This window comes from Streptomyces cahuitamycinicus (assembly GCF_002891435.1).
GTDB lineage: Bacteria > Actinomycetota > Actinomycetes > Streptomycetales > Streptomycetaceae > Streptomyces > Streptomyces cahuitamycinicus.
Genome location: NZ_POUC01000007.1, coordinates 1 through 57390 on the forward strand (window position 1 = coordinate 1; position 57390 = coordinate 57390).

At 71.6% G+C, this 57390-nt stretch carries 50 protein-coding genes, 1 pseudogene and 1 riboswitch (1 of these 52 only partly in view); of the genes and pseudogenes, 36 read left to right on the forward strand and 15 right to left on the reverse strand.

All coding sequences use genetic code 11. The annotated features are described in order from the left end of the window. The 3 genes and pseudogenes from C1J00_RS46290 to C1J00_RS01925 all read left to right on the forward strand — a co-directional run. A pseudogene (locus C1J00_RS46290) lies at window positions 1–126 on the forward strand (CoA transferase); the annotation flags it as partial. 11 nt (window positions 127–137) lie between these two features. Beyond that, complete coding sequence (locus C1J00_RS01920) at window positions 138–1352, forward strand: acetyl-CoA C-acetyltransferase (RefSeq protein ID WP_102907274.1); 1215 nt, start codon at window positions 138–140, stop codon at window positions 1350–1352. 34 nt (window positions 1353–1386) lie between these two features. Beyond that, entirely contained in the window at window positions 1387–3573 is a 2187-nt protein-coding gene (locus tag C1J00_RS01925) for a 3-hydroxyacyl-CoA dehydrogenase NAD-binding domain-containing protein (protein ID WP_102907275.1), read from the forward strand. Here the strand turns inward: C1J00_RS01925 and C1J00_RS01930 are convergent. Further along, complete coding sequence (locus C1J00_RS01930) at window positions 3559–4284, reverse strand: MerR family transcriptional regulator (RefSeq protein ID WP_102907276.1); 726 nt, start codon at window positions 4282–4284, stop codon at window positions 3559–3561. The two genes, C1J00_RS01925 and C1J00_RS01930, sit on opposite strands and share 15 nt — an antisense overlap. Window positions 4285–4502: 218 nt before the next feature. Between C1J00_RS01930 and C1J00_RS01935 the strand changes: the two genes are divergently transcribed. Further along, the gene (locus C1J00_RS01935) at window positions 4503–5969 is read left to right on the forward strand and encodes an amino acid permease (protein WP_102907277.1); all 1467 of its coding nucleotides are present in this window, start codon (window positions 4503–4505) and stop codon (window positions 5967–5969) included. A gap of 82 nt (window positions 5970–6051) precedes the next feature. On the opposite strand, the gene C1J00_RS01940 is transcribed toward C1J00_RS01935, so the two are convergent. Both C1J00_RS01940 and C1J00_RS01945 read right to left on the reverse strand, forming a co-directional pair. After that, window positions 6052–6936 carry an arginase family protein gene (locus C1J00_RS01940; protein WP_102907278.1) on the reverse strand — a complete coding sequence of 295 codons (885 nt, stop codon included), beginning with the start codon at window positions 6934–6936 and terminating at the stop codon, window positions 6052–6054. A 150-nt stretch (window positions 6937–7086) separates the two neighbouring features. Next, the gene (locus tag C1J00_RS01945; protein ID WP_180989359.1) at window positions 7087–8580 is read right to left on the reverse strand and encodes a M1 family metallopeptidase; all 1494 of its coding nucleotides are present in this window, start codon (window positions 8578–8580) and stop codon (window positions 7087–7089) included. 268 nt (window positions 8581–8848) lie between these two features. Here C1J00_RS01945 and C1J00_RS01950 point away from each other — a divergent pair, with 268 nt between their 5' ends. The 3 genes from C1J00_RS01950 to C1J00_RS01960 all read left to right on the forward strand — a co-directional run bounded on the left by C1J00_RS01950 (window position 8849) and on the right by C1J00_RS01960 (window position 13895). After that, window positions 8849–10813, forward strand: a complete 1965-nt coding sequence (locus C1J00_RS01950; RefSeq protein ID WP_102907280.1) for a Xaa-Pro dipeptidyl-peptidase — start codon at window positions 8849–8851, stop codon at window positions 10811–10813. Window positions 10814–10830: 17 nt separating this feature from the next. After that, window positions 10831–12084, forward strand: coding sequence for a M14 family metallopeptidase (locus C1J00_RS01955; RefSeq protein WP_102907319.1), 1254 nt, complete (start codon window positions 10831–10833; stop codon window positions 12082–12084). A gap of 86 nt (window positions 12085–12170) precedes the next feature. After that, entirely contained in the window at window positions 12171–13895 is a 1725-nt protein-coding gene (locus tag C1J00_RS01960; RefSeq protein WP_102907281.1) for a BCCT family transporter, read from the forward strand. 72 nt (window positions 13896–13967) lie between these two features. Here the strand turns inward: C1J00_RS01960 and C1J00_RS01965 are convergent, their stop codons facing one another. Beyond that, complete coding sequence (locus C1J00_RS01965; protein ID WP_102907282.1) at window positions 13968–14918, reverse strand: NAD(P)/FAD-dependent oxidoreductase; 951 nt, start codon at window positions 14916–14918, stop codon at window positions 13968–13970. 66 nt (window positions 14919–14984) lie between these two features. Here C1J00_RS01965 and C1J00_RS01970 point away from each other — a divergent pair, with 66 nt between their 5' ends. Together C1J00_RS01970 and C1J00_RS01975 are read left to right on the forward strand one after the other, a co-directional pair. Continuing rightward, window positions 14985–16007, forward strand: a complete 1023-nt coding sequence (locus tag C1J00_RS01970; RefSeq protein ID WP_102907283.1) for an oxidoreductase — start codon at window positions 14985–14987, stop codon at window positions 16005–16007. 29 nt (window positions 16008–16036) lie between these two features. Next, entirely contained in the window at window positions 16037–17677 is a 1641-nt protein-coding gene (locus C1J00_RS01975) for an ABC-F family ATP-binding cassette domain-containing protein (protein ID WP_102907284.1), read from the forward strand. Here the strand turns inward: C1J00_RS01975 and C1J00_RS01980 are convergent. The 4 genes from C1J00_RS01980 to C1J00_RS01990 form a co-directional block, all read right to left on the reverse strand. Then, window positions 17674–18222 carry a putative glycolipid-binding domain-containing protein gene (locus C1J00_RS01980; RefSeq protein ID WP_102907285.1) on the reverse strand — a complete coding sequence of 183 codons (549 nt, stop codon included), beginning with the start codon at window positions 18220–18222 and terminating at the stop codon, window positions 17674–17676. The two genes, C1J00_RS01975 and C1J00_RS01980, sit on opposite strands and share 4 nt — an antisense overlap. Before the next feature lie 113 nt (window positions 18223–18335). Next, window positions 18336–20735 carry a Tex family protein gene (locus C1J00_RS01985; protein ID WP_102907286.1) on the reverse strand — a complete coding sequence of 800 codons (2400 nt, stop codon included), beginning with the start codon at window positions 20733–20735 and terminating at the stop codon, window positions 18336–18338. 99 nt (window positions 20736–20834) lie between these two features. Beyond that, window positions 20835–20966, reverse strand: coding sequence for an LPFR motif small protein (locus C1J00_RS47575; RefSeq protein ID WP_252100478.1), 132 nt, complete (start codon window positions 20964–20966; stop codon window positions 20835–20837). A gap of 66 nt (window positions 20967–21032) precedes the next feature. Beyond that, window positions 21033–21908, reverse strand: a complete 876-nt coding sequence (locus C1J00_RS01990; RefSeq protein ID WP_102907287.1) for an SCO6745 family protein — start codon at window positions 21906–21908, stop codon at window positions 21033–21035. A gap of 114 nt (window positions 21909–22022) precedes the next feature. Here C1J00_RS01990 and C1J00_RS01995 point away from each other — a divergent pair, with 114 nt between their 5' ends. Next, entirely contained in the window at window positions 22023–22982 is a 960-nt protein-coding gene (locus tag C1J00_RS01995) for a GlxA family transcriptional regulator (protein ID WP_102907288.1), read from the forward strand. Between the two features lie 33 nt (window positions 22983–23015). Further along, entirely contained in the window at window positions 23016–23651 is a 636-nt protein-coding gene (locus C1J00_RS02000; protein ID WP_102907289.1) for a DJ-1/PfpI family protein, read from the forward strand. On the opposite strand, the gene C1J00_RS02005 is transcribed toward C1J00_RS02000, so the two are convergent. Then, complete coding sequence (locus C1J00_RS02005; RefSeq protein WP_102907290.1) at window positions 23638–24393, reverse strand: enoyl-CoA hydratase/isomerase family protein; 756 nt, start codon at window positions 24391–24393, stop codon at window positions 23638–23640. The two genes, C1J00_RS02000 and C1J00_RS02005, sit on opposite strands and share 14 nt — an antisense overlap. 219 nt (window positions 24394–24612) lie before the next feature. On the opposite strand from C1J00_RS02005, the gene C1J00_RS02010 reads away from it, so the two are divergent. Then, window positions 24613–25119, forward strand: a complete 507-nt coding sequence (locus C1J00_RS02010) for an ATP-binding protein (RefSeq protein ID WP_102907291.1) — start codon at window positions 24613–24615, stop codon at window positions 25117–25119. A gap of 27 nt (window positions 25120–25146) precedes the next feature. Here the strand turns inward: C1J00_RS02010 and idi are convergent, their stop codons facing one another. The 3 genes from idi to galE all read right to left on the reverse strand — a co-directional run bounded on the left by idi (window position 25147) and on the right by galE (window position 28086). After that, complete coding sequence (gene idi / locus C1J00_RS02015) at window positions 25147–25740, reverse strand: isopentenyl-diphosphate Delta-isomerase (RefSeq protein ID WP_102907292.1); 594 nt, start codon at window positions 25738–25740, stop codon at window positions 25147–25149. Window positions 25741–26030: 290 nt separating this feature from the next. Further along, entirely contained in the window at window positions 26031–26966 is a 936-nt protein-coding gene (locus C1J00_RS02020; protein ID WP_102907293.1) for a cation diffusion facilitator family transporter, read from the reverse strand. A gap of 148 nt (window positions 26967–27114) precedes the next feature. Beyond that, entirely contained in the window at window positions 27115–28086 is a 972-nt protein-coding gene (gene galE, locus C1J00_RS02025; RefSeq protein ID WP_102907294.1) for a UDP-glucose 4-epimerase GalE, read from the reverse strand. 278 nt (window positions 28087–28364) lie between these two features. Between galE and C1J00_RS02030 the strand changes: the two genes are divergently transcribed. From C1J00_RS02030 to C1J00_RS02125, 20 genes are all read left to right on the forward strand, one after another. Beyond that, window positions 28365–30197: a DUF5941 domain-containing protein gene (locus C1J00_RS02030; protein ID WP_102907295.1), complete on the forward strand. Its 1833-nt coding sequence runs from the start codon at window positions 28365–28367 to the stop codon at window positions 30195–30197. After that, a complete protein-coding gene (locus C1J00_RS02035; protein WP_102907296.1) occupies window positions 30194–30946 on the forward strand; it encodes a phosphocholine cytidylyltransferase family protein in 753 nt (250 codons plus the stop codon). Before C1J00_RS02030 ends, C1J00_RS02035 begins: the two co-directional genes overlap by 4 nt. Next, window positions 30934–31995 carry an iron-containing alcohol dehydrogenase family protein gene (locus tag C1J00_RS02040; protein ID WP_102907297.1) on the forward strand — a complete coding sequence of 354 codons (1062 nt, stop codon included), beginning with the start codon at window positions 30934–30936 and terminating at the stop codon, window positions 31993–31995. The genes C1J00_RS02035 and C1J00_RS02040 overlap by 13 nt, the downstream gene beginning before the upstream one ends. Further along, a complete protein-coding gene (locus C1J00_RS02045) occupies window positions 31973–32752 on the forward strand; it encodes a CDP-alcohol phosphatidyltransferase family protein (RefSeq protein WP_102907320.1) in 780 nt (259 codons plus the stop codon). The genes C1J00_RS02040 and C1J00_RS02045 overlap by 23 nt, the downstream gene beginning before the upstream one ends. Window positions 32753–32757: 5 nt before the next feature. Beyond that, a complete protein-coding gene (locus C1J00_RS02050) occupies window positions 32758–33630 on the forward strand; it encodes a glycosyltransferase family 2 protein (RefSeq protein WP_102907298.1) in 873 nt (290 codons plus the stop codon). A 107-nt stretch (window positions 33631–33737) separates the two neighbouring features. Further along, window positions 33738–34667 carry an ABC transporter permease gene (locus C1J00_RS02055; RefSeq protein WP_102907299.1) on the forward strand — a complete coding sequence of 310 codons (930 nt, stop codon included), beginning with the start codon at window positions 33738–33740 and terminating at the stop codon, window positions 34665–34667. Beyond that, complete coding sequence (locus tag C1J00_RS02060) at window positions 34660–35439, forward strand: ABC transporter ATP-binding protein (RefSeq protein WP_102907300.1); 780 nt, start codon at window positions 34660–34662, stop codon at window positions 35437–35439. The genes C1J00_RS02055 and C1J00_RS02060 overlap by 8 nt, the downstream gene beginning before the upstream one ends. A 360-nt stretch (window positions 35440–35799) precedes the next feature. Beyond that, a complete protein-coding gene (gene hpnC, locus C1J00_RS02065) occupies window positions 35800–36702 on the forward strand; it encodes a squalene synthase HpnC (RefSeq protein ID WP_102907301.1) in 903 nt (300 codons plus the stop codon). Further along, window positions 36699–37649, forward strand: coding sequence for a presqualene diphosphate synthase HpnD (hpnD, locus tag C1J00_RS02070; protein ID WP_102907302.1), 951 nt, complete (start codon window positions 36699–36701; stop codon window positions 37647–37649). The genes hpnC and hpnD overlap by 4 nt, the downstream gene beginning before the upstream one ends. A gap of 338 nt (window positions 37650–37987) precedes the next feature. Next, on the forward strand, window positions 37988–38137 hold the full coding sequence (locus C1J00_RS48020; protein ID WP_369333480.1) for a DUF6380 family protein: 150 nt from the start codon (window positions 37988–37990) through the stop codon (window positions 38135–38137). After that, complete coding sequence (gene hpnE / locus C1J00_RS02080; RefSeq protein ID WP_102907304.1) at window positions 38137–39549, forward strand: hydroxysqualene dehydroxylase HpnE; 1413 nt, start codon at window positions 38137–38139, stop codon at window positions 39547–39549. Before C1J00_RS48020 ends, hpnE begins: the two co-directional genes overlap by 1 nt. Beyond that, window positions 39549–40682, forward strand: a complete 1134-nt coding sequence (locus C1J00_RS02085) for a polyprenyl synthetase family protein (RefSeq protein ID WP_102907321.1) — start codon at window positions 39549–39551, stop codon at window positions 40680–40682. Before hpnE ends, C1J00_RS02085 begins: the two co-directional genes overlap by 1 nt. Before the next feature lie 122 nt (window positions 40683–40804). Continuing rightward, window positions 40805–42799, forward strand: a complete 1995-nt coding sequence (gene shc, locus C1J00_RS02090) for a squalene--hopene cyclase (RefSeq protein ID WP_102907305.1) — start codon at window positions 40805–40807, stop codon at window positions 42797–42799. Beyond that, window positions 42799–43440, forward strand: coding sequence for a phosphorylase family protein (locus C1J00_RS02095; protein ID WP_102907306.1), 642 nt, complete (start codon window positions 42799–42801; stop codon window positions 43438–43440). The genes shc and C1J00_RS02095 overlap by 1 nt, the downstream gene beginning before the upstream one ends. A 5-nt stretch (window positions 43441–43445) precedes the next feature. Then, a complete protein-coding gene (gene hpnH, locus C1J00_RS02100) occupies window positions 43446–44468 on the forward strand; it encodes an adenosyl-hopene transferase HpnH (protein ID WP_102907307.1) in 1023 nt (340 codons plus the stop codon). A gap of 4 nt (window positions 44469–44472) precedes the next feature. Beyond that, a complete protein-coding gene (ispG, locus tag C1J00_RS02105) occupies window positions 44473–45630 on the forward strand; it encodes a flavodoxin-dependent (E)-4-hydroxy-3-methylbut-2-enyl-diphosphate synthase (RefSeq protein WP_102907308.1) in 1158 nt (385 codons plus the stop codon). 29 nt (window positions 45631–45659) lie between these two features. Continuing rightward, window positions 45660–47555 carry a 1-deoxy-D-xylulose-5-phosphate synthase gene (gene dxs / locus C1J00_RS02110; RefSeq protein WP_102907309.1) on the forward strand — a complete coding sequence of 632 codons (1896 nt, stop codon included), beginning with the start codon at window positions 45660–45662 and terminating at the stop codon, window positions 47553–47555. After that, window positions 47552–48967 carry an aspartate aminotransferase family protein gene (locus C1J00_RS02115; RefSeq protein ID WP_102907310.1) on the forward strand — a complete coding sequence of 472 codons (1416 nt, stop codon included), beginning with the start codon at window positions 47552–47554 and terminating at the stop codon, window positions 48965–48967. Before dxs ends, C1J00_RS02115 begins: the two co-directional genes overlap by 4 nt. Before the next feature lie 91 nt (window positions 48968–49058). Beyond that, a complete protein-coding gene (locus C1J00_RS02120; RefSeq protein WP_102907311.1) occupies window positions 49059–49703 on the forward strand; it encodes a helix-turn-helix domain-containing protein in 645 nt (214 codons plus the stop codon). Then, the gene (locus C1J00_RS02125) at window positions 49700–49819 is read left to right on the forward strand and encodes a DUF6126 family protein (protein WP_102907312.1); all 120 of its coding nucleotides are present in this window, start codon (window positions 49700–49702) and stop codon (window positions 49817–49819) included. Before C1J00_RS02120 ends, C1J00_RS02125 begins: the two co-directional genes overlap by 4 nt. A gap of 16 nt (window positions 49820–49835) precedes the next feature. Here C1J00_RS02125 and C1J00_RS02130 read toward each other — a convergent pair whose 3' ends face one another. After that, window positions 49836–50633 (reverse strand): tyrosine-protein phosphatase, encoded by a 798-nt coding sequence (locus tag C1J00_RS02130; RefSeq protein WP_102907313.1) that lies wholly within the window; start codon window positions 50631–50633, stop codon window positions 49836–49838. Between the two features lie 179 nt (window positions 50634–50812). On the opposite strand from C1J00_RS02130, the gene C1J00_RS02135 reads away from it, so the two are divergent. The 4 genes from C1J00_RS02135 (at window position 50813) to C1J00_RS02150 (ending at window position 56156) form a co-directional block, all read left to right on the forward strand. Further along, window positions 50813–52888 carry an alpha-galactosidase gene (locus C1J00_RS02135; protein ID WP_102907322.1) on the forward strand — a complete coding sequence of 692 codons (2076 nt, stop codon included), beginning with the start codon at window positions 50813–50815 and terminating at the stop codon, window positions 52886–52888. Window positions 52889–53204: 316 nt separating this feature from the next. After that, window positions 53205–53359: riboswitch (cyclic di-AMP (ydaO/yuaA leader) on the forward strand. A gap of 4 nt (window positions 53360–53363) precedes the next feature. After that, window positions 53364–54308 (forward strand): LysM peptidoglycan-binding domain-containing M23 family metallopeptidase, encoded by a 945-nt coding sequence (locus C1J00_RS02140; protein WP_102907314.1) that lies wholly within the window; start codon window positions 53364–53366, stop codon window positions 54306–54308. 182 nt (window positions 54309–54490) lie between these two features. Then, window positions 54491–55225 (forward strand): DUF6250 domain-containing protein, encoded by a 735-nt coding sequence (locus C1J00_RS02145; protein WP_102907315.1) that lies wholly within the window; start codon window positions 54491–54493, stop codon window positions 55223–55225. A gap of 145 nt (window positions 55226–55370) precedes the next feature. Further along, complete coding sequence (locus C1J00_RS02150; RefSeq protein WP_102907316.1) at window positions 55371–56156, forward strand: SGNH/GDSL hydrolase family protein; 786 nt, start codon at window positions 55371–55373, stop codon at window positions 56154–56156. Window positions 56157–56250: 94 nt separating this feature from the next. On the opposite strand, the gene C1J00_RS02155 is transcribed toward C1J00_RS02150, so the two are convergent. Together C1J00_RS02155 and C1J00_RS02160 are read right to left on the reverse strand one after the other, a co-directional pair. After that, entirely contained in the window at window positions 56251–56865 is a 615-nt protein-coding gene (locus C1J00_RS02155; RefSeq protein WP_102907317.1) for a TetR/AcrR family transcriptional regulator, read from the reverse strand. A gap of 96 nt (window positions 56866–56961) precedes the next feature. Next, window positions 56962–57390: the final stretch of a Glu/Leu/Phe/Val dehydrogenase dimerization domain-containing protein gene (locus tag C1J00_RS02160; protein WP_102907318.1), read on the reverse strand. 750 nt of this gene lie beyond the right edge of the window; only the last 429 of its 1179 coding nucleotides appear in the window; the start codon falls outside the window, past its right edge — the gene reads right to left on this strand; it ends in the stop codon at window positions 56962–56964.

Consider the following 57390-nt stretch of genomic DNA (forward strand, 5'->3'; position numbering starts at 1 on the left):
CCCCGCTTCTCCGCGACCCCGACCTCCGTCCGCACCGGCCCGGCCCGGCCGGGCGCCGACACGGCGGACGTCGCCCGGGACTGGGACGTCCCCGGGCTGCTCCCGTCGCCCCGCACCCCTCAGTGAAAGGCCTCCTCGTGAGCACCGAAGCGTATGTGTACGACGCGATCCGCACCCCGCGCGGCCGCGGCAAGGCGAACGGCGCCCTGCACGGCACCAAGCCCATCGACCTGGTCGTCGGACTCATCCACGAGATCCGCGCCCGGTTCCCGGACCTCGACCCGGCCGCCGTCGACGACATCGTCCTCGGCGTCGTCAGCCCCGTCGGCGACCAGGGCTCCGACATCGCCCGGACCGCCGCCATCGCCGCGGGCCTGCCCGACACCGTCGCGGGCGTGCAGGAGAACCGCTTCTGTGCCTCGGGCCTGGAGGCCGTCAACCTCGCCGCCGCGAAGGTGCGCTCCGGCTGGGAGGACCTCGTCCTCGCGGGCGGCGTGGAGTCCATGTCCCGGGTGCCGATGGCCTCCGACGGCGGCGCCTGGTTCAACGACCCGATGACCAACCTCCAGGTCAACTTCGTGCCGCAGGGCATCGGCGCCGACCTCATCGCCACCATCGAGGGCTTCTCCCGGCGCGACGTCGACGAGTACGCGGCGCTCTCCCAGGAGCGGGCCGCCACCGCGATGAAGGACGGCCGCTTCGAGAGGTCCGTCGTCCCGGTGAGGGACCGCAGTGGCCTCGTCGTCCTCGACCAGGACGAGTTCCCCCGCCCCGGCACCACCGCCGACTCCCTGGCCAAGCTGAAGCCGTCCTTCGCGGACATCGGCGAGCTCGGCGGCTTCGACGCGGTGGCCCTCCAGCAGTACCACTGGGTGGAGAAGATCGACCACGTCCACCACGCGGGCAACTCCTCCGGCATCGTCGACGGCGCCTCGCTCGTCGCGATCGGCTCCAAGGAGACCGGCGAGCGCTACGGCCTCACGCCCCGCGCCCGGATCGTCTCCGCCGCCGTCTCCGGCTCCGAGCCGACCATCATGCTCACCGGCCCCGCCCCGGCGACCCGCAAGGCCCTCGCCAAGGCCGGACTGACCATCGACGACATCGACCTCGTCGAGATCAACGAGGCGTTCGCGGCGGTCGTGCTGCGCTTCGTGCGGGACATGGGCCTGTCCCTGGACAAGGTCAACGTCAACGGCGGCGCGATCGCCCTCGGCCACCCCCTCGGCGCCACCGGCGCGATGATCCTCGGCACCCTCGTCGACGAACTGGAGCGCCAGGACAAGCGCTACGGCCTCGCCACGCTGTGCGTCGGCGGCGGCATGGGCGTCGCCACGATCGTCGAGCGCATCTGACCCCCTCCCGACGGACCACACGGAGCACCTCCACATGAGCACTGAGTCCACCACCATCCGCTGGGAACAGGACCGCACCGGCCTCGTCACCCTCGTCATCGACGACCCGAACCAGTCCGCGAACACCATGAACCAGGCGTTCCGCGACTCCCTCGCCGCCGTCACCGACCGCCTGGAGGCCGAGAAGGACTCCGTCCGGGGCGTCATCATCACCTCCGCGAAGAAGACCTTCTTCGCCGGCGGCGACCTGCGCGACCTCATCCGCGTCACGCCCGAGACGGCCCAGCAGCTGTTCGACGGCGGCATGGCGATCAAGCGGAACCTGCGCCGCATCGAGACCCTCGGCAAGCCCGTCGTCGCCGCGCTCAACGGCGCGGCCCTCGGCGGCGGTTACGAGATCGCCCTGGCCTGCCACCACCGCGTCGCCCTCGACGCGCCCGGTTCCAAGATCGGCTGCCCCGAGGTCACCCTCGGCCTGCTGCCCGGCGGGGGCGGCGTCGTCCGCACCGTCCGCATGCTCGGCATCGCCGACGCCCTGCTGAAGGTCCTCCTCCAGGGCACCCAGTACAACCCCCGCCGCGCCCTGGAGAACGGCCTCGTCGACGAGGTGGCCGACAGCCCGGAGGACATGCTCGCCAAGGCCCGCGCCTTCATCGACGCCAACCCCGAGTCCCAGCAGCCCTGGGACAAGCCGGGCTACCGCATCCCGGGCGGCACACCGGCCAGCCCCAAGTTCGCCGCGAACCTGCCCGCCTTCCCGGCCAGCCTGCGCAAGCAGACCAACGGCGCCCCCTACCCGGCCCCGCGCAACATCCTCGCCGCCGCCGTCGAGGGCTCCCAGGTCGACTTCGAGACCGCGCAGGTCATCGAGGCCCGCTACTTCGTGGACCTGGCGGCCGGACAGACATCGAAGAACATGATCCAGGCGTTCTTCTTCGACCTCCAGGCGGTCAACTCCGGCGCCAACCGGCCGAAGGGCGTCGAACAGCGCCAGGTCCGCAAGGCCGCGGTCCTCGGCGCCGGAATGATGGGCGCGGGCATCGCCTACTCCTGCGCCCGCGCCGGCATCGACGTCGTCCTGAAGGACGTGTCCCTGGAGGCGGCCCTCAAGGGCAAGGGCTACTCCGAGAAGCTGTGCGCCAAGGCCGTCGCCAAGGGCCGTACGACCCAGGAGAAGGCCGACGCGTTGCTCGCCCGCATCACCCCCACCGCCGAGGTCCAGGACCTGGCCGGCTGCGACGCCGTAATCGAGGCCGTCTTCGAGGACACGTCCCTCAAGCACAAGGTGTTCCAGGAGATCCAGCACGTCGTGGAGCCCGACGCGCTGCTGTGTTCCAACACCTCCACGCTGCCCATCACCGCCCTCGCCGAAGGCGTGGAGCGCCAGAGGGACTTCATCGGCCTGCACTTCTTCTCGCCGGTCGACAAGATGCCGCTGGTCGAGATCATCAAGGGCGAGCGCACCGGCGAGGAGGCGCTGGCCCGCGCCTTCGACCTGGTGCGGCAGATCAACAAGACGCCGATCGTCGTCAACGACTCGCGAGGATTCTTCACCTCCCGTGTCATCGGCCACTTCATCAACGAGGGCGTCGCCATGGTCGGCGAGGGCATCGAGCCCGCCTCGGTCGAGCAGGCCGCCGCCCAGGCCGGCTACCCGGCCAAGGTGCTGTCCCTGATGGACGAACTGACCCTGACCCTGCCCCGCAAGATCCGGGCCGAGTCGAAGCGGGCGGTCGAGGAGGCGGGCGGCACCTGGACGGCCCACCCCGCCGAAGCCGTCGTCGACCGCATGGTCGACGAGTTCGGCCGCACCGGCCGCAGCGGCGGCGCCGGCTTCTACGACTACGGCGACGACGGCAAGCGCACCGGCCTGTGGCCCGGACTGCGCGAGCACTACACCAAGCCCGGCCACCGGATCCCGTTCCGGGACATGCAGGAGCGCATGCTGTTCTCCGAGGCGCTGGACACCGTCCGGCTGCTGGAGGAGGGCGTGCTGACCTCCGTCGCCGACGCCAACATCGGCTCCATCTTCGGCATCGGCTTCCCGGGCTGGACCGGCGGCGTGCTGCAGTACATCAACGGCTACGAGGGCGGCCTGCCCGGCTTCGTGGCACGCGCGCGGGAACTCGCCGAGCAGTACGGCGAGCGCTTCACCCCGCCCGCGCTGCTGGTGGAGAAGGCGGAGAAGGGGGAGCGGTTCAGCGACTCAGCGCGCGTCTGACCCGCCGGAGCCCGAAGGCCCGGTGAGCCACTCGCCCAGCTCTTCCTTCAGCGACCGCTGAAACGCGGTGAGGAGTGCCTGCACCACCAGCGGATGCATGTGCGCCGACAGGGACCGCACATCCCGCGCGTCACGCTCCGCCACCTCACCGCGGAAGAGCTGGGACAGCTCCCGGGCCGCAGCGCGCGCGTGCTCGACGAGCACCTTGCGCGCCGCGAAGATCGCCTCCTGCGAGAGGGGCACGTCCAGCAGCCCGGTGCCCAGCCGCAGCAGCCCGAGGTCGGCCTCGTACCCGCCGTCCGCGGGCCGGACCACGCCCATGGCGACGAGCCGCTCGACGTCCTCGTCGCCCATCGGCCGTCCGGCCCGCCGCCCCAGCTCCGCCCGGGTGACCGTCTCGACGCTCTCCGGCGCCCAGGAGGCCACCACGGCCCGGTGGATGGCGAGGTCGTGCGCGCTCAGGTCCGGCGGCAACTGCCGCAGGTAGCGCTCGATGCCGGCCAGCGTCATGCCCTGCTGCTGCAACTCCTCGATCAGCGCCAGCCGGGCCAGGTGATCGCGCCCGTAGTGCCCGACGCGCCGCGGACCGAGCACCGGCGGCGGCAGCAGCCCCTTCGTGCCGTAGAAGCGGACCGTGCGCACCGTGACGCCGGCCCGGGCGGCCAGCTCGTCGATCGTGAGGGTCGGCTCCTCGGTGTCGGTCGTCGTCATGTGCAGCAGTATCGCTGTCCCACCAGTGCTGTGAAACCTCCGGCGACCCGGGCGACGGCCGTGTGAGCAGCAGCGCTGTGTGACGTATGCCACCGCGTGAGCCGCGCGGCGTGGGGGAAGGCGGCCCCTCGGTCTGTGCCTTTGCCGAGGGCGCAGGCCCTACGTACGTCCGCAAGCCGAGCGCTACCCGCTCGGGCGCACCAGAGAGTGGATCCACCGTGAGCAAGGACGCCGTGAACACGGCAGCAGCCGCATCCCCCCGTGACGCGGCGCAGGTGCCCGCGGACGCGGGTGACGCCGGCTACAGCAAGGACCTCAAGGCCCGCCACGTCAACATGATCGCCATCGGAGGCGCGATCGGCACCGGGCTCTTCCTGGGCGCGGGCGGCCGCCTCGCCAGCGCCGGCCCGGCGCTGGCGATCGCCTACCTGGTCTGCGGCGTCTTCGCCTTCTTCGTGGTCCGGGCCCTCGGTGAGCTCGTGCTCTACCGCCCGTCCTCGGGCTCCTTCGTGTCGTACGCGCGCGAGTTCCTCGGTGAGAAGGGCGCGTACGTCGCCGGCTGGATGTACTTCCTCAACTGGTCGACCACCGGTATCGCGGACATCACCGCGATCGCGCTCTACACGCACTACTGGAGCCTGTTCACCGACGTCCCGCAGTGGGTGCTCGCACTGGTCGCCCTCGCCGTGGTGCTGGCGGTGAACCTGATCTCGGTGAAGATCTTCGGCGAGATGGAGTTCTGGTTCTCGATCATCAAGGTCGCGACGCTGGTCGGATTCATGCTCATCGGCATCTTCCTGCTCGCCACGCAGCAGGAGGTGGGCGGCCAGACCCCCGGCCTGAGCGTCATCACCGACAACGGCGGCCTCTTCCCGCACGGCATGATGCCGGTCGTCCTGGTCATGCAGGGCGTGATCTTCGCGTACGCCGCGCTGGAGCTGGTCGGTGTCGCCGCGGGCGAGACCGCCGAGCCCGAGAAGGTCGTCCCGCGCGCCGTGAACTCGATCATGTGGCGCGTCGGCCTCTTCTACGTCGGCTCGGTCGTCCTGCTGGCCCTGCTCCTGCCCGGCTCGGTCTACTCGGCCGACCAGAGCCCCTTCGTCACGGTGCTGTCGAAGATCGGCGTCCCGGCCGCGGGCGACGTGATGAACCTGGTCGTCCTCACGGCCGCCATGTCCTCCCTCAACTCCGGCCTGTACTCCACGGGCCGCATCCTGCGCTCCATGGCGATGGCGGGCTCCGCCCCGAAGTTCACCGCCCGCATGAACCGCAGCCAGGTCCCCTACGGGGGCATCCTGCTGACCTGCGCGGTGTGCGTGCTCGGCGTCGGCCTGAACTTCCTCGTGCCGGCCCAGGCCTTCGAGATCGTGCTGAACGTCGCCTCCCTCGGCATCATCAGCACCTGGGTGATCATCATGGTCTGTCACCTGGTCTTCGTCCGCCGCGCCAAGGCCGGCCAGGTCACCCGCCCCTCCTTCCGCCTCCCCGCCAGCCCGGCCACGGAGATCACCACGATCGCCTTCCTGCTGGCCTGCCTCGGCATGATGTGGAACGACCCCGAGGTCGGCCGCAAGACCCTCCTGCTCGTCCCGCTGATCGCGGCCATGCTGGTCGCGGGCTGGTTCGCCGTCCGCCGCCGGGTGTCCCGGACGGCGGACCAGGAACTGTCGCAGCTGACGAAGTAGCGGACCGGGGCCCTCCTGTTCAGCTGGACAAGGGCGTCCCGCCCCCGCACGGCGCTTCAGATTCCGGCGAGGGCCGGCCGGCTCAGCCCTGGCTGTCGAAGGCCCGCACCAGGCAGTCGGCGAGGCGCTGCGCGATGGTGCCGTCCGGGTCCAGGCGGGGGTTGAAGATCGCGACGGTGAGGCCCACCGCCCCGCCGCCGGACAGGGCCGTGCGCAGGACGGTCTCCAGCTCCTGCCAGGTCAGACCGTCAGGCTGCCGGTAGTCGACGGCGGGCATGACCGCGTCGTCCAGCACGTCGGCGTCCAGATGGATCCAGTACCCGGCCTCCGCGCCGCCGGTCAGCAGCCCGACCGCGCGCCGGGCCGCCTCGGCCGCCCCCAGTGCGCGCACGGTGTCCAGTTCCATCGCGTGCAGCGCCGTCGGCAGCTGCTGCATCCCGTACGACGCGGATTCCTCCGCGTCCCGGAAACCCAGGGCGACGACGTCCTCGTCCCGCACGAGCGGGCCCCGGCCCTCCAGATCGGCCAGCACGCGCGGGCCGCGCCCGGTGGCCAGGGCGAGTTCCATGGACGCGACCTCGCCGGCCGGCTCCGCGGACGGCTGATAGAAGTCGCTGTGTCCGTCCAGGAAGAGCAGGCCGTGCCGGTCACGGCGGCGCAGCGCGAGCAGGGCGCCGAGCAGCACGCTGCAGTCACCGCCGAGCACGACGGGGAACCGGCCCCGGTCGAGGACGCCGCCCATCGCGTCGGCCAGCGCGCCGGAGTACGCGGCGATGCCGCCCGGGTTCAGGAGCCCCGTTTCCGGGTCCCGCTCCGGCTCGTACGGCGGAGGGTCCACCCGGCCCGCGCGCACCGCCCCGAGCCCCTGGGCCAACCCGGCCCCCAGGAGTGCCGCCGCCAACTCCTCGACACCGGTGGGGCGCAGCCCGAGCACGGACGGTGCCTCGACGATCGCCGTGTTCCGCACGCCTGCTCCTCGTTCAGCAGCCCTGCCCGGCCGCCGGGCCCGTACGACCGGCGCCTACGAGCCCACCGTAGAGCGAAAGCCGAGGCCGGTCGCGCCGGGCGGCGCCCGGACGCCCTGGTCGGCTCCGAGCCCGTTGTCAGCGCCCGTGCGTCAGTGCCCGTGCACCCCGTTCGTCGAAGCGATCCGCTTCCACGACCTGGGCTGGGGAGCCCCCTTCCCTGCCTTCGCCACCTTCGCGGCCCGGGCTGCCGGCGCCCCCGGCTTCGACGGCTGGAACAGCCACGTGTCGAACAGCGCGGCCAGCGGCTCGCCCGACACCTCCTCCGCGTACCGCCGGAAGTCCGCCACCGACGCGTTGCCGTGGGCGTACTTCGCCGGCCAGCCCTTGAGGATGGTGAAGAACGCCTTGTCGCCGATCCTGTTGCGCAGCGCCTGGACGGCCAGCGCGCCGCGGTCGTAGACCGCGATGTCGAACTGGTTCTCAGGGCCGGGATCCCCGGGCTTCACCGTCCAGAACGGGTCGTCGGCCGGATGGGAGGCGTACACGTGGTCGGCGAGTTCCTGCGCCGTGCCCTCGCCCTCGTGTTCGGACCACAGCCACTGCGCGTACCGGGCGAACCCCTCGTTGATCCAGATGTCCTGCCAGCGCTTGAGCGACACCTCGTCGCCGTACCACTGGTGGGCCAGCTCATGGACGACGACGGACACGTTGGACCCGCCCGCGAACTGCCGCGGGCTGTAGAACGGCCGGGTCTGGGTCTCCAGGGCGTATCCGGTGCCCGTGTTCGGCACGTACCCGCCGAGCGCGTTGTACGGGTACGGGCCGAAGTACCCCGCGAGCCAGTCCGCGATCTCCCCGGTCCGTTCGATGCTCGCCCGCGCCGCCCCGGCATGGGCGCCGAGATCCTTGCTGTAGGCGTTGAGAACCGGGATGCCGCCCTCGGTCGTGCCCGTCGTGATGTCGAACTTCCCGACCGCGAGCGTGGCGAGGTACGTGGCCTGCGGCTTGTCGGACCGCCAGTTCCAGCGGGTCCAGCCGAGCCGCGAACTCGTCGACTGCAGCCTGCCGTTGGAGATGGCCTGGGTGCCGTTCGGGACCAGCACGGAGACGTCGTACGTCGCCTTGTCGAGCGGATGGTCGTTGCTCGGGAACCACCACGCCGCCGCCTCGGGCTCGTTTGCCGCGACACCCCCGTCAGGGGTGCGGTGCCAGCTGGTGAAGCCGTGGGCCTGCTCCGACGACGGCACCCCGCGGTAGCGCACGACGACCGTGACGGGCGAACCCCGGTCCAGCGGGGTCTTGGGGGTGATCTCCAGCTCCTGCTCGCCCGAGGTCCGGAACGAGGCCTTCGCTCCGTTGACGCGCACCTCGCCGACGTCCAGCAGGAAGTCCAGGTTGAAGCTCGACAGATCCTGCGTGGCGCGGGCCACGAGGGTCGCCGTGCCCTCCAGTTCGTCCGTGGCCGGCTGGTACTTCAGCCGGAGGTCGTAGTGGGAGACGTCGTAGCCGCCGTTGCCGTAGGCCGGGTAGTAGGGGTCGCCGATGCCCGGCGCGCCGGGGGAGTGGGGCGCGGCCGATGCCGGGATCGCCAGCAGGAGAACGGACGCGGCCAGGGCTCCCGGCGCGATGATTCCGCGGTGCACGCAAGGCTCCAAGTCGTAGGGTCCCGAGGTCGGTCAGGGGTCTGTCGGGAATCTGTCCGGGGTTGGGTCTTGCCCGGGGTCTGTCCGGGGTCTTCCGGTCTGTCCGGAGCCTATTGACTCCCTGTCCCTGATCATGTCCATGGCCCCTGCTGTCACACGATCGCCATTCGGCCGACATGGAACACCCGCGTCGAGGGTCCGTCCCGGACATGCCGGACCGTCAGCTGCCCTCTTCTGCACAGCAGTTCACCGATGTACCGTCCGGCCCATGCCGAAACGCACGCGCTTCACGACCTGGAGACCGCTCGCGACGGCGGCCACGGCCGCCCTCTTGGCCACCCTGATCACCCCGGTGGCCGTACAGGCCGCACCGGCCACCCCGCGCGGGAGCGAACCCGTCTACTCCTACGAAGACGCCGTCCGCGAGGCCGTCTGGGTGGACACCGGGCTCGACGCAGACCGTGACGGGAAGACCGACCGGGTCGCCGTCGACATCGTCCGCCCCCGCGAAACCGCCCGGCAGGGCCGCAAGGTCCCCGTCATCATGGACGCCAGCCCGTACTACTCCTGCTGCGGGCGCGGCAACGAGAGCCAGAAGAAGACCTACGACGCGAACGGCGACATCGACCAGATGCCGCTGTACTACGACAACTACTTCGTGCCCCGCGGCTACGCCTTCGTCGGTGTCGACCTGGCCGGAACCAATCGCTCCGACGGCTGCGTCGACGTCGGGGGCCGCTCCGACGTCCAGTCCGCCAAGGCCGTCGTCGACTGGCTGAACGGCCGGGCCAAGGCGTACACGAGCCGCACCGGCACCACCCGCGCCAAGGCCGGCTGGACCAACGGCCGCACCGGCATGATCGGCAAGAGCTGGGACGGCACCATCGCCAACGGCGTCGCCGCGACCGGCGTCGAGGGCCTGAAGACCATCGTCCCGATCAGCGCCATCTCCTCCTGGTACGACTACTACTTCCAGCAGGGCGCTCCCCTCTACGACTCCGGCCCTCAGTGGCTGTCGGAGTACGTCAACAGCCCCGACGCACGCGCCAAGTGCGGAGCCGTCCAGCAGAAGCTCACCGACGGTGCCCCGCGCACCGGCGACCGGACCCCGCTGTGGACCGAGCGCGACTACGTGAAGGCCGCGCGCAAGGTCAGGGCCAGCGTCTTCCTCGTCCACGGCATGCAGGACCTCAACGTCCGCATGAAGCACGTCGGCCCGTGGTGGGACGCCCTCGCGAAGAACGGCGTCGAGCGCAAGATCTGGCTGTCGCAGACCGGGCACGTCGACCCCTTCGACTTCCGGCGCGGCGCCTGGGTCAAGACGCTGCACCGCTGGTTCGACCACGAACTCATGGGCATCGACAACGGCATCGACCGTGAACCCATGGCCGACATCGAACGCGCGCCCGACCGGTGGGACACCTCCCGGGTCTGGCCGCCGAGCGGCACCCGGGCCGCCACCCTGCGCCCCGACCGGGGCCCACAGGGCGGCGTCGGCACCCTCGGCCTGCACCGCGGTCACGGCACCGAGAGCTTCACCGACGACCCGGAACTGAGCGAGACCGACTGGGCCGCGCACATCGACAAGCCGACACCGGAGAAGGCCGGTTTCGCGACCGGGCCGCTCACCCGTGACCTGCGCCTGTCCGGCTCCTCCGAGGTCACCGTCACCGCGACGCCCTCCACCCCGACGGCCCATCTCTCCGCCGTCCTCGTGGACATCGGCCCCGCCACCATCCGCGACTACGCGGACGCCGGTGAAGGCGTCACCACCCTCACCGACCGCACCTGCTGGGGCGCGAGCACCACCGGCGACAGCTCCTGCTTCAAGGAGACGAAGGCGAAGACCGCCGACGTCGACTACACGGTCGTCAGCCGGGGCTGGGCCGACCTCGGCAACCACGCCTCCGACCACAAGGGCTCCCCGCTCACCCCGGGCAAGAGGTACACGATCACGCTCGACCTGGCGGCGACCGACCACGTCGTGCCGAAGGGCCATCGCCTGGCGCTGATCGTCGCGGGCACCGACCAGGGCCTCATCGACCCTCCCTCCGACAGGCCGGCACTCACGCTCGACCTTGCGCGCACCTCTGCGCGCGTCCCCTTCGTCGGCGGAGCCACCGCCTTCGCCCGCGCCACCACCGATGCCGCGCCCGCCGCCCGCGACGCCACGGTCCTGGACGGCGTACGGGAGCCGCGCACCACGCACCGCGTCCCGGAGGGAAACCGGTGACCCGCGCCGGCGCCCTCATGCTGACCATCACGGCCCTCACGGCCTCCCTGGTCGCCGCACCGGCTCAGGCGGCCACCGGCTCCCCGCCGCGCACCGGCTTCGAACAGTCGAACGGCGCCCGCTGGACCACCCAGCCCGAGGAGCAGGACTTCCTCAAGGCGGTCGACCGCTCCAGTGGCCGCGTCTCCATGACCCGCTTCGGCACGACGAAGCAGGACCGCCCGCTCCGGCTGGTGCGCATCGGCACCCGCCCGAGCCCCAGCAAGGTGCTGCTCGTCTGCAGCCAGCACGGCGACGAGCCCTCCGGCCGCGAGGCCTGCCTGTCCACCGTCCGCGACCTCGCGTACGCCCGGGACAGCCGCACCCGGCGCTTCCTGGACCGCACCACGGTCCTGGTCGTGCCCACCGCCAACCCGGACGGCCGGGCCGCGAACACCCGGGGCAACGGCGACGGCGTCGACGTCAACCGCGACCATCTCGCCCTGAAGACCGCCGAGGGCCGCGCCCTGGCCGCCCTCATCCGCGACCAGCGCCCCGACGTCGTCTACGACCTGCACGAGTACGGCGCCACCCCGCCGTACTACGACAAGGACCTCTTCGACCTGTGGCCGCGCAACCTCAACACCCACGAGGCGGTCCACGACGAGGCCACGGCCCTGTCCGAGTCGTACGTCCGGCCCGTCGCCCGGCGGGCCGGCCACTCGACCGGCACCTACGGCATCTGGACCGACCCGCGGACCGGTGAGCCGGTCAGACAGGTCGCCGGCGACGGACAGGAGCGCATTCTGCGCAACATGTCCGGTGTGAAGCACTCCGTCGGGCTGCTCATCGAGAGCCGTGTCGACCCGCTCACCGAGGCGGAGAAGGCGGACGAGGCCCTGAACAACCGCCGCAGGGTCACCTCCCAGCTCGACGCTCTCAAAGGCCTGTACGAATACACCGACCAGCGCCGCGGCAGGATCGAGACGGCGACGGCCGGGGCCCGGCTCGCGGGCTACACCACCACCGGCCCCGTCTACGTCGGCGGCGCCGACAACGACCCGCCCGAACCGGCCGAAATCATCCAGAATCCACCCTGTGGCTACCGGCTCACCGCCGCCCAGTACGCCGAGGTCGGCGACGAACTCGCCCTGCACGGCGTGCGCGTGCGCAAGGACCGCGCAGGCGTGCTCGTCCCCCTGAGCCAGCCCCTGCGAGCGCTCGTGCCGCTGCTGCTCGACGACCGGGCCGAGTACCACCTGACCGGAGGTTCATCCGAAACCGCATGTTGAGAGGGGTGAAATTACGCCACACGTGGTAGCAGCGTTACGGAGGACCTACGGTTCTACCCTGCTTTCCCAGATGAAAGGTGCCGCCAGTGACGCAAGAACGACCAAGCGACAAGGACTCCCCCGAGGGACCCGCGCTGCCGGGGTCGGAAGCGGGCCTGCCCGGTCAGGACCGGCCGCAGACCGACCGCATCGTCTTCGGCGTCACGGCGGTGCTCACCCTCGCCTTCGTGGTCTGGGGCGCGGCGGCGACCGACTCGCTCACAGATGTCTCCACCACCATGCTCGGCGGGCTGATGCACAACGGTGGCTGGGCGTTCATGCTCGCCGCCTCCGGCTTCGTCGTCTTCGCCCTCTGGCTCGCGATCAGCCGCTACGGCCGGATCCACCTCGGTACGGAGGGCGAGGAACCCGAGTTCCGCACGGTGTCCTGGGTCGCGATGATGTTCAGCGCGGGCATGGGCATCGGCCTGATGTTCTACGGCGTGAGCGAGCCGCTGTCGCACTACGGCACGCCCCCGCCGGGCACGAACCCGGCCGACTCCGGCGACCGCATGGAGACGGCCATGGCCACCACCCTGTTCCACTGGACGCTCCACCCCTGGGCGATCTACGCGGTGGTCGGCCTCGCCATCGCCTACAGCACCTTCCGCAGGCGGCGCCGGCAGACCATCAGCGCCGTCTTCACCCCGCTGATCGGCAAGAAGAACGCCAACGGCGGCGTCGGCCGGGCCATCGACATCCTCGCGATCATCGCGACCGTCTTCGGCTCCGCCGCCTCCCTGGGGCTCGGCGCGCTCCAGATCGGCTCCGGTGTGCAGGAGCTGAAATGGATGGACAAGGTGAGCACCGGGCTGCTCGTCACGATCATCGCGGTGCTGACCCTGGCCTTCGTCGCGTCCGCGATCTCCGGTGTGGAGAAGGGCATCCAGTGGCTGTCCAACACGAACATGGTGCTGGCGCTGGTGCTCGCCCTGTTCGTGTTCGTGGCGGGTCCGACCATCATCGTCCTCGACCTGCTGCCCACCTCCGTCTTCGCCTACCTCGGCGACCTGCCCCAGCTGGCCGGCCGCACCGAGGCGAGCGGCGGCGAGGGCGTCCCCGACTGGCTGAGCAGCTGGACGGTCTTCTACTGGGCGTGGTGGATCTCCTGGACGCCGTTCGTGGGCATGTTCATCGCCCGCATCAGCCGCGGCCGCACCATCCGCCAGTTCGTCGGCGGTGTCATCCTCGTGCCCAGCACGGTCAGCCTGGTCTGGTTCGCGATCTTCGGCGGCTCGGCCATGAAGATGCAGGAGGCGGGGCAGCTCAGCAAGGAGGCGACCCCGGAGGGCCAGCTCTTCGGCGTGCTCCAGCAGTTCCCCATCGCCACCGCCACGAGCCTGCTCGTGATGGTCCTCGTCGGCATCTTCTTCGTCTCGGGCGCCGACGCGGCCTCGATCGTCATGGGCACCCTGTCGCAGAAGGGCGCCCTCGAACCCGGCCGCTTCGTGGTGGTCTTCTGGGGCGTGGTCACCGGTGCGGTGGCCGCGATCATGCTGCTGGTCGGCAGCGGGCAGGGTGACGCGCTGACCGGGCTGCAGAACCTCACGATCCTCGCGGCGGCACCGTTCGTCGTCGTGATGATCTTCATGTGTATCGCCCTGATGCGCGACCTTCGCCGTGACCCGGTGATCGTGCGTGAGCAGATGGGCTCCGAAGCCGTCGAAATGGCCGTCATGGCAGGACACAAGAAGTACGACGGCGAGTTCGAGTTCCGCGTCGGCCCGGGCCGCGGCCCGGACGTGGAGGGTGACCCGATCGGCAAGCACTGATCCGCACGGCGAAGGGCGGCCCGGGTCCGGTGAACCCGGGCCGCCCTTCGCCCGGGACGGCGCCGCGCGCCCTCAGCCCGCGACCAGCCGCGCCGCTTCCTCCGCACATCCCCAGGCCACGGTGACGCCCGCGCCGCCGTGGCCGTAGTTGTGCACCAGGAGCCGCCCGTCCGGCAGGGCGTCACGCTCCAGCCGGACCGCCGGCCGGGTGGGCCGCAGACCGACCCGGTGCTCCAGCACGCGGGCCCCGGCGACCTGCGGCCTCAGCGCCGCACAGCGCCGGACGATCGCCTCGGCCGTCGCGGGGTCGGGCTCCAGCGACCAGACGTCCTCCTCGGACGTACCGCCGAGGACGAGCCCGCCCGGCTGCGGGAACAGGTACGCGTGCTCCCCGGCGGCGTCGGTGGTGACCAGCCAGGTGTCGATCCCGGGATTCTCCACGACGACCAGTTGCCCCCGCACGGGCCGCACGGACGGGTCCGGCACCAACTCCCGCGCGGCGAGCCCCGTGCAGTTGACCACGACCGGCGCGTCCACCTCCGCGAACCCGGACACCGCACGCGTCTCGATCACACCGCCTACCGCGATGAACCGCTCCCGAAGCCACCGCAGATGGGCCGGCATGTCGATGAGCGGCAGCCGTGCCCACAGGCCCGTGCCCGCGTGTTCGCCGGCCGTGGCCTCCCGCAGCCCCGGCACCCGGCCCGCCAGCCACGCGTCGGCCTCGTCGAGACGGGTCTCGCCCAGTACCCCTTCGACCATGCGTACACCGGCCGGTTCGTCCCGTGCGGCCAGCTCCTCGTACACCTCCAGCGACCGCAGCGCCCACATCCGCGCCGTCGCGACCGGTTCGATCCGGTACGGCCACCACAGCGCACCCGCAACGGCCGAGGTGGTCGCCCCGACGGCGTCCCGCGTCCACACCCGAACCCGCCGCCCGCGCTCCGCGAGAGCCAGGGCCGTCGTCAGCCCGACCACGCCGCCACCGACCACCACGATCTCGCCACTCGACTCACTCGCCATGCCCGGACCGTAGCGGAATGTGTCATGCCGTGCTCACATCACGCGCAGTGTGGGAATACTCACAGCATGTGTGCCGAGTACGCGACCTTCGGCCTGGCTCCCGCGATGCGGGCCGGGGGAGTCCTCAACGACGGCGGTTACCAGGTCCACCGGGATTTCGTGGACTTCATCGTCGACGGACGCCCGCTGCTGTTCCAGCTCTCCGACCTCGACGCGGTCTCCCCGCTCGCCTCCGACGTCCCTCCCGCGATCTTCACCGCGCAGGTCCGCAGCCTGCTCCTGGAGAGCGAGGCCCCACTGCCCGGCGGCCGTTACGTCGTCTACGGCTGTCCGGAGTGCGAGGACCTGGCCTGCGGAGCCGTCACCGCGGTCATCCGATGCGACGGTGAGGACTTCATCTGGCGGGACTTCGCCTGGCAGACCGAAGAACACGCGGATCTGGAGCTCAACGGCTACCACGGCATCGGCCCGTTCCGGTTCCGCGGCGCCGAGTACCGCACGGCTCTGGGCGCCCTGCTGAACGGCTCCGCGCCCGATCCCCGGCGCCGCGTGCTGCTGATCGGCTCCCGCGTCGCCGTCCTCGCCAAGCTCGCCGCGGCCTTACGCACCATCGGTGTCGGCGCCGACATCGCCCATGACACCGACGGCGTACCCCCGGACGAACTCCGCGGCTACGGCGCCGTCGCCTTCGGCCACGCCGCCGGCGAGCAGGAACGCGCCGCCGTCCGCCGCGCCTTCGAGCGCGCCGGGGTCCCGGTCGCCCACGTCGACGGCCTCGCCCCGATCGTCCCCCTCCTCGTCGCCCAGATCGAACACGCCCTGGACCGCGGCCCGGCCGACCGGCGCCGCCTCACCGGCCTCACCGCCACCGACGGCGGCGCGGACGTCGAGGTCACCTCCGCCTGCCGTGTCACCCTCACCGCCTACCGCCTCGACCGGCTCTCCCGCACCCACACCCACGAGATCTTCGACGGCGTCCTCGAAGCCGGCCGCCATCGCGTCACGCTCGACGCGAGGACGGTCCGGGGGCGGTCGTTCGTCGTGGCCCGCACCGCCGGAAGCGTCCTGGTGGCGGCCGTGAACCGCTGAGCGGCCCGGCCGTTAAAATCGGCGCTCTGATGACTGCCACCCTCGTCGCCAAGAACCTCGCCGCCGGCCACGGCGACCGCTCCCTGTTCGCCGGACTCGACCTCGTCGTCGCGCCCGGCGACGTGATCGGCCTGGTCGGAGCCAACGGCGCGGGCAAGTCCACCCTGCTCAGGATGCTCGCCGGACTCATCGCGCCCGAGCAGGGCGACCTGCGCCTGTCCCCGCCGGCCGCCACCGTCGGCCACCTCCCGCAGGAGCCGGACCGCCGGCCCGGCGAGACCGTACGGGCGTTCCTGGCCCGTCGCACCGGCGTCGCCGAGGCGCAGCGCACCATGGACGAGGCGACCCAGGCCCTGGTCGACGGGGCGCCCGGCGCCGACGACGCCTACGCCACCAGCCTGGAGCGCTGGCTCGGCCTCGGCGGCGCCGACCTCGACGAACGCGCCGAGGAGGTCGCCGACTCCCTCGGCCTCGCGGTCGACCTGGACCAGCCGATGACGTCCTTGTCCGGCGGCCAGGCGGCCCGTGCCGGCCTCGCCTCCCTGCTGCTGTCCCGCTACGACGTCTTCCTCCTCGACGAGCCGACCAACGACCTCGACCTGGACGGCCTGGAGCGCCTCGAACGCTTCGTGAGCGGCCTGCGCGCCGGCACGGTGGTCGTCAGCCACGACCGCGAGTTCCTCACCCGCACCGTCACCAAAGTCCTCGAACTCGACCTGGCCCAGCGGCAGATCAACCTGTTCGGGGGTGGCTACGAGGCCTACCTGGAGGAGCGGGAAGTCGCCCGTCGGCACGCCCGCGACGAGTTCGAGGAGTACGCCGACAAAAGGACCGCCCTCCAGGACCGCGCCCAGATGCAGCGCTCCTGGATGGACAAGGGTGTGAAGAACGCGCGCCGCAAGGCGGGCAACGACAACGACAAGATCGGCCGGAAGTTCCGCAGCGAGGCCAGCGAGAAGCAGGCCGCGAAGGCCCGCCAGACCCAGCGCATGATCGAGCGCCTGGACGTCGTCGAGGAGCCCCGCAAGGAGTGGGATCTGCGCATGGAGATCGCGTCGGCCCCGCGCTCGGGCGCCGTCGTCGCGACCCTGCGGGACGCCGAGGTGCGCCGCGGCGGCTTCGTCCTCGGCCCCGTCTCCCTGCAGATCGACTGGGCGGACCGGGTGGCGGTGACGGGCGCGAACGGCGCCGGCAAGTCCACGCTGCTCGGCGCCCTCCTCGGCCGTGTCCCGCTGGACGCCGGGCACGCCGCGCTCGGCTCGGGCGTCCTGCTCGGCGAGGTCGACCAGGCCCGCAAGCTGTTCCACGGCGAGGAGTCCCTGCTCGACGCCTTCCGCCCGGCCCTCCCGGACACCGAGCCGGCCGAGATCCGCACCCTGCTGGCCAAGTTCGGTCTCAAGTCGGACCACGTCCTGCGCCCCACCGCGAGCCTCTCCCCGGGTGAGCGCACCCGGGCCGCCCTGGCGCTGCTCCAAGGCCGGGGCGTCAACCTCCTGGTCCTCGACGAGCCGACCAACCACCTCGACCTGCCCGCCATCGAGCAGCTGGAGTCCGCCCTCGACGCCTATGAGGGCACGCTCCTGCTGGTCACCCATGACCGCCGCATGCTGGACGCCGTACACGTCACCCGCCGCCTGGAGGTGGCGGAAGGCAAGGTGACCGAGCGCTAACCGGCCGTCAGGCGAGTGGCCAGCCGCGGATAGTCGACGACGTATCCGTCCTCGTCGAACTCCAGGTCGCTGCGGAAGTCGCCGGAGGCGAACCGGACCCGCCCGGGGCCGAGATGCGTGTACGTCTGCCGCGACCCCCGCACCGCCAGGTCCGGCACCGACACCCAGGCCATCAGGAACTCCCGCTCGCCTGGCGCCTGATGGAGCCCGTGCCGCAGTACCGGCATGGTGTTGGTGAGCGGGCACAGGCCCAGGTCGCAGTCGAGGGCGCCGTCGACCTCGGGCAGCGGCTCATCGTTCGCGGTCCATCGGCCCTGACCGTCGTGGAGCAGAACGAGCTCCCGACTGCCGGCCTCCGCCTCCGCCGTGACAGTCAACCGCCTGGTCACGAACCCTTGTGCGGTCTGAAGCTCGTACGAGATCCAGTACGGTTCCGGAACGGTACCGACGGCCCGCCCGCGCGCCCGCAGCCGGCCGTCTCCGAGCTGGACCCAGGCGGTCTCGACCCCCTGGCTCCCGGACACTTCCCAGGTGATGGCACGCATGCGGCAACCCTAGAACGGAAAGGGCGCGAAGCGCCTCCTTCCCAGGGGCGTGGGGAACTGCGCGACCAGCCACAACGGGCCCGCAGCTCCCCACGGCCTTCCCGGCGGGGCAGTCAGCGCTTGCCGCCCTTGGGATCCGCCAGCCCCGCACGGCGCAGCGCGTCGGCCATCGCGCTGTTGGCAGGCGGCGGCGCCTGACGCGAACCGCCACCGCCCCCACGGCGCCCGGCGCCACCGCCCTGCCGCTGCTGCGGCGGACGCCCGCCGCGCTGCCGGCGTTCACCGGGACCGCCGCCCTGCTGCCCCTGCTGGGCCGCCTCGTCCTCCAGGCGCAACGTCAGCGAGATCCGCTTGCGGGGGATGTCGACGTCGAGCACCTTCACCTTGACGATGTCCCCGGGCTTCACCACGTCCCGCGGGTCCTTCACGAACGTCTTCGACATCGCGGAGACGTGCACCAGGCCGTCCTGGTGGACGCCGATGTCGACGAACGCCCCGAACGCTGCGACGTTCGTCACGACACCCTCCAGGATCATCCCGGACGACAGGTCGGAGATCTTCTCCACGCCCTCCTTGAAGGCGGCTGTCTTGAAGGCCGGGCGCGGGTCGCGGCCGGGCTTCTCCAGCTCCTTGAGGATGTCCGTGACCGTCGGCAGACCGAACGTCTCGTCCACGAAGTCCTGCGGCCTCAGCGAGCGCAGTACCCCGGTGTTGCCCACGAGCGAGGCGACCTCCTGCCCGGTGGTCTTCACCATGCGCCGGACCACCGGGTACGCCTCGGGGTGCACGCTCGACGCGTCCAGCGGGTCGTCACCGCCCCGGATACGCAGGAAGCCCGCGCACTGTTCGTACGCCTTCGGGCCGAGCCGCGTCACCTTCTTCAGCTCGCCGCGGGCCTTGAACGGCCCGTTCTGGTCGCGGTGCGCCACGATGTTCTCGGCGAGCCCGGAGGTGATGCCGGAGACCCGGGCGAGCAGCGGGGCCGACGCCGTGTTGACGTCCACGCCCACGCCGTTCACACAGTCCTCCACCACGGCGTCCAGCGAACGCGACAGCTTCATCTCGGACAGGTCGTGCTGGTACTGGCCGACGCCGATGGACTTCGGGTCGATCTTCACCAGCTCGGCCAGCGGGTCCTGGAGCCGACGGGCGATCGACACGGCGCCGCGCAGCGACACGTCCATGTCGGGCAGCTCCTGCGAGGCGAAGGCGGACGCCGAGTACACGGACGCGCCGGCCTCGGACACCATCACCTTCGTGAGCTTCAGCTCCGGGTGCTTGGTGATCAGCTCCCCGGCGAGCTTGTCGGTCTCGCGCGACGCCGTGCCGTTGCCGATGGCGACCAGCTCGACCGCGTGCTCCTTCGCGAGCCGGGCCAGCTTGGCGATGGCCTCGTCCCACCGGTTGGCCGGGACGTGCGGGTGGATGACGTCCGTGGCGACGACCTTGCCGGTCGCGTCGACCACGGCGACCTTCACACCCGTACGGAAACCGGGGTCCAGGCCGAGCGTCGCGCGCGTGCCCGCCGGGGCGGCGAGCAGCAGATCGCGCAGGTTGGCCGCGAAGACCCGCACCGCCTCGTCCTCGGCGGCCGTGCGCAGCCGCAGCCGCAGGTCGATGCCGAGGTGCACGAGGAGGCGGGTGCGCCACGCCCAGCGGACCGTGTCCTTCAGCCACTTGTCGCCGGGGCGCCCCCGGTCGGCGATTCCGAACTTGTGGGCGACGATCCCCTCGTACGAGGAGGGCCCGTCCGTCTGCTCCTCGGGCTCCAGGACGAGATCGAGGACCTCCTCCTTCTCGCCGCGCAGCATCGCGAGGATGCGGTGCGAGGGGAGCTCGGTGAAGGGCTCGGCGAAGTCGAAGTAGTCGGCGAACTTCGCGCCCGCCTCCTCCTTGCCGTCCCGCACCTTGGCGGCCAGCCGCCCGCGCACCCACATGCGCTCGCGCAGTTCACCGATCAGGTCGGCGTCCTCCGAGAACCGCTCGGTGAGGATCGCCCGGGCGCCGTCGAGGGCGGCCTGCGGATCGGCCACGCCCTTGTCCGCGTCGACGAATGCGGCGGCCGCGGCGAGGGGCTCGACGCCCGGGTCGGCGAGCAGACCCTCCGCCAGCGGTTCGAGACCGGCCTCGCGGGCGATCTGCGCCTTGGTGCGCCGCTTGGGCTTGTACGGCAGGTAGATGTCCTCCAGGCGTGCCTTCGTCTCGGCGCTCCGGATGCTCGCCTGAAGCTCCTCGGTGAGCTTGCCCTGCTCGCGCACCGACTCCAGGATGGCCGTCCGCCGCTCCTCCAGCTCCCGCAGGTAGCGCAACCGCTCCTCGAGGGTGCGCAGCTGCGCGTCGTCGAGCATCTCGGTCGCTTCCTTGCGGTAGCGGGCGATGAAGGGCACCGTGGAACCGCCGTCGAGCAGTTCCACGGCGGCCCTGACCTGCCGCTCCCGTACGCCGAGCTCCTCGGCGATCCTGCCTTCGATGGACACTGCGCTGATGGACCCGATGGACCCGGGTGTCGTCACGATCCCGTACCGCCTTCTCCGCTGAGGTTGCGCGGCAATTGTGGCAGGTGTCACGGACACCCGGGGATCAGGGCGGCACCCGGCGGGCCGGGGTTCCGGTCAGGCCCTGCGGCTGCGGGTGGAGGACGAGGCCCCGCCGAAGAGCCGGGCGAGGGCCCGGAAGGGCAGCGTCACGACGGTGGCGATCGCGCCGCCGATCTGGCGCAGCACGTCTGCGATAGCACGGAACACGGAATTCCCCTTTCTCGGTCCCGGCCGCGCCGGCCGGTGGAGAGCGGGTACCTCACCGGCGCGTCACTATGCGTCACCCTTTCCGATCAGGTCTGCGGGGAACGCCCCGGCCACGAGCGCCGCGTGCGCGAACACCCCGCCCAGCTCGGTCAGCCGGGCCACGCCCTCCGGGCCGAGGTGCTCGTAGGGGGCCCGGTCCAGCCGGTCGGTCTCGTGCTCGATGTCCCGCCGCAGTGCGACGCCCTGGTCGGTGAGGTCGCCGGACGCCGTCAGCAGCCCCCGCCCGTGCAGCCGTCCCGCCGCCGCGTCCCACTCCTCCCGGCTCCAGCCACGGGTGGCGCACACCCACTTCGGGGTCATGCCCTTGCCCGTCGCGGTGTGGGTCACCATCGCCTCCAGCCCGTCAAGACCCGCGGACATCAGAGCGGCCAGGTGCCCGTCGCCCCGGTGCTCGCGCAGCAGGGTCGCCGCGTGCCAGTAGGCGAGGTGCGGCTCCTCGGGGACGGGCAGATCGGCGTGGGCGGCGTACAGCGGACGCGCATCGCGCGAGCAGGCCTCGGCGGCGCGCAGCGCGAGCCGCGCGGCCTCCGCCATCTCCGCCGATGCCAGGGCTTCCTCGCCGAGCAGGCGGCGCAGCGTCGCGTCGACCGCACGCACCCGTGCCGCCAGGACCTGCCCGGGTGCGGCGCTCTTCCACACCGCCGGCACGTGCCGGGCCACGAGTTCGTACTTGTAGTTGTAGAAGGCCGCCGTGACGGCCCCGGCCCCGACCGGTCCGAGGGCGGCGGCCCGCACGGCGAAGTTCACGGCACGCGGGTCGGTGATCCCGACAGCGCTCAGCTCCCGCCCGAGGTCGGGTGAGAAGTAGTGGGTCGCGTGCAGGGAGTTGAGCATGTTGTGGCAGCGCCGGCCGGCGCGCGGCTCCAGGGCGGCAGTCGTCATGCCCGGCAGGTTACCAACCGCTTGGTATGTACTCCACGGCCCGGCGTCCGATGGCAGGAAAGGTGGGGTACTCGTCCTTGCCGCCATACTCCGCTCCCGCGAAGAATCGGCGGCATGGCCCAGCGCATGGTTCTCGCCGTCCTCTTCGACGGCCTGCAGAGTCTCGACGTCACCGGACCCGTGGAGGTCTTCGCGGGCGCGGACCTGCTCTCCCCGGGCGCATACCGGATCCGCACGGCGTCCGTGGACGGCGCGCCCGTGCGGACCACCAGCGGCCTGACCCTCGTACCCGACGGGCCCCTGACCACCGCGCCGGACCCCGACATCCTCCTCGTGCCCGGCGGGTCGGGCAGCCTGCGGCCCGACCCGCGTCTGGTGGCCTGGGTGCGCGAGCGGGGCCCGCGTGCCGGCCGCCTGGTCTCCATCTGCACCGGTGCGGCCGTGCTGGCCGCGGCGGGCCTCCTGGACGGCCGCCGCGCCACGACCCACTGGGCGTACTGCGACCGGCTCGCCCGCGAGCACCCGGCCGTCGAGATCGACCCCGACCCCGTCTTCGTGCGCGACGGGCACATCGCCACCTCGGCCGGTGTCACCGCCGGCATCGACCTCGCGCTCGCCCTGGTCGAGGAGGACCTGGGCCGGGACGCCGCCCTCACCATCGCCCGCCACCTGGTGGTGTTCCTGCGCAGGCCCGGCAACCAGGCCCAGTTCAGCGCCCAGCTCGCGGCCCAGACCGCACAGCGCGAGCCCCTCCGGGACGTCCAGCGGTGGATCACCGACCACCCGGAAGCGGACCTCTGCGTCGACACCCTCGCCGCCCGCGCCCGACTCTCGCCCCGCCACTTCGCCCGCGCCTTCCGCGCCGAGACCGGCATGACACCGGGCCGCTACGTGGACCGCGTCCGCCTCGAACACGCCAGGCGCCTGCTGGAGGACACCGCCGGCGGCGTCGAGGAGATCGCCCGCGCCAGCGGCTACGGCACGCCCGAGGCCATGCGCCGCGCCTTCGTCAGGGTCCTGGGGACGCCCCCGGCCGAGTACCGCCGCCGCTTCCGCCCCGCCACCACTTCCTGAATCCCGTCCACATCAGCCGACCGGAAGGACCCCATGCAGATCGCCATCGCCCTCTACGACCGCTTCACCGCCCTCGACGCCGTCGGACCCTATGAGACCCTCGGCCAGGTCCCGGGCGCGGAGACCGTCTTCGTCGCCGAGCAGGCCGGCCCCGTGCGGAACGACTCGGGGAACCTCGCGCTCATCGCCGACCGGTCCCTGGCCGACGTACCGCGCCCCGACGTCATCGTGGTCCCCGGCGGCCCCGGCCCGCTCCCGCTGGCGGCGGACGGGCCCCTGCTCACCTGGCTGCGCAGGGCCGACGCCACCAGCACCTGGACGACGTCCGTGTGCACCGGCTCCCTGCTGCTGGCCGCCGCCGGACTGCTCGAGGGCCGCCGGGCGACGTCCCACTGGCTGGCCCTGGAGGAGCTGAAGCGCCACGGCGCCGAGCCGACGGGGGAGCGGGTCGTCACCGACGGCAAGTACGTCACCGCGGCCGGCGTCTCCGCCGGCATCGACATGGGGTTGACGCTCCTCGGCCGGATCGCCGGCGACGACCACGCCCGGATCGTCCAGCTCGCCACCGAGTACGACCCGCAGCCGCCCTACGACGCCGGATCGCCCGAGAAGGCCCCCGCGCACCTCGTCGAACTGCTCAGGTCGCACGCCGGCCTCAGCCTGACCTAGGCACACTCCAGCCGAACCGCGGCTGCCGGCGCTCCAGGAACGCGGCGACCCCCTCGGCGGTGTCGCCGCTCGCGCGCGCCTGCCCGGCCCAGTGCGCGTCCCGGTCCGTACGCCCGTCCGCGAACTCCTTGGCCGCCGCCTGGGTCAGCTGTGAACGCGCAACCAGGACCCGGGTGAACTCGGCGACCCGCTTGCCGAGTTCCCCCTCGGGAAGCACCTCGTCGACCAGCCCGGTGCGCAACGCCCGCTCAGTCTCGATCAACTCGCCGGAGAACAGCAGGTACTTGGCGGTGGCCGACCCCACCAGGGACACCAGCCGCCGGGTCGAGGAGGCCGGGTAGACGATGCCGAGCTTCGCGGGCGTCACCCCGAACAACGCCCCCTCCTCGGCGAACCGCAGATCGCAGGCCGCCGCCAGCTGCGACCCGCCGCCCACGCAGTGACCCCGGATCGCGGCGAGTGTCGGCTTCGGGAACGCGGCCAGCGCCTCCTCAGCCCGCACGGCCAGTCCCTGCGCCTCCTCGGGCGAGCCACGCAGCGTCGAGATGTCGGCCCCGGCGCAGAACGTGCCGCCCTCACCGGTCAGCACCAGCGCCCGTACGGCCGGATCACCGGCGAGCTCCTCCAGCAGGACGGGAAGAGAGCGCCACATCGAGGCCGTCATGGCGTTGCGCTTCTCGGGATGGCGTATGACGACCGTCGCGACCGACTCGGTCACGCGGTGCTCCAGCTGCGGCTCCATGCGCCGGATGCTATCCGGATGCCAAACCCGTACAACCCGAATAGTTCGCCGAGACGGCACAACAGGGACAGGACCAGTCCCACAACTGACCGTGTCATACGCCAACGGTCAGAAGCGCTCGATATCTGCTGACTTGTGTTCAGTGTCGGGGTACGAGGCGCATCGTTACCAACACTTCGGGGTGTGGCGACAATCGAGCGCGAGGGTGGCGACCGGACGATGGACGACGACGGGCGTGGGTTCGGCCCGCGCCCAGAGGGTGGCGCGGCGCCCCTCGGCCCCGCGCCCGCGGATCCGTTGCCGTACGAGGGGGTCTGGAGGTTCACCGCACCGGCGGTCGAGGCCTCGGTCCCCCAGGCACGGCACGCCGTACGGGACCTGCTGCTTCGTCAGGGCGTACCGGTCTCGGACGACCTGGCCCAGGGACTGCTGCTGATCGTCTCGGAGCTGGTGACGAACGCCGTGAAGCACGCGGCGGTGCTGTCGCCGACCATCGCCGTCGAGCTGGCCGTCGGCGCCGAGTGGCTCCGGGTGTCCGTGGAGGACAACCACCCGTACCGGCCCACCGCCCTGGAGACCGACCACGGCCGGACCGGGGGGCGCGGACTGCTCCTCGTGCGCGAGGTCGCCCGGGAGGCGGGCGGCGTGTGCGAAGTCGAGTACACCGCGAGCGGCGGCAAGGTGATCTGGGCCGCCCTGCCGCTCAAACCCGCGCGCTTCGCCTGAGGGGTCCTTTCACTATGCCCGTCCGGGTCACCAGCCGGCCGACGGGCCCGTCAGCTCCCTGATCGCCGGCCGGGCCGCGTCCAGGACGGTCATGAACCAGGACGAGAAGGTGTCCTTGGCGTGCCGCTCCGCCAGCTCCGGCGGGGTCACGAACACCGTCGACGCCACCTCCTCCGCGTCCGGCCGCACCACGGCCTGCACCATGCCGACGAAGAGGTGGTTGTACTCCTGCTCCACCAGACCGGACTCCGGGTCCGGGTGGTTGTAGCGGACCGTGCCCGCCTCGGCCAGCAGGGACGGGGAGGCACCGAGCTCCTCGAACGTGCGCCGCGCAGCCGCCGCGAAGGGCGCCTCGCCGGGGTAGGGGTGGCCGCAGCAGGTGTTGGACCACACACCGGGGGAGTGGTACTTGCCCAGCGCGCGCTGCTGGAGCAGCAGCCGGCCGTACTCGTCGAAGAGGAACACCGAGAACGCGCGGTGCAGCTGTCCGGGCGGCTGGTGGGCGGCGAGCTTCTCAGCGGTGCCGATCGTCACGCCGTCCTCGTCGACCAGTTCCAGCAAAATCGCGTCCGCGGTGCCGTTCGACGGGCTGTGCGTCGCGGTGGCAGGTGTGATCGGCATACCCATCCTTCACATCGGTCTTCGCGCCCCAAGTCTGCCGTACGAATCCGGCACTCCCGGCACTTCGCGGCACGCCCGCATGTCCCGCGCGGCGGCGCGGACCGCGGCCGGCACCGGTCCGACGCCGGGAAAGGGACCCGGTAGGTGATCGTGCCCGGCCGGGCAGGCGGAAAATCGTCCATGGCGGAGCTGTGGGGCTCAGGACGCGCGCACGGCGGAGGGTTGCGTTCCCCGGCGCACTCGCAGCGGAGTGCGCCCCATTTGCCTCAAGAGCCCCACAAACAACCGCGTCAGTGACAGAGCCGCGCCTCGTGTTCGGCGTGCCCGCTCGGTTCCAGCTGGAAGGTGCAGTGCTCCACGTCGAAGTGGTCACCGAGGCACCCCTGGAGCTCGTGGAGCATCTTCTCGTGGCCTATCGCGTTCAGCGTCTCCGGGCTGACGACCACGTGCGCCGACAGCACCGGCATGCCCGAGGTGATCGTCCAGGCGTGCAGGTCGTGGACGTCCTCCACGCCGTCCGTGGCGAGTATGTGCGAGCGCACCTCCGCCATGTCGACCCCCTTGGGGGCGGCCTCCAGCAGCACGGAGAGCGTCTCGCGCAGCAGCTTCCACGTCCGTGGCGCGATCATCAGCGCGATGACGAGCGAGGCGATCGGGTCGGCGCGCTGCCAGCCTGTGAGCATGATCACCACGGACGAGACGATCACGGTCACCGAACCGAGGGCGTCGGCCGCGACCTCCAGGAACGCGCCGCGCACGTTCAGGCTCTCCTTCTGGCCGCGCATGAGCAGTGACAGCGACACCAGGTTCGCGACCAGGCCGATCGCACCGAACAGCAGGGCCAGCCGACCCTCGGTCTCGGCGGGTGTGATGAAGCGCTGGACCGCCTCGTACACCACGTACCCGCCGGCCCCGAGCAGCAGCAGGCAGTTGGCCAGGGCGGCGAGGATCTCCGCGCGGGCGTAGCCGAAGGTGGCCTGCTCGCTGGGCGGGCGGTTCGCGAAGTGGATCGCGAGCAGCGCCATGCCGAGGCCCAGGGCGTCCGTCGCCATGTGCGCGGAGTCGGCGACGAGCGCGAGCGAGTCGGCGAGGGCGCCGCCGACGATCTGCACCACCACGATGCCGAGCGTGATCGCCAGCGCGGTTCGCAGCCTGCCGCGGTACGCCGAGGTCGCCGTACCGCCGGCCGCGCCGTGCGCGTGCCCGTGATCGTGCCCAGCCCCCATGAGAAGTCAGCCTCCCTGTGTCCGCCTGATCGTGCTCGGGGGCCCCAGTGAACTACGGGGAGGGGGTATGCGCAACGCGGCACTGAACACCGTTGTCATGTGCCCTGACCTGCGGAAACGATGTGCAGGTCAGGGCGCCTCCGGTCAGTCAGGAGCCGCGGTGCAGCAGCCAGCCCCCCCAGGCCGACTCGACCATCTCGCGCACCCCGCGCCGCGCCGTCCAGCCGAGCTCGGCGGCTGCCCGGGCGGCCGAGGCCACCGCCCGGGGGGCGTCCCCGGGGCGCCGCTCCTCGACGAGCGGCGGCCGGCGGTCGCCGGTGACCTCGCCGATGACCGTGACGAGTCCGCGGACCGAGACGCCCTCGCCGCGGCCGATGTTGACCGTCAGGTCACCCGTGCCGCCGCCGGCCGCCAGGCGCCGCGCCGCCGCCAGATGGGCCTCGGCCAGGTCGGCGACGTGGATGTAGTCACGGACGCAGGTGCCGTCCGGGGTCGGGTAGTCGTCGCCGAAGATCCTGGGCGCCTCGTCGCGGGTCAGCCGGTCGAAGACCATCGGGACGATGTTGAAGACGCCGGTGTCCGCCAGCTCCGGCGCGGCGGCGCCCGCCACGTTGAAATAGCGCAGACATACCGTGGAGATCCCGTGCGCCTGTCCCGCCGCCCGCACCAGCCATTCCCCGGCGAGCTTGGTCTCGCCGTAGGGGTTCACCGGCGCGCAGGGCGTGTCCTCCGTGATGAGGTCCACACCGGGGTCGCCGTACACCGCCGCCGACGACGAGAACACGAACCGCCCGATCCCCGCCCCGGCCACCGCGTCCAGCAGGGTCACCAGGCCGCCGACGTTCTCCCGGTAGTACCGCGTCGGCTGCGCGACGGACTCGGCGACCTGCTTGCGCGCCGCGAGATGCACCACACCCGTCACACGGTGCTCGGCGAAGACCCGCTTCAGCAGCTCCCCGTCCAGCGAGGAGCCCCGTACGAGCGGGACCTCGGAGGGGAGCCGCGCGGGCACCCCGGCCGACAGGTCGTCCAGCGCGAGGACGCGCTCCCCGGCCTCGGCCATGGCCCTGGCCACATGTGCTCCGATATAGCCGGCACCGCCGGTGATCAGCCACGTCATGGTCGCCCACCCTATGCGGCCACTGCGGCGCCCCCCCGCAGTGTCCCCGATGTCCCCATAGGGGGCGCGGTTTGTGGGGCGGGCCCCGGATCCACGATGATGATCGCGGCAAAGGCTTGTGCGAACCACGTCGATCCATCCGCCGAACGGGTGGTGAACGTGGCCGCCCTGGCATCCGATAGCCTCTGCCGACATGCCGCCCGGGAGCCACCGGAGAGGGCGCCCCCACCATGTACGTCACTGGCGCGGACGCGTCGGTACCCAGGGAGTGAATTCGGTTGTCGACCGCCATCCTCACCGGCCAGCCGGTCCCCGGATCGTCGATCGAGGCCGACCTGCGGTCCCTCGGGTTCGACCTCCGGATCGCGACCGACGCCGCCGAGGCCGAGACCCTCCTCGCCGAGGTGCCGGGCGACGAACGGGTCGCCCTGGTCGACGCCCGCTTCGTGGGGCACGTGCACGCCCTGCGCCTCGGCCTCACCGACCCCCGCTTCCCGCTCGCCGCGATCCCCGGAGCCGTCACGGCCCAGCCCGCAGGCCGCCAGGCCCTGACCCGGGCCATGGCCCGCGAGAACTCCGCCGGTGGCGGCACCACGCTGGTCGACAGCAGCCTCGCCGACCGCATCCGCACCGCCCTCGACGCCGACGGCACCGCAGTGCACCGCCCCGAGCTGGGCAGCCTCGTCGCCGCCGTCCCCGCCGACCCGCAGGCCCGCAACGAGGCCCGGCAGGCGGTGGCGGACGTCGACGACGAAGCCGTACGCCTGAAGTCGGCCGTGAAGTCCCGCGACGGCTTCTTCACCACCCACTGCATCAGCCCCTACTCCCGCTACATCGCCCGCTGGTGCGCCCGCCGCGGCCTGACCCCGAACCAGGTCACCACCGCCTCGCTGCTCACCGCCCTCATAGCTGCGGCCTGCGCGGCCACCGGCACCCGCGGCGGCTTCGTCGCGGCAGGCGTCCTGCTGATCGCGTCCTTCGTGCTGGACTGCACCGACGGCCAGCTCGCCCGCTACTCCCTGCAGTACTCCACGCTCGGCGCCTGGCTGGACGCCACCTTCGACCGGGCCAAGGAGTACGCCTACTACGCGGGCCTCGCGCTGGGAGCCGCCCGCGGCGGCGACGACGTCTGGGCGCTGGCCCTCGGCGCGATGGTCCTGCAGACCTGTCGGCACGTCGTGGACTTCTCCTTCAACGAGGCCAACCACGACGCCACCGCGCTCTCCGAAATGTCGCTGGCCAGCCCCACCGCCGCCCTGTCCGACAAGCTCGACAGCGTCGGCTGGACCGTCTGGGTCCGGCGGATGATCGTCCTGCCCATCGGCGAGCGATGGGCGATGATCGCCGTCCTGACCGCGGCCACGACTCCCCGCATCACCTTCTACGCGCTCCTCATCGGCTGCGCCTTCGCGGCCACCTACACCACGGCCGGCCGGGTGCTGCGCTCCCTGACCCGCAAGGCCAGGCGCACCGACCGGGCGGCCGCCGCCCTGGCCGACCTCGCGGACAGCGGCCCGCTCGCCGAGGGCTTCGCCGAGGCGCTCAGGAAGCCCGCCCGCGGGCTGCCGGGCTTCACCGCCCCCGCCGTCGCCCTCCTGGGCGGCCTCGCCGCCGTCCTCACGGCGGCCCTGACCGGCTTCGGCGGACCCTGGCCGATCGTCGCCGCGGTCGCCTACGCCCTCACCTCCGGCCTCGCCGTCGCCCGCCCCCTCAAGGGCGCCCTCGACTGGCTGGTGCCCCCGTTCCTGCGCGCCGCCGAGTACGGCATGGTCCTGGTCCTGGCGGCCCGAGCGGACGTGAACGGAGCCCTTCCCGCGGCCTTCGGGCTGGTCGCCGCGGTCGCCTACCATCACTACGACACGGTCTACCGCATCCGCGGCGACGCCGGAGCGCCTCCCGCCTGGCTGGTGCGCTCCATCGGGGGGCACGAAGGGCGGACGCTGCTCGTCACCGTCCTCGCCGCGCTGCTCACCGCCTCGCAGTTCACGGTCGCGCTCACGGCACTGGCCGTGGCCGTGGCCCTGCTGGTGCTCGTCGAGAGCATCCGCTTCTGGGTCGCCGCCCACCAGGGGGGCGCACCCGCCGTACACGATGAAGGAGAAACCGCATGATCGGCCTCGTGCTCGCGGCCGGCGCCGGACGGCGTCTGCGCCCCTACACCGACAGCCTTCCCAAGGCGCTGGTGCCGGTGGGCCCCGCGGGCATAGAAGGCGAACCCACGGTTCTCGACCTGACCCTCGGCAACTTCGCCGAGATCGGTCTCACCGAGGTCGCGATCATCGTCGGCTACCGCAAGGAGGCCGTGTACGCGCGCAAGGAGGCCCTGGAGCGGAAGTACGGCCTCAAGCTCACACTCATCGACAACGACAAGGCCGAGGAGTGGAACAACGCCTACTCCCTGTGGTGCGGGCGTGACGCCCTCAAGGACGGGGTGATCCTCGCCAACGGCGACACCGTCCACCCGGTCTCCGTCGAGAAGACGCTGCTCGCCGCCCGCGGCGACGGCAAGAAGATCATCCTCGCCCTGGACACGGTCAAGGATCTGGCCGACGAGGAGATGAAGGTCGTCGTCGACCCCGAGAAGGGCATGACGAGGATCACCAAGTTGATGGACCCCGCCGAGGCCACCGGCGAGTACATCGGCGTGACGCTGATCGAGGGCGACGCCGCCCCCGAGCTGGCCGACGCGCTCAAGGCCGTCTGGGAGACCGACCCGCAGCAGTTCTACGAGCACGGCTACCAGGAGCTCGTGAACCGCGGCTTCCGTATCGACGTGGCGCCGATCGGCGACGTCAAGTGGGTGGAGATCGACAACCACGACGACCTCGCCCGCGGACGGGAGATCGCATGCCAGTACTGACCCGGCTCATCCCCTCCCCGCTCGTCGTCGACATCCGCCCGGGTGCCCTCGACGACCTGGCGTGCGTCCTCGCCGACGAGCGCATCTCGCACTCCGGCCGCCTCGCCGTCGCCGTCAGCGGCGGCTCCGGCGCCAGGCTGCGCGAGCGCATCTCGCCGAGCATGCCCGGCGCCACCTGGTACGAGGTCGGCGGCGGCACCCTCGACGACGCGGTCCGGCTGGCGAGCGACATAAAGGCCGGCCACTTCGACGCGGTCGTCGGCCTCGGCGGCGGCAAGATCATCGACTGCGCCAAGTTCGCCGCGGCACGCGTCGGCCTGCCCCTGGTCGCCGTGCCCACGAACCTCGCGCACGACGGCCTGTGCTCGCCGGTCGCCACCCTCGACAACGACGCGGGCCGCGGCTCCTACGGTGTGCCGAACCCCATCGCGGTCGTCATCGACCTGGACGTCATCCACGAGGCCCCGGTGCGTTTCGTGCGCGCGGGCATCGGTGACGCGATCTCCAACATCAACGCGATCGCCGACTGGGAACTGGCCAACCGCGTCAAGGACGAGAAGATCGACGGACTCGCCGCCGCCATGGCCCGCCAGGCGGGCGAGGCGGTGCTCCGGCACCCGGGCGGGGTCGGCGACAACGGCTTCCTCCAGGTACTCGCCGAGGCGCTCGTCCTCACCGGCGTCGCGATGTCGATCTCGGGCGACTCGCGGCCGGCCTCGGGGTCGTGCCACGAGATCAACCACGCCTTCGACCTGCTGTTCCCCAAACGCGCCGCCTCCCACGGCGAGCAGTGCGGTCTCGGCGCGGCCTTCGCGATGTGGCTGCGCGGCGCGCACGACGAGTCGGCGTACATGGCCGAGGTGCTGCGCCGGCACGGACTGCCCGTGCTGCCGGACGAGATCGGCTTCACGACGGACGAGTTCGTCAAGGCCGTCGAGTTCGCCCCGGAGACCCGCCCCGGCCGCTACACCATCCTCGAACACCTCGACCTGAACACCGAACAGATCAAGGACGCATACGCCGACTATGTCAAGGCCATCGGTAGCTGAACTCCGCCCCGTCGTTCACCCCGCGGGGGTGAAGGACCGGCGCAGCGGTGAGCACTGGATGGGACGCCTCTACATGCGTGAGGTGTCCCTGCGGGTCGACCGTTACCTGGTCAACACCAGGGTCACACCCAACCAGCTCACCTACCTGATGACCGTCTTCGGTGTGCTCGCGGCGCCGGCACTGCTCGTGCCGGGGGTCGCGGGCGCCGTCCTCGGCGTGGTGTGCGTCCAGATGTACCTGCTGCTGGACTGCGTCGACGGCGAGATCGCGCGCTGGCGCAAGCAGTACTCCCTCAGTGGCGTCTACCTGGACCGCGTCGGCGCCTACCTCACCGACGCCGCCGTGCTCACCGGCTTCGGCCTGCGCGCCGCCGACCTGTGGGGCACCGGCCGTATCGACTGGCTGTGGGCCTTCCTCGGCACCCTGGCCGCCCTCGGCGCCATCCTCATCAAGGCCGAGACCGACCTCGTCGGCGTCGCCCGCCACCAGACCGGCAAGCCGCCGGTCCAGGAGGCCGCCGCCGAGATGCGTTCCTCCGGCATGGCGCTGGCCCGCAGGGCCGCCGGCGCCCTGAAGTTCCACCGCCTCATTCTCGGCATCGAGGCGTCCCTGCTGATCCTCGTGCTGGCGATCGTCGACCAGGCCCGCGGTGACCTGTTCTTCTCGCGGCTCGGCGTCGCGGTGCTGGCCGGCATCGCGCTGCTGCAGACCCTGCTGCACCTGGTGTCCATCCTCGCCTCCAGCAGGCTGAAGTGAGCGGCATGAAGGTCGGCGCCGTCATCATCACCATGGGCAACCGGCCCGAGGAGCTGCGCGCGCTGCTCGACTCCGTCGCCAAACAGGACGGCGACCGGGTCGAGGTGGTCGTGGTCGGCAACGGCTCGCCCGTGCCGGACGTCCCCGAGGGCGTCCGCACCATCGAGCTGCCCGAGAACCTCGGCATCCCCGGCGGCCGCAACGTCGGCATCGAGGCCTTCGGCCCGGCCGGCCGGGACGTCGACATCCTGCTCTTCCTGGACGACGACGGACTGCTCGCGAGCCACGACACCGCCGAGCTGTGCCGCGAGGCGTTCGAGGCCGACCCGAAGCTCGGCATCGTGAGTTTCCGCATAGCCGACCCCGAGACCGGCATCACCCAGCGCCGCCACGTCCCCCGGCTGCGGGCCTCCGACCCGATGCGCTCCTCGCGCGTGACCACGTTCCTCGGCGGCGCCAACGCCGTCCGCACGAGGGTCTTCGCCGACGTCGGCGGCCTCCCGGACGAATTCTTCTACGCCCACGAGGAAACCGACCTGGCATGGCGGGCCCTCGACGCGGGCTGGATGATCGACTACCGGTCCGACATGGTGCTGTACCACCCGACGACCGCTCCCTCGCGGCACGCGGTCTACCACCGCATGGTCGCCCGCAACCGCGTCTGGCTGGCCCGCCGTAACCTCCCCGCGCTGCTCGTCCCGGTCTACCTCGGTGACTGGCTGCTGCTCACCCTGCTGCGCCGGCCCTCCCGCAGCGCGCTGCGGGCCTGGTTCGGCGGATTCCGCGAAGGCTGGACCACCTCGTGCGGGCCCCGCCGGCCCATGAAGTGGCGTACGGTGTGGCGGCTGACCCAGCTGGGCCGGCCCCCCGTCATCTGACAAGCTCGTATCCGGCGATACCCGGGAGCCTCCGGGCCTACCCTGGCCCCCGGCTCATGCCAGACCCCGGCACAGGCCGAGCATCTCGAAGACGAAAGTTTCCACTAGTGAGTGAGACAACGCACGACGCCACGGTCGCCGTGAGCGCGCCCGCGGCGCCCGACGAGGGCCTCACGGCGAAGGAACTCGCCGCCAAGCACGGGCTGACCGTGAGCGGCGCCCGGCCGTCCCTCATCGAGTACGTCCGTCAGCTGTGGGACCGGCGGCACTTCATCCTCGCCTTCTCCCGCGCGAAGCTGACCGCCCAGTACAGCCAGGCCAAGCTCGGCCAGCTGTGGCAGGTGGCCACGCCGCTGCTGAACGCCGCCGTGTACTTCTTCATCTTCGGGCTGCTCCTCGAGGCCGACCGGGGCATGGAGCGCGAGGTGTACATCCCGTTCCTGGTGACGGGCGTGTTCGTGTTCACCTTCACGCAGAGCTCGGTGATGGCGGGCGTGCGCGCGATCTCCGGCAACCTCGGCCTGGTCCGCGCCCTGCACTTCCCCCGGGCCTCGCTGCCGGTCTCCTTCGCGCTGCAGCAGCTCCAGCAGCTGATGTTCTCGATGATCGTGCTGTTCGCCATCACGGTCGGCTTCGGCCACTACCCGGACCTGTCCTGGCTGCTGATCGTGCCGGTGCTGGTCCTGCAGTTCTTCTTCAACACCGGCCTCGCGCTGATCATGGCCCGGGCGGGGGCCAGGACCCCCGACCTGGCGCAGCTGATGCCGTTCGTGATGCGGACGTGGATGTACGCCTCCGGCGTGATGTTCTCCATCCCGATCTTCCTGGCGGACAAGCCGGCCTGGATCGCGAACGTCCTGCAGTGGAACCCGGCCGCCATCTACATGGACCTGATGCGCTTCGCCCTCATCGACGACTACAGCTCGAAGTTCCTCCCGGACCACGTGTGGGCGGCCGCGGGCGCCTGGGCCGTGCTCTTCGCTCTGGGCGGCTTCGTGTACTTCTGGAAGGCGGAGGAGAGGTACGGCCGTGGCTGAGCAGAAGCAGGACGCGCGCGTCCCCACCGTCGTCGCGGACGATCTGCACATCGTCTACCGCGTCAACGGCGCCAAGACCGGCAAGGGCAGCGCCACCGCCGCCCTGAGCCGCATCATCAAGCGGGGCGAGGAGCGGGGCGTGCGCAAGGTGCACGCCGTGCGCGGCGTCTCCTTCGTGGCGTACCGCGGCGAGGCCATCGGCCTGATCGGCTCCAACGGCTCCGGCAAGTCGACCCTGCTGCGGGCCATCGCCGGTCTGCTGCCCGCCGAGCAGGGCAAGGTCTACACCGACGGCCAGCCCTCGCTGCTCGGCGTCAACGCGGCCCTGATGAACGACCTCACCGGCGAGCGCAACGTCATATTGGGCGGGCTCGCCATGGGGATGTCCCGTGAGGAGATCAAGGAGCGCTACCAGGACATCGTCGACTTCTCCGGCATCAACGAGAAGGGCGACTTCATCACCTTGCCCATGCGCACCTACTCCTCGGGAATGGCGGCCCGGCTCCGCTTCTCCATCGCCGCGGCCAAGGACCACGACGTCCTGATGATCGACGAGGCCCTGGCCACCGGCGACCGGAAGTTCCAGAAGCGCTCCGAGGACCGCATCCGGGAGCTGCGCAAGGAAGCGGGCACGGTGTTTCTGGTCAGCCACAACAACAAGTCCATCCGCGACACCTGCAACCGCGTCCTGTGGCTGGAGCGCGGCGAGCTGCGCATGGACGGCCCCACCGACGAGGTGCTCAAGGAGTACGAGAAGTTCACGGGCAAGTAGCCCGAATGCGGACAGGGCCCCGACGGAACTGCTCCGGCGGGGCCCCGCGTCTGCAAAGGAAACGTCAACTCCGGCCCATCTCAGGAATCTTGGGGCCAATCGGTGTGTTCTCGTGATGTGCGGTACACCCTGACGAACCGTCTCGCGTTGTACAACGTAAGCTGTACCGGTCCCGAAACACGGCAATCAGGGCCATAATGCGCGACACCGCTCGTCGGGCCTCCGTGCGGACGGCCGGGCGGCGTGTCCGAAATAGTGTGTATTGGGTCGGCAGTGTAGAACGGGAGATGTGACGGCGATGGCTTCGGAAACTCCCCAGCTCCACGCAGCACGTGCCGTCCCCGCGCCGGGCAGCCGGCGGTGACGGGAACCGGCACGGCCCGCCCCCTCGATCCGGAGCGCGGCACGCTCGACAAGGCCGCCGGCGAGAACTTCCCGGTGGCCCCCTTCTTCCTGCCCCGGGCCTGGCGCGACGACCTCAGGGCCGTCTACGGCTTCGCCCGCCTGGTCGACGACATCGGCGACGGCGACCTGGCCCCCGGCGGCGCCGACGCCCGCCTGCTCGGTGTGTCCCCGCGGGAGGCCGAGGACCGGCTGGTCCTGCTGGACGCCTTCGAGGCCGACCTGCGCCGGGTCTTCGACGCGACCCCGCGCCACCCCCTGCTGCGCCGCCTCCAGCCGACCGTGCGCCGCCGCTCGCTGACCCCCGAGCCGTTCCTCGGCCTGATCGCCGCCAACCGCCAGGACCAACTGGTCGGCCGCTACGAGACCTACGACGACCTGCTCGCCTACTGCGCGCTGTCCGCCAACCCCGTAGGCCGTCTCGTCCTCGCCGTCACCGGCACCCCCACACCCCAGCGGATCCGCCGCTCCGACATGATCTGCACGGCCCTGCAGATCGTCGAGCACCTCCAGGACGTCGCCGAGGACCTCGCCCGCGACCGGGTCTACCTGCCCGCGGCCGACATGAAGCGCTTCCACGTCCAGGAAGCGGATCTCGCCACGAAAACCGCCGGAGCGTCGGTCCGTGCGTTGATTGCGTACGAAGCGCAAAGGGCCAGGGATCTCCTGAATGAAGGCGCCCCCCTGGTGGGTAGCGTCCACGGCAGGCTGAAGCTGCTGCTCGCGGGGTTCGTGGCGGGGGGAAGGGCGGCCCTCCACGCGATCGCCGCCGCCGAACACGACGTACTTCCCGGCCCGCCCAAGCCCGGCAAGGTCCGGTTGCTGCGTGAGGTGGGCGTGACTCTGCGAGGAGAGGGGTGATCCGCACCGTGGAGCCGGAACCACACGCGTCCCCGCCGGTACTCGCCGCCTACAGCTACTGCGAGGCCGTCACCGGGCGCCAGGCCCGTAACTTCGCCTATGGGATCCGGCTTCTGCCGACGCCCCAGCGCCGGGCGATGTCGGCGCTGTACGCGTTCTCGCGGCGGGTCGACGACATCGGTGACGGCGCGCTCTCCGACGACGTCAAGGTGGCCAGGCTGGAGGAGACCCGGGCGCTGCTCACGCGGATCCGCGAGGACGAGGTCGCCGAGGACGACACCGACCCGGTGGCCGTCGCCCTCTCGCATGCCGCCGGGGCCTTCCCGATCCCGCTCGGCGGCCTGGACGAGCTCATCGACGGCGTCCTGATGGACGTCCGCGGGGAGACCTACGAGACCTGGGACGACCTGAAGGTCTACTGCCGTTGCGTGGCGGGCGCGATCGGGCGCCTCTCCCTCGGCGTCTTCGGTACGGAGCCGGGGACGCGTGGCGTCGACCGCGCGCCCGAGTATGCCGACACGCTCGGGCTCGCGCTCCAGCTCACCAACATCCTCAGAGACGTCCGCGAGGACGCCGCAGGCGGGCGTACCTATCTGCCCGCCGACGACCTCGCCAAGTTCGGCTGCTCGGCCGGCTTCAGCGGGCCGCGGCCACCGGAGGGCTCCGACTTCGCGGGTCTCGTGCACTTCGAAGTGCGACGGGCCCGCGCTCTGTTCGCCGAGGGCTACCGGCTGCTCCCCATGCTCGACCGGCGCAGCGGCGCCTGTGTCGCCGCCATGGCCGGCATCTACCGCCGCCTCCTCGACCGCATCGAGCGCGAACCGGAGGCCGTGCTGCGCGGCCGGGTCTCCCTGCCCGGCCGGGAGAAGGCGTACGTCGCCGTGCGCGGCCTGTCCGGTCTCGACGCCCGGAATGTGACCCGGCGGACCGTCAGGAGGCGTGCGTGACGAACGGACCGGTCCAGGGAGACGCCACCGACGACCGGGCTCGCCCCGGCCACGCGGGGGCGGGCTTGTGCCGCCGGGCAGTCTCGGAGAGCACGCTGCCGCCCGCCCCGCAGGCCCGCCACGAGACCGGGCCGGTGGTCTTCCCGGTGCGTCGGCTGGGGCGCGCCGGGCTGGGTGCTCGTGTGTGGGTGGCCCAGTCGGCCCGGGTGGCCGCGTGTGGGTGGGACGACGCCTTTCGGGACCGTGGCGAGGTCGAGCCGGCGTCCTCCCCGTTCCCCCCGCGGGGCTGCGCCGCAGCCGCCGGCGTCGGGCCGGGGGCTTCCGCGCGCGTGGCCCGGGTGGCGCAGCGTGGGTGCGGCGCGTCTCTCGGCCAAGCTGGCGGAGACAACCGGCGGGCAACCCTCCGGTGCGGGGCCGCGTCCCTGACACAGACGACCGGTCGTGCCCCCATCGAGCGGCACGGCCGCCGCGCAGGGGAGGGGGCGTGATGACCGACGGCACGCGGTCCCACGGACCGGTCGCGGACGGGCGGCACACCGTCGTGGTGGGCGGCGGGCTCGCCGGTGTCACCACCGCGCTCGCGCTCGCCGACGCCGGGGTGCGCGTCACCCTGCTGGAGGGCAGGCCGAGACTGGGCGGCCTGGCCTTCTCGTTCCAGCGCGGCGATCTCACCGTCGACAACGGCCAGCACGTGTACCTGCGCTGCTGCACCGCCTACCGCTGGTTCCTCGACCGCATCGACGGCGCGGCGCTCGCCCCGCTCCAGGACCGGCTCGACGTACCCGTCCTCGACCTCGCCCGGCCCGAGGGACGCCGGCTGGGCAGGCTGCGGCGGGACGCCCTGCCCGTGCCGCTGCACCTGGGGCGCAGCCTCGCCGCCTATCCGCACCTGTCGCTCGCCGACCGGGTCAGGGTGGGCCGGGCCGCGCTCGCGCTCAAGGGACTCGACCTCACCGACCCGGCGCTGGACACACAGGACTTCGGCAGCTGGCTGGCCGCGCACGGCCAGTCGGAGCGCGCCGTCGAGGCCCTGTGGGACCTGGTCGGAGTCGCCACCCTCAACGCGGTCGCGGGCGACGCCTCCCTGGCGCTCGCCGCGATGGTGTTCAAGACGGGACTGCTGTCCGACCCCGGCGCGGCCGACATCGGCTGGGCGCGCGTCCCGCTCGGCGAGCTGCACGACCGGCTGGCCCGCAAGGCGCTCGACTCCGCGGGCGTGCGCACCGAGCTCCGCGCCCGCGTCACCTCCGTCTCCCTCGACGGGACCGGGCAGTGGACCGTCGAGGTGCCCGGCGAGAGGCTCCGGGCCGACGCCGTGGTCCTCGCCGTACCGCAGCGCGAGGCGCACGATCTGCTGCCCGCGGGCGCCCTCGACGCGCCCGAACGGCTCCTGGGGATCGGCACCGCGCCCATTCTCAACGTCCATGTGGTGTACGACCGGAAGGTCCTCGGTCGGCCGTTCTTCACCGCCCTCGGCAGCCCCGTGCAGTGGGTCTTCGACCGGACCGACGCGTCCGGCCTGCGCGAGGGGCAGTACCTCGCGGTGTCCCAGTCGGCGGCGCAGGACGAGATCGACGCGCCCGTGGCCGTGCTGCGCGAGCGGTACCTGCCCGAGCTGGAGCGACTGCTGCCGCCGGCCCGCGGCGCCGAAGTGAGGGACTTCTTCGTCACCCGGGAGCGCACCGCGACGTTCGCTCCCACCCCCGGCGTCGGGCGCCTCAGGCCCGGCGCCCGCACCAAGGCATCCGGCCTCTACCTGGCCGGAGCGTGGACCGCCACCGGGTGGCCCGCGACCATGGAGAGTGCGGTCCGCAGTGGTGTGAGCGCGGCTGACGCCGTGCTGGGCGCCCTGGGCCGGCCCCGTCCGCAAGCCCTCTTCGAGTTCGAGGAGGCGGCATGATGCCGGCTCAGGCCGGCGCGGCAGGCGGCCCCCGCACCCCCGGTACCGCGACAAGAGGAGAGACTGTGCCCACTGTGCCCCCGGCCTCGAAGACTGCCGAGGCGGTGGACGTGACCGCGCTGCTGGAGCGCGGCCGGACCCTGGCCACTCCGGTACTGCGGGCGGCCGTCGACCGCCTGGCACCTCCCATGGACACTGTTGCCGCCTACCACTTCGGCTGGATCGACGCCCACGGCAATCCCGCCGAGGGCGACGGCGGAAAGGCCGTGCGTCCCGCCCTCGCGGTGCTGTCCGCCGAGGTCATGTCCGCCGCCCCCGAGACCGGCATCCCCGGCGCCGTCGCCGTGGAACTGGTCCACAACTTCTCCCTCCTCCACGACGACCTCATGGACGGCGACGAGCAGCGCCGTCACCGCGACACGGTCTGGAAGGTGCACGGCCCCGCCCAGGCCATCCTGGTCGGCGACGCCCTGTTCGCCCTCGCCAACGAGATGCTCCTCGAACTCGGCACCGTCGAGGCCGGCCGCGCCACCCGCCGTCTGACCACCGCCACCCGCGCCCTGATCGACGGCCAGGCCCAGGACATCTCCTACGAACACCGCGACCGCGTCAGCGTCGAGGAGTGCCTGGAGATGGAGGGCAACAAGACCGGCGCCCTGCTCGCCTGCGCCAGCTCCATCGGCGCGGTCCTCGGCGGCGCCGACGACCGCACCGCCGACACGCTGGAGAAGTACGGCTACCACCTGGGCCTCGCCTTCCAGGCCGTCGACGACCTCCTCGGCATCTGGGGCGACCCGGTCGCCACCGGCAAGCAGACCTGGAGCGACCTGCGCCAGCGCAAGAAGTCCCTGCCGGTCGTGGCCGCGCTCGCAGCCGGCGGCCCGGCCTCCGAGCGGCTCGGCGAGATCCTCGCCGCCGACGCCAAGGCCAGCGACTTCGAGAACTTCTCCGAGGAGGAGTTCGCGGCCCGCGCCGCCCTCATCCAGGAGGCGGGCGGCCGCGAGTGGACCGCCGACGAGGCACGCCGTCAGCACACCATCGCCATCGAGGCCCTCGACGCCGTGGACATGCCCGACCGGGTGCGGGCACAGTTCACGGCCCTCGCGGACTTCGTCGTCGTACGAAAGAGATGATCACTATCGGCCGAATAACCCTCGCGTAGTCGCCGGCCGGTGCCGTGAGTCATCACGGAGCACCGGCCGACGGCGGACCCACAGCAGATGCACGCCATGCAGGACTGCACGAAGGGGAAGCCATGACAGCGACGACCGACGGAAGCACCGGGGCCCTGCCGCCCCGCGCCGCCGCGGCCAGCGACACCGACACGCACACCCCCGGGGCGGCCGGGGTACCGGAAGCCGCCGCACGCGCCGCCCGGCGCGCCACCGACTTCCTGCTCTCCCGCCAGGACGCCCAGGGCTGGTGGAAGGGCGACCTCGAGACCAACGTCACGATGGACGCCGAGGACCTGCTGCTCCGTCAGTTCCTCGGCATCCGCGACGAGAAGACCACGCAGGCCGCCGCCCTCTTCATCCGCGGCGAGCAGGGCGAGGACGGCACCTGGGCCACCTTCTACGGCGGACCGGGCGAACTGTCCGCCACCATCGAGGCGTACGTCGCCCTCCGCCTGGCCGGTGACGCGCCCGACGCCCCGCACATGGCGAAGGCCTCCGCCTGGATCCGCGCGCGGGGCGGCATCGCCGCGGCCCGGGTCTTCACCCGGATCTGGCTGGCCCTGTTCGGCTGGTGGAAGTGGGAGGACCTGCCCGAACTCCCGCCGGAGCTCGTCCTGTTCCCCAAGTGGGTGCCGCTCAACATCTACGACTTCGGCTGCTGGGCGCGGCAGACCATCGTCCCGCTGACGATCGTCTCCGCGAAGCGGCCGGTACGCCCCGCGCCCTTCCCGCTCGACGAGCTGCACACCGACCCGGACCGGCCCAACCCGCCGCAGCCCCTTGCGTCGCCGTTCAGTTGGGACGGCGCCTTCCAGCGGATGGACAAGGGCCTGCACGCCCTGCGGAAGGTCGCCCCGCGCAGACTGCGCAGAGCCGCCATGAACAGCGCCGCCCGCTGGATCATCGAGCGGCAGGAGAACGACGGCTGCTGGGGCGGCATCCAGCCCCCGGCGGTCTACTCCCTCATCGCCCTGCATCTGCTCGGCTACGACCTCGAACACCCCGTGATGCGCGAGGGGCTGGCGTCCCTGGACCGGTTCGCCGTTTGGCGCGAGGACGGGGCCCGGATGATCGAGGCCTGCCAGTCACCCGTGTGGGACACCTGCCTGGCCGCCATCGCCCTCGTCGACGCCGGACTGCCCGCCGATCACCCGCAGTTGGTGAAGGCGGCCGACTGGATGCTGGGCGAGGAGATCGTCCGGCCCGGTGACTGGTCCGTGAAGCGGCCCGGACTGCCGCCCGGGGGCTGGGCGTTCGAGTTCCACAACGACAACTACCCCGACATCGACGACACCGCGGAGGTGATCCTCGCGCTGCGCCGGATCGCCCACCACGACCCGGAGGGCCTCGACAGGGCCGTCGTCCGCGGCATGCGCTGGACGCTCGGCATGCAGTCAAAGAACGGCGCGTGGGCCGCCTTCGACGTCGACAACACCAGCCCCTTCCCCAACCGGCTGCCGTTCTGCGACTTCGGCGAGGTCATCGACCCGCCCTCCGCGGACGTCACCGCGCACGTCGTGGAGATGCTCGCCGTCGAGGGCCTCGCCCACGACCCCCGCACCCGGCGCGGCATCGAGTGGCTGCTGGCCGAGCAGGAACCGGACGGCTCGTGGTTCGGGCGCTGGGGCGTCAACTACGTCTACGGCACCGGCTCCGTCGTTCCCGCCCTGACCGCCGCCGGCCTTCCCGCCGCGCACCCGGCGATCCGGCGGGCCGTCGCCTGGCTCGAGTCGGTCCAGAACGACGACGGCGGCTGGGGCGAGGACCTGCGCTCCTACAAGGACGCCGGGCAGTGGAGCGGCCGGGGCGCCTCGACCGCCTCGCAGACGGCATGGGCGCTGATGGCCCTGCTCGCGGCGGGGGAGCGCGACTCCAAGGCCGTCGAACGCGGTGTCGAGTGGCTCGCCGCCACCCAGCGGGAGGACGGCTCCTGGGACGAGCCGTACTTCACGGGGACGGGCTTCCCGTGGGACTTCTCGATCAACTACCACCTCTACCGGCAGGTGTTCCCCCTCACGGCGCTCGGCCGGTACGTCCACGGGGAGCCCTTCGCCGACCGGCACAAGGGGAGCTGATGAGCGCGCAGCCCGCCCCGGTCCCGCTGCTGATCGCCTGCGCCCTCGGCATCGAGCAGTTCGCCCTGCGCGCGGGCGGCCGCAGTGGGGCCGACGGGCCGGTCACGGTGGTGCGGACGGGCATGGGACCGGCCGCCGCCGAGCAGGCCGTCACCCGCATGCTGGCCGACCCCGCCCAGCATGACGCCGCGGTGCTGGCCACGGGCTTCTGCGCGGGGCTCGCGCCGGGCATGCACCCCGGCGATCTGGTCGTCGCCGAGGAGACCCGCGACCCGCGCGGCACCACGCCCTGCGTGGGGACCGAACTGCTGGTCAAGGAGCTGGCCCGCACGCTGCCGGGCAGGACCGTGCACACCGGGCCGCTCACCGGCTCCGACCACGTCGTGCGCGGCCCCGAACGGTCCGCTCTGCGCGCGACCGGCGCGATCGCGGTCGACATGGAGTCCGCCGTCACGCTCCTGAGCGCCGTGCGCGCAGGCGAGCGCCCGGTTGCGGCCGTCCGGGTGGTCGTGGACGCTCCTGAACATGAACTCGTCCGGATCGGCACGGTGCGCGGTGGAATATCGGCTTTCCGTGTCCTTCGTTCCGTCCTTCCCGCTTTCTTCGAATGGCACCGTTCCTTGCTGCTCCCCAGGAGGTGAGCCAGATGGCCATGCCGCTCCGACAGTCCATCAAGGTCGCTACATACTTGGCTGAACAGAAGCTGCGTCGGCGGGACAAGTTCCCGCTGATCGTGGAGCTGGAGCCGCTGTTCGCCTGCAACCTCAAATGCGAGGGGTGCGGCAAGATCCAGCATCCGGCCGGGGTGCTGAAACAGCGGATGCCCGTCGCCCAGGCCGTGGGGGCGGTCGTGGAGTCCGGCGCCCCGATGGTGTCCATCGCCGGCGGCGAGCCGCTGATGCACCCGCAGATCGACGAGATCGTGCGTCAGCTGGTGGCCAAGCGGAAGTACGTCTTCCTCTGCACCAACGCCATGCTGCTGCGCAAGAAGATGGACAACTTCACACCGTCGCCCTACTTCGCCTTCGCGGTGCACATCGACGGGCTGCGCGAGCGGCACGACGAGTCGGTCGCCAAGGAGGGAGTGTTCGACGAGGCCGTGGAGGCGATCAAGGAGGCCAAGCGGCGCGGCTTCCGGGTCACCACCAACTCGACCTTCTTCAACACCGACACCCCGCAGACCATCATCGAGGTGCTGAACTTCCTCAACGACGACCTCCAGGTCGACGAGATGATGATCTCGCCCGCCTACGCCTACGAGAAGGCCCCCGACCAGGAACACTTCCTGGGCGTGGAGCAGACCCGCGAGCTCTTCAAGAAAGCCTTCTCGGGCGGCAACCGGCGGCGCTGGCGGCTCAACCACTCGCCGCTCTTCCTGGACTTCCTGGAGGGCAAGGTCGACTTCCCCTGCACCGCGTGGGCGATCCCGAACTACTCGCTCTTCGGCTGGCAGCGCCCCTGCTACCTGATGAGCGACGGGTACGTGCCCACGTACCGGGAGCTGGTCGAGGACACCGACTGGGACAAGTACGGCCGCGGCAAGGACCCGCGCTGCGCCAACTGCATGGCGCACTGCGGGTACGAGCCCACCGCCGTCCTCGCCACCATGGGATCGCTGAAGGAGTCCCTGCGCGCCCTGCGCGAGACGGTCTCCGGGAACCGGGAGTGACGTCATGACCGCTGTCTCGCTGGGTGTCCCCGAGGTGCCGGCCCGGCCGATCGCCGAGCGGCGCATGTCGCGCCGGATCCAGGTCGGTCCGGTGGCGGTCGGGGGCGGAGCCCCGGTGTCGGTGCAGTCGATGACGACGACCCGGACGTCGGACGTCGGCGCCACCCTGCAGCAGATCGCGGAGCTCACCGCGTCCGGCTGCCAGATCGTCCGGGTCGCCTGCCCCACCCAGGACGACGCGGACGCGCTCGCGACCATCGCCCGCAAGTCGCAGATCCCGGTGATCGCGGACATCCACTTCCAGCCGAAGTACGTGTTCGCGGCCATCGAGGCGGGCTGCGCGGCGGTCCGCGTCAACCCCGGCAACATCAAACAGTTCGACGACCGGGTCAAGGAGATCGCCCAGGCGGCCAAGGACCACGGCACCCCGATCCGGATCGGCGTCAACGCCGGGTCGCTGGACCGTCGCCTGCTCCAGAAGTACGGCAGGGCGACCCCGGAGGCGCTCGTGGAGAGCGCCCTGTGGGAGGCGTCCCTCTTCGAGGAGCACGGCTTCCGGGACATCAAGATCTCCGTCAAGCACAACGACCCGGTCGTGATGATCGAGGCGTACAGCCGACTGGCCGAGCAGTGCGACTACCCGCTGCACCTGGGCGTGACGGAGGCGGGGCCGGCGTTCCAGGGCACGATCAAGTCGGCGGTGGCGTTCGGGGCGCTGCTGTCCCGGGGCATCGGCGACACGATCCGGGTGTCGCTGTCCGCGCCGCCGGCCGAGGAGGTCAAGGTCGGCATCCAGATCCTCCAGTCCCTGGGGCTCAAGGAGCGCCGGCTGGAGATCGTGTCGTGCCCGTCCTGCGGACGCGCCCAGGTCGACGTCTACAAGCTGGCCGAGGAGGTCACGGCCGGGCTCGACGGCATGGAGGTGCCGCTGCGGGTCGCCGTCATGGGGTGTGTGGTCAACGGGCCCGGTGAGGCGCGGGAGGCCGATCTCGGAGTGGCCTCCGGCAACGGCAAGGGGCAGATCTTCGTCAAGGGCGAGGTCATCAAGACCGTCCCCGAGTCCAAGATCGTCGAGACGTTGATCGAAGAGGCGATGAAGATCGCCGAGCAGATGGAGCAGGACGGCGTGGGGTCGGGGGAGCCGGCCGTCACCGTGAGCTGAGCAGCACGGAATGCGAAGGGGGCCCGAGCGTGACGATTCTGGAGAGCATCCGGGGACCGCGTGACCTGAAGGCGCTGTCCGAGGCGGAACTGGGGGAACTGTCCGAAGAGATCCGGGAGTTCCTGGTGCACGCGGTCGCCAGGACCGGCGGCCATCTGGGACCCAACCTGGGCGTGGTGGAGCTGACCATCGCCCTGCACCGGGTCTTCGAGTCGCCGGTCGACCGCATCCTGTGGGACACCGGCCACCAGAGCTACGTCCACAAGCTGCTGACCGGACGCCAGGACTTCTCCAAGCTGCGCGGCAAGGGCGGCCTGTCCGGCTACCCCTCGCGCGAGGAGTCCGAGCACGACGTCATCGAGAACAGCCACGCCTCCACGGCCCTCGGCTGGGCCGACGGGCTCGCCAAGGCCCGCCAGGTGCAGGGCGGCAGGGGCCACGTCGTCGCGGTCATCGGCGACGGGGCGCTCACCGGCGGCATGGCATGGGAGGCACTGAACAACATCGCCGCCGCCAAGGACCGGCCGCTGATCATCGTCGTCAACGACAACGAACGCTCCTACGCCCCCACCATCGGCGGCCTCGCCAACCACCTCGCCACGCTGCGCACGACGGACGGCTACGAACGGGTCCTCGCCTGGGGCAAGGACGTTCTCCAGGGCACGCCCCTGGTCGGAAACACCCTCTACGAGGCCCTGCACGGCGCGAAGAAGGGCTTCAAGGACGCGTTCGCGCCCCAGGGCCTCTTCGAGGACCTGGGGCTGAAGTACCTGGGGCCGATCGACGGGCACGACACCGGGGCCGTGGAGTCAGCGCTGCGGCGCGCCAAGCGCTTCCACGGGCCGGTGCTGGTCCACTGCCTCACGGAGAAGGGCCGCGGCTACGAACCCGCCCTCGCCCACGAGGAGGACCACTTCCACACCGTCGGCGTCATGGACCCGCTGACCTGCGCACCGCTCTCCCCGTCGGGCGGCCCCTCCTGGACCTCGGTGTTCGGCGAGGAGATCGTCAGAATCGGTGAGGAGCGCCAGGACGTCGTGGCGATAACCGCCGCCATGCTGCACCCGGTGGGTCTGGGCGGGTTCGCCGAGCGGTTCCCGGACCGCGTGTGGGACGTCGGGATCGCCGAGCAGCACGCGGCCGTGTCCGCGGCGGGCCTCGCGACGGGCGGCCTGCACCCGGTCGTCGCCGTCTACGCCACCTTCCTCAACCGCGCCTTCGACCAGCTGCTCATGGACGTGGCCCTGCACCGCTGCGGAGTCACCTTCGTGCTGGACCGGGCCGGGGTCACCGGCGTCGACGGGGCCTCCCACAACGGCATGTGGGACCTGTCCGTCCTCCAGGTCGTGCCCGGGCTCAGGATCGCCGCGCCACGGGACGCCGACCAGCTGCGCGCCCAGTTGCGGGAGGCCGTCGCCGTCGACGACGCGCCGACGCTGCTGCGGTTCCCGAAGGAGTCCGTCGGCCCGTCGATCCCGGCACTCGACCGGGTGGGCGGACTGGACGTGCTGCACCGGTCCTGCGAACCGCAGGCTCTCCTGGTGGCCGTCGGCGCGATGGCGCCGGTGTGCCTCCAGGCCGCCGAGCTGCTGGAAGCGCGCGGCATCGGCTGCACCGTCGTCGACCCGCGCTGGGTCATGCCCGTCGACCCGGCGCTGCCGGGGCTCGCCGCGGAGCACCGCCTGGTCGCCGTCGTCGAGGACAACAGCCGGGCGGCCGGGGTCGGTTCGGCCGTTGCGCTGGCCTTGGGCGACGCCGATGTCGACGTGCCGGTGCGGCGGTTCGGCATCCCCGACCAGTTCCTCGCGCACGCCAAGCGCGGTGAGGTGCTCGCCGACATCGGCCTGACACCCGTCGAGGTCGCCGGACGCATCAGCGCGAGCCTGACCGTCAGGGAAGAGCCGTCCAAGGAGCCACAGGAATGACAACCGCCGAGTCCGCGTCGGAGTCGTCGCAGGCCGGGGAGTTCGACCTCGGCAAGCTGCTGGCAGAGCGCGGAGCCGAGCGCTACGAGCTGCACACCCGCTACCTCAACCACCAGCTCCCGCGCATGCTGCACACCATCGGCTTCGACAAGGTCTACGAGCGCGCCGAGGGCGCCTGCTTCTACGACGCGGACGGCAACGACTACCTGGACATGCTCGCCGGGTTCGGGGTGATGGGGCTGGGCCGCCACCATCCCGTGGTGCGCAAGGCGCTGCACGACGTGGTGGACGCCGGCCTGGCCGACCTCACCCGGTTCGACTGCCAGCCGCTGCCCGGTCTGCTGGCCGAGAAGCTGCTCGCGCACAGCCCCCACCTGGACCGGGTGTTCTTCGGTAACAGCGGCACCGAGGCCGTCGAGGGCGCCCTGAAGTTCGCCCGGTTCGTCACCGGCAGGCCCAGGGTCCTCTACTGCGCCCACGCCTTCCACGGCCTGACCACCGGCTCCCTCTCCGTGAACGGCGAATCCGGCTTCCGCGACGGCTTCGCCCCGCTGCTGCCCGACACGGCCGTGCCGCTGGGCGACCTCGACGCGCTGGAGAGGGAGCTGAGGAAGGGCGACGTCGCCGCCCTGATCGTCGAGCCGATCCAGGGCAAGGGCGTGCTGGAGTCCCCGCCCGGCTATCTGCGGGCCGCCCAGGAACTGCTGCACCGGCACAAGGCGCTGCTCATCGCCGACGAGGTGCAGACGGGCCTCGGCCGGACCGGCGACTTCTACGGCTACCAGCACGAGGACGGCGTGGAACCGGACCTGGTGTGCGTGGCCAAGGCGCTCTCCGGCGGCTATGTGCCGGTGGGTGCCACGATCGGCAAGGACTGGATCTTCAAGAAGGTCTACTCCTCCATGGACCGGGTGCTGGTCCACTCGGCGAGCTTCGGGTCCAACGCGCAGGCCATGGCGGCGGGCCTGGCGGTGCTGTCGGTGATGGAGAACGAGCAGATCGTCGCGAACGTCCGGGCCACCGGGGAGCAGCTCAGATCCCGGCTGGCCGCGCTCACGGACCGGTACGAGATGCTCGCGGAGGTCCGCGGCCGGGGTCTGATGATCGGCATCGAGTTCGGCCGGCCCAGGTCGCTGAAGCTGCGCAGCCGCTGGGCCATGCTCCAGGCCGCCCGCAAGGGACTCTTCGCGCAGATGGTCGTCGTGCCGCTGCTCCAGCGGCACCGGATCCTCACCCAGGTCTCCGGCGACCACATGGAGGTGATCAAGCTGATCCCGCCGCTGATCATCGGCGAGCGGGAGGTGGACCGGTTCGTCGACGCCTTCACGGCCGTGATGGACGACGCGCACAACGGCGGACTGGTGTGGGACTTCGGCAAGACGCTCGTCAAGCAGGCGGTGGCCAACCGCTGAGACCGGGACAGGGTCTGCCTGGGGATTCCTGGGAGTTTGCCTGAGAGGCAAGGAATTTGCCGCCGAGGCAACGCTCCTGCTGAATGGGGGCATGAGCTCCTCCGAGACCGAGCGGCCCTCCGGGGCCGGCTCGCCGGGCGAACCGCCGGCCGGCGCGCTGCCGGCCGTCGCGCCCCAGCTGCGCGCACTGAGGCGCCAGGCCTCCCTGACACTGGAGGCCGCGGCCCGCGCCGCCGGGCTGTCGCCCGCCCACCTCTCCCGACTGGAGACCGGGCAGCGCCAGCCCTCGCTGCCGATGCTGCTGGCACTCGCCCGCATCTACGGTACGACGGTCTCCGAACTGCTCGGCGAGACGGTCGCCGAACGGGACTCCGTCATCCGCGCGGCGGACATGGAACCCACCGCGGCGGGCGGCTGGACCTACTGGCAGGCCGGCGCCCCCGGCCGTGGGATGCAGGCCCTGCGCGTCCACGTCCCCCACGGCTCCCAGGGCGACATCGTGCGCGTGCACCCCGGCGAGGAGTGGCTCCACGTGCTGCGCGGCCGGCTGCGGCTGCGGCTCGGGGACGCCACACACCGGCTGGCGGCCGGCGACAGCGCCCACTTCGACTCGCTCACCCCGCACCGGATCGCCGCCGAGGACCACGATGGCGTCGAGCTGCTCTTCGTACACACCCTGCTGCAGAGCCCCACGGCCGCCCTGTGCCTGGGCCCCACCCCCGGAGACGTGTCATGAGGGACATGGAGGAGAAGTTCCCCCGCGCCCTGTGGGTGAGGCTGTTCGTCTACCTCATCGCAGGCCACATCTTCGCCGCGTTCGTGTATCTGCTGTTCGAGGTCGGGGCGAAGTAGCGCCCGCCCGGGCGTCTCAGTCGAGGAGCCGCTCGCGCAGCCGCTCCCGGGTCTCCGGGGTGAGCTTCAGCCCTTCCTCCAGGTAGGTGTCGACGCCGCCCCAGGTCTCCTCGATGGTGTCGAAGGCCGCCGTCAGGTACTCGGCGCGCGCGTCGAAGAGCGGGCTGAGCAGGTCCATGACCTCGGGGGAGTAGGCCGAGGCGGCGGAGCTGCTGCGGTGCACCTTGTAACGGCGGTGCTTCGCGTTCGACTTCAGGTAGTCGTCGACGATCGCCTCGCGCTCGACACCCACCGCGAGCAGCGTCACCGCGACGGACAGACCCGCGCGGTCCTTGCCGGCGGCGCAGTGCATCAGGGCGGGGACGCTGTCCTGCGCGAGCGCGTGCAGCACCTGGGAGTGCTCACCGGTGCGGTCCTTGATGATCATGCGGTACGAGGCGATCATCCGGTCCGCGCCCTTGCCGTCCGAGAGGATCGCGCGCAGCTGGTCCAGGTCGCCGTCGCGGACCATCTTCCAGAACTCGGCGCCGTCGGCGGGGTCGCTCAGCGGCAGGTTCACATTGCGCACGCCCGGCAGCGTGACGTCCGGCCCTTCGAGCCTCTGGTCGGCGGCGTTACGGAAGTCGAAGACCGTGTGCAGGCCCAGCGTGGTCAGGAAGGCGGCGTCCTCCCCGGTCGCGTGGGCGAGGTGGCCGCTGCGGAACAGCACGCCCTGGCGCATCCGTCGTCCGTCCACGGTCGGAAGTCCGCCCACGTCACGGAAGTTGCGCACTCCGGCCAGCTCCGGCTCGGTCGACGGCACCTGCTGTGTCACGAGGGCTCCTCCCCTTCGGCGCCGCCGGCGCGGCTCGTCGACGGGCGTCACTCGACGATACGACATGCCTGCCTGGGGCAATGAGTTGTCCACAGGCGTTGCCCGGAGCCCCCGCGGCCCTTGATGATGTTGCCGCCTGGTCGCACCTGGTCGGGCTTGTTCGAATCTGTGAGGGCATGATGCTGGAGATCTCCGAAGACGGTCGTACGTGGGTGCTCTCCGGGCCGGCCAGCAGCTACGCCGTCCATGTCACCGACCGGGACGAGCTGCTGAACCTGCACTGGGGACCCCGGATCGGGCTCGCAGACGCCGAGGCCCTCGCCGTCCGGCCGCTGCCGGAGTACTGGCCCTTCGAGTCCCCGCTCGACGGACGCGAGGAGTACCCGGTCGAGGGCGGCCCCCGGTTCGTCCGCCCCGCCCTGTCCGTGCGCACGGCCGAGAGGCGCGGCACCGAGTGGCTCTTCGAGGGGCACGACGCCGAGGACGGCGAGCTGCGGCTCCGGTTCCGCGACGGCGGCCTGGCCGTCACGCTGCACTACCGGATGCCCTCCTCGACGGACGTCGTCGAGCGCTGGGTGACCCTGGACAACCGGGGGCCGGCCGTCGAGCTGCTGCGCGCCGACTCCGCGACCTGGACCCTGCCCGACCGCGACGCCTGGCGGCTGTCCCAGCTGCACGGCCGCTGGGGGGCCGAGTCCCGGCTGACGCGCTCCGGCCTCACCCACGGCGAGAAGGTCATCGGCAGCCGCCGCGGCCACACCTCCCACCAGCACCTGCCGTGGGTCGCCCTGGACACCGACGCCACCGAGGAACGCGGCGAGGTCTACGGCTGCGCCCTGGGCTGGTCCGGGTCCTGGCGCATCGCCGTGGCCCAGCTCCCGGACGCGCGCGTGCAGATCACCGGCGGGGCGGGCTGGGACGACTCGGGCCTGCTGACGCTGGGCGCGGGGGAGTCGTACACGACCCCGGTCTTCGCCGGGCTCTGGAGCGACGGCGGTTTCGGCGGGGCGAGCCGCGCCTGGCACGCCTACCAGCGGGCGCATGTGATCCCGGACGCGAACCGGGACCGGCCGGTGCTGTTCAACTCCTGGGAGGCCACCGAGTTCGACATCTCCGAGGTGCAGCAGCGGGCGCTCGCCGAGCGGGCAGCCGCCATGGGTGTCGAGCTCTTCGTGGTCGACGACGGCTGGTTCGGGGCGCGCACCAGCGACCGGGCCGGGCTCGGCGACTGGAGCCCCAACCCCGACCGCTTCCCAGGCGGCCTGAAGCCCCTCGCCGACCACGTGCACGGCCTCGGCATGCAGTTCGGGATCTGGGTCGAGCCAGAGATGGTCAACCCGGACAGCGACCTGTACCGCGCGCACCCCGACTGGGTGCAGTACCAACCGGGACGAAAGCGGACGGAATTCCGCAATCAGCTCGTACTCAACCTCGCCCGCGAGGACGTCCGGGAGTACCTGTGGGAGCAGCTCGACGGGCTCCTCTCCCGAGCGCCGGTCGACTACGTCAAGTGGGACTTCAACCGCTGCTTCACCGACGCCGGCTGGCCGGACGACCCCTACCCGCAGCGGCTGTGGGTCGACCACGTGCACGGCCTGTACGCCCTGCTGGACCGGTTGCGGGCCGCCCACCCCGGCGTGGCCTTCGAGTCCTGCTCGGGCGGCGGCGGGCGGATCGATCTCGGTGTGCTGAGCCGCACGGACCAGGTGTGGACCTCCGACAACACCGACCCGCTCGACCGGCTCGCCATCCAGCACGGCTTCAGTCAGATCCATCCGGCCCGGGTCATGGCCGCCTGGGTCACCGACAGTCCGAACGCCATGCTCAATCAGCGGGCCAGCTCCCTGCGGTTCCGGTTCGTCAGCGCCATGGCCGGGGTGCTGGGGGTCGGCGGCGACCTCACGCGGTGGACGCGGGAGGAGCTTGCCGAGGCGCGGGAGTGGGTGGGGCTCTACAAGGGGATCCGGCCCGTGGTGCAGCGCGGCGACCAGTACCGGCTGCGTCCCCCGCGGGGTGGGCTGAGCGCGGTGCAGTACGTCCTCGGCGACGAGACGGTCGTCCTCGCCTGGCTCCAGGCGCAGCGCTACGGCGAGCCCGTACCTGCGCTCCGGTTGCGTGCCCTCGACCCGACCGCGTCGTACGAATGCCTCGAAACGGGTGAAGTCCACCGCGGGGCCGTGCTGCTTCATCATGGACTGCGGGTCGGCCTGCGAGGGGATCTGGACGCCGCGGTCGTCCGCCTTAAGCGGAAGTAGGCGTTCTGTCCGAATAATGCGATTGAGCCGCTTAGGGATAACGTGCCCCGATCGTAAAGGAGATGAGATCGGGGTGCGTGACCATCGTCATATTCGTGACGATCTGTTGTCGCCATGTTCACGTAATTCTGGCGTTATTCAGGGCGGTTGAGGAATGCGGGAGATCGGTAATACACGCTCGGTGACCGCGGATGTGTCGACGCGTCAAGAAAAACACCGTCACGGGCAACCGCAAGCTTGTCCGTTTGCGTCCTGGTCGCTTACGTTCCACACCAATCCGGACGGACGCCTAATCCTGCCGCCGACCGGAGCCCGCACACACTGACCCGACGTACGGCAGGAGCGGGGGACCCACAGGTAAGACGCCTGTTCCGGTTCCCGGAACGGCTTGGGGTTAAGCCGCGCCCCGGCGCGGCCGGGCATCTCCAGCCCGCACCCGACAGCTCACCTCGCAGGCGACGGAGAGGAATTCGCCATGCCCGCGAAGGGTAAGCACCGCCGTCCCAAGACCCAGCGTTTCACCCGCTCCATCGCCGTCGCCGGAACCGGCGGAGCCGCTCTCGCGCTGCCGCTCATGGGGGCTGCCGGCGCCCATGCCGCCACCCCGCAGTCGGCTCCGGAAAAGGCCGTCCAGTCCGCTCCGGCGGCCGGGAAGAAGGCCGCCGAAAAGGCGACCGGCGCCCGCACGTACACCGTGCGGGCCGGCGACTATCTCGCGAAGATCGCCGACGACCAGAACGTCAGCGGCGGCTGGAAGAAGCTCTACGCCGACAACCGTGACGCCGTCGGCTCCGACCCGTCGCTGATCCACCCGGGTCTGAAGCTGTCGATCGGCAAGCAGGCGGCGAGCGCGCCGAAGTCCTCGGCCCCGTCCGCGCCGAAGGCCTCCGAGCCGAAGGCCTCTGCCCCGAAGCCCCTGGCCTCCCAGCCGTCCGCCGACGAGTCCTCCGCAAAGGCGGAGACCGCCGCGAAACCGGCCGCCGCCAAGCCCGCCGCCGAGAGCAACGCCGGCGGCTACAGCCTCCCGGTCGCCGGTGCCACCGTCGGCACCCCGTACCGCATGTCCGGCAGCATGTGGTCCAGCGGCTACCACACCGGTGTCGACTTCGTCGTCCCGACCGGCACCTCCCTCAAGGCCGTCGGCGCCGGCACGGTCGTCTCCGCCGGGTGGGGCGGCGCCTACGGCAACCAGGTCGTCATCAAGCTCGCCGACGGCCACTACGCCCAGTACGCCCACCTGTCCCAGCTCTCCGTCTCGGCCGGCCAGACCGTGACCGCCGGGCAGCAGGTCGGCCTGTCGGGCGCGACCGGCAACGTGACCGGACCGCACCTGCACTTCGAGATCCGCACCACGCCGGACTACGGCTCGGACATGGACCCGGTCGCCTTCCTGCGCTCGCACGGCGTCTCCGTCGGCTGACCGACCGCACGACCACCTGCCTGACACGCGGCCGAAGGCCGGACCCCGATCCCCGGGTCCGGCCTTCGGCGTGTGCGCACGGTCGGCCGTGTCAAGGGATCGACAGGCGGCGGCAGTTGGGACAGAGTGATCCCGTCCGGAGTGCAAGCGCTTTCCAGAGTCTTCCCGAGGAGCTGTGTCCCGTGCCGACCACCCGCAGAGCGTTCGGGTCCCTGGCCGCCGGAGCCGCCCTGGCGTCCCTCGCCCCCACGGCCGCCGCGCACGCCGCGCCCCGTCACCGCCGCCTCCTCGCTCGCGACGACTTCTGCCACGGCCTCGGCCAGTGGGTCACCGAACTCCAGGACGGCGGCGCCGTCACCGCCTCCCGCGGCGTCCTGGAGATCGACGTACCGAGCGGCGCGACCGTGTGGTTCAGGCAGCGGCTCGAAGGGCCGTACGTCCTCGAGTACACCGCGACCCCCGTCTCCGAGGGCGGGGTCAACGACCGGGTCTCGGACCTCAACAACTTCTGGAACGCGACCGACGTACGCTCCCCGGGCGACCTCTTCGCGACTGCGCGCGGCGGCGCCCTCGACGAGTACGACCACCTCACGACGTATTACGCGGGGTACGGGGCCAACTACAACACCACGACCCGGCTGCGCCGTTACGTCGGCGAACCCGGCGTCCGCCCCCTGGTGTTCGACTACACCGAGCCGCTGCTGGTCCCGAACGAGCCCAACCGGGTCCGGATCGTCTCCGACGGCTCGACGGTCCGGTGGTGGAACAATGGGCGGCTCGTCTTCGACCACACCGACCCACAGCCCTACACGAGCGGCCACTTCGCCTTCCGGACCGTCTGGAGCCATTTCCGGATCAGTGGATTCCGGGTCTGGCGGCTCACCCCGAAACATCCCTTCACCCCGAAACATCCCTGACAAGCGGTGTATTCCGGAGTTTGCGAACACTTTGGGAGTGGCTTATCTCACCGCCCGTCAATCCCTTCCTACGGTCGCGTAGGTCACATTCGAAGGTGAATCATGAGCTGCTGTGGCAGACGATTCGAAGAATGACAGCAGAGCAGTGATCGGGTCGTACGTGGCGGTGGGGGACAGCTTCACCGAGGGCGTCGGTGATCCCGGCCCCGACGGGGCGTTCGTCGGCTGGGCCGACCGGTTCGCCGTCCTGCTCGCCGACCGCAGGCCCGAGGGCGACTTCCGATACACCAATCTCGCCGTACGCGGAAAACTCCTCGACCAGATCGTGGCGGACCAGGTTCCGCGGGCCGTCGACATGGCCCCGGACCTCGTCTCGTTCTGTGCCGGGGGCAACGACATCATCCGGCCGGGCACCGACCCGGACGAGGTGGCCGAGCGCTTCGAGCGGGCTCTGGCCCAGCTCACCGCCGTGTCGGGCACGGTCATGGTGACGACCGGCTTCGACACCCGTGGCGTGCCCGTGCTCAAGCACCTGCGCGGCAAGATCGCCACGTACAACGGACACGTCCGGGCCATCGCCGACCGGTACGGCTGCCCCGTGCTCGACCTGTGGTCCCTGCGCAGTGTGCGGGACCGCAGGGCCTGGGACGCGGACCGGCTGCACCTGTCGCCCGAGGGGCACACGCGCGTGGCGCTCCGCGCGGGCCAGGTGCTCGGCCTCGAGGTGCCGGCCGACCCCGAGCAGGAGTGGCCTCCGCTGCCCCCGCGCGGCGTACTCGACGCGCGGCGGGACAACGTCGCGTGGGCGCGTGAGTTCCTGGTGCCGTGGATCGGGCGCCGGCTGCGCGGGGAGTCGTCGGGCGACCATGTGACGGCCAAGGGGGCGCTGTCGCCGGACGACATCAGGATGCGGATCGCGTCGGTGGCGTGAGAGCGGCTCCTGCGCGTGCGGGCGGCGCCGGTCGGAACCGGCGCGGCCCGCAGGCGTCGCAGCCGCGTCTGCGGCGTGATCCGAACGACAGGCCCTAAGGGGTCAGCCGCTCTTCACGGGCCAGGCCCAGCTCACGGGTCAGCGCCTCCTCCACCCACTCCTGGGCCCGCGATCGCGGCACCGCGCCGGCGTAGGACGTCAGCTGGACGGCGAGGCCGTCGAGGAGGGCGGTGAGACGCAGAGCCGTGCCGGCCGGGTCCGGGCAGCGGAACTCGCCGGCGGCCACGCCCTCCGCGATGACCTCGCCGAGGGCCGCCTTCCACTGCCGGTCGAGGTCCTGGGCGACCTCCCGCAGCGTCGGATCGCGCAGCGCCGCCGCCCAGCCCTCGATCCACAGCCGCCAGCCCTTGGCCTGCCCGGTCGGGGCGTACCACCGTACGGCCGACCGCAGCCGGCGCAGCGCCGGTGAGCGACGGCCGAGCAGCTTGCGCAAATGCGCCAGGTCGCCCTCCGCCGCGTGCCGGAACGCGGCGGCGACCAGCTGCTCCTTCGTGGAGAAGTGATAGAGGACCAGTGCGTTGCTCACGCCCAGCGCCGAGGCCACGTCGGCGATCCTGACCGCCGCCACACCCCTCGCCTCGATCTGCTCGATGGCGGCCCGCAGCAGATCCCCGCGCCGCTGGGCCACGCTCAACCGGACTCTCGTCACTCCGTCACCCTACCCACGCGCGTACGGCCCCTCGACGGGGTGTTCCGGCCTGTCCGGCACGGCCCGCGACGGCAGCCTCGGGAGGCGGCGGGCACCTCACCGGAACCAGCCGAACCGCTCCGTGATCAGCGGCAGCCGGTCCGCCGCGATCGCGTGGGCGGCGGCTCGCGGGGTCGTCCCGTCGGCCTCCGCGCGGCCCAGCATCCGCTCGACCAGGTCCCGCACCGAGCGACGGGTGCGGGCGAACGCCTCCTCGGCGTCGGCGCCGATGTCCCCGAACAGCGTCCACCACCACCAGGCGTTGGTCCCCGAGTTGACCACGACGTCCGGCAGCACGGTCACCCCGCGCGCGGCCAGCAGCGGCTCCGCCTCCGGCCGTACGGGCATGTTGGCCGCCTCCACCACCCAGCGGGCACTGATCCGCTCCTGGTTCCCGGCGTCGATCGCGTACGACACGGCCGCCGGCACCAGCACCTTCGCGTCGGCCGACAGCCAGGCACCGCCGGGCAGTTCGCGGTCGCCGGG

Excerpts from the sequence above, each read along its gene's own strand:
- C1J00_RS01995 (WP_102907288.1), top strand. The coding sequence starts at position 22,023 with ATGGCCCAGCGCATGGTTCTCGCCGTCCTCTTCGACGGCCTGCAGAGT.
- C1J00_RS02140 (WP_102907314.1), top strand. The coding sequence starts at position 53,364 with ATGCCCGCGAAGGGTAAGCACCGCCGTCCCAAGACCCAGCGTTTCACC.
- C1J00_RS01950 (WP_102907280.1), top strand. The coding sequence starts at position 8,849 with ATGCCGAAACGCACGCGCTTCACGACCTGGAGACCGCTCGCGACGGCG.
- galE (WP_102907294.1), bottom strand. The coding sequence starts at position 28,086 with ATGACGTGGCTGATCACCGGCGGTGCCGGCTATATCGGAGCACATGTG.
- C1J00_RS01955 (WP_102907319.1), top strand. The coding sequence starts at position 10,831 with ATGCTGACCATCACGGCCCTCACGGCCTCCCTGGTCGCCGCACCGGCT.
- C1J00_RS02040 (WP_102907297.1), top strand. The coding sequence starts at position 30,934 with ATGCCAGTACTGACCCGGCTCATCCCCTCCCCGCTCGTCGTCGACATC.
- C1J00_RS02050 (WP_102907298.1), top strand. The coding sequence starts at position 32,758 with ATGAAGGTCGGCGCCGTCATCATCACCATGGGCAACCGGCCCGAGGAG.
- hpnH (WP_102907307.1), top strand. The coding sequence starts at position 43,446 with ATGGCCATGCCGCTCCGACAGTCCATCAAGGTCGCTACATACTTGGCT.
- ispG (WP_102907308.1), top strand. The coding sequence starts at position 44,473 with ATGACCGCTGTCTCGCTGGGTGTCCCCGAGGTGCCGGCCCGGCCGATC.
- C1J00_RS02120 (WP_102907311.1), top strand. The coding sequence starts at position 49,059 with ATGAGCTCCTCCGAGACCGAGCGGCCCTCCGGGGCCGGCTCGCCGGGC.
- C1J00_RS01990 (WP_102907287.1), bottom strand. The coding sequence starts at position 21,908 with ATGACGACTGCCGCCCTGGAGCCGCGCGCCGGCCGGCGCTGCCACAAC.
- C1J00_RS01970 (WP_102907283.1), top strand. The coding sequence starts at position 14,985 with ATGTGTGCCGAGTACGCGACCTTCGGCCTGGCTCCCGCGATGCGGGCC.
- C1J00_RS02005 (WP_102907290.1), bottom strand. The coding sequence starts at position 24,393 with ATGGAGCCGCAGCTGGAGCACCGCGTGACCGAGTCGGTCGCGACGGTC.
- C1J00_RS02135 (WP_102907322.1), top strand. The coding sequence starts at position 50,813 with ATGCTGGAGATCTCCGAAGACGGTCGTACGTGGGTGCTCTCCGGGCCG.
- C1J00_RS02035 (WP_102907296.1), top strand. The coding sequence starts at position 30,194 with ATGATCGGCCTCGTGCTCGCGGCCGGCGCCGGACGGCGTCTGCGCCCC.
- C1J00_RS02000 (WP_102907289.1), top strand. The coding sequence starts at position 23,016 with ATGCAGATCGCCATCGCCCTCTACGACCGCTTCACCGCCCTCGACGCC.
- C1J00_RS02020 (WP_102907293.1), bottom strand. The coding sequence starts at position 26,966 with ATGGGGGCTGGGCACGATCACGGGCACGCGCACGGCGCGGCCGGCGGT.
- C1J00_RS01980 (WP_102907285.1), bottom strand. The coding sequence starts at position 18,222 with ATGCGTGCCATCACCTGGGAAGTGTCCGGGAGCCAGGGGGTCGAGACC.
- hpnE (WP_102907304.1), top strand. The coding sequence starts at position 38,137 with ATGACCGACGGCACGCGGTCCCACGGACCGGTCGCGGACGGGCGGCAC.
- C1J00_RS01965 (WP_102907282.1), bottom strand. The coding sequence starts at position 14,918 with ATGGCGAGTGAGTCGAGTGGCGAGATCGTGGTGGTCGGTGGCGGCGTG.
- C1J00_RS02115 (WP_102907310.1), top strand. The coding sequence starts at position 47,552 with ATGACAACCGCCGAGTCCGCGTCGGAGTCGTCGCAGGCCGGGGAGTTC.
- C1J00_RS02125 (WP_102907312.1), top strand. The coding sequence starts at position 49,700 with ATGAGGGACATGGAGGAGAAGTTCCCCCGCGCCCTGTGGGTGAGGCTG.
- C1J00_RS02085 (WP_102907321.1), top strand. The coding sequence starts at position 39,549 with ATGCCGGCTCAGGCCGGCGCGGCAGGCGGCCCCCGCACCCCCGGTACC.
- C1J00_RS02045 (WP_102907320.1), top strand. The coding sequence starts at position 31,973 with ATGTCAAGGCCATCGGTAGCTGAACTCCGCCCCGTCGTTCACCCCGCG.
- C1J00_RS02010 (WP_102907291.1), top strand. The coding sequence starts at position 24,613 with ATGGACGACGACGGGCGTGGGTTCGGCCCGCGCCCAGAGGGTGGCGCG.
- C1J00_RS01975 (WP_102907284.1), top strand. The coding sequence starts at position 16,037 with ATGACTGCCACCCTCGTCGCCAAGAACCTCGCCGCCGGCCACGGCGAC.
- shc (WP_102907305.1), top strand. The coding sequence starts at position 40,805 with ATGACAGCGACGACCGACGGAAGCACCGGGGCCCTGCCGCCCCGCGCC.
- C1J00_RS02095 (WP_102907306.1), top strand. The coding sequence starts at position 42,799 with ATGAGCGCGCAGCCCGCCCCGGTCCCGCTGCTGATCGCCTGCGCCCTC.
- C1J00_RS01930 (WP_102907276.1), bottom strand. The coding sequence starts at position 4,284 with ATGACGACGACCGACACCGAGGAGCCGACCCTCACGATCGACGAGCTG.
- C1J00_RS01925 (WP_102907275.1), top strand. The coding sequence starts at position 1,387 with ATGAGCACTGAGTCCACCACCATCCGCTGGGAACAGGACCGCACCGGC.
- idi (WP_102907292.1), bottom strand. The coding sequence starts at position 25,740 with ATGCCGATCACACCTGCCACCGCGACGCACAGCCCGTCGAACGGCACC.